Here is a 57,671-nt window from a genome sequence, read left to right as displayed (position 1 = left end):
CGATATTTTCAAACACATCCTTCAACGGAGGGCCGATGAACGGAAGCAGTTCTTCCCGCTCATACGTCCGCCCCATATACTGCTCAAGGGTAGCCGTGTAGGAAGCTAGAATCAGACTATTGGAGTCTATCAGTGTTCCATCAAGGTCAAACAACAATGTCGTGACTGTCATTTTGCACCCGCCTTTCTATTTCTTGTCTTTGTAACGTGGTGTTTTCGCACCAGGACGACGGCGGATAATGACGATGATAATCGCTATTACAATAGACGCGATTGAAACGATCTGCGCTGCACGCAATCCCTCTGCTACAAGACTATCCGTCCGCATCCCTTCGATAAAGTAACGTCCAAGACTATACCAAGCGAGGTAGAACAAGAACATCTCCCCGCGTTTCAGATTCACTCTGCGCAGGACGAGTAAAATAACGAATCCAAGTATATTCCACAATGATTCGTAAAGGAATGTCGGATGATACAGAACACCATCAATACACATTTGATTATTGATGAAGTCCGGGAGATATTGAATGTAGTTCTGATATGCTTCTGCTGAAACAGGTCCGCCATGTGCTTCCTGATTCATAAAGTTTCCCCAGCGCCCGATTGCCTGTCCAAGGATCAAACTTGGCGCCGCAATATCCGCCAGCTTCCAGAAGGAAATCTTTTTCACACGGCAGAAAATGAGTGCCGTGATGATGGAACCAATCAAGGCACCATGGATGGCGATTCCGCCTTCCCATATAGCAAACACTTTCCAAAATGGACCATCCGCATAGCTTTCCCATTCAAATACGACGTAATAGATCCGTGCAGAAATGATTGCTGCCGGGATAGCGAATACAAGGAAATCGACGAATGTATCTTTATGTAATCCGCGCTTTCTGGATTCACGGATAGCCAGCCATAGTCCCAGCGCGGCACCAGCTGCGATAATGACGCCATACCAATAAATCGACACCGAACCGAGCTGCAGAAATACCCGGTTCAGCGGTTGTACTTCACACATTTCCATCCGTCATGTCTCCCTCATTATCTTTTCCTGTTTCAATCATTTTGGTAAGACGCTGTGAGAATTCTTCCGCGGCATTCACACCCATGCGCTTCAAACGGAAGTTCATTGCAGCCACTTCGATGATAACAGCCAAGTTACGTCCAGGACGAACTGGAACTGTCATCTTCGGTACGTTTACGTCCATGATTTTCATCGTGTCTTCATCAAGACCGACTCGGTCATATTGTTTCGATTGATCCCAAGTCTCCAGGTTGATGACGATGGAAATTTTCTTGTGGCTGCGCACAGCACCTGCGCCAAACAGCGTCATCACATTGATGATGCCCAAGCCCCGAATTTCCAGTAGATGTTCGATTAAAGAAGGCGAATTCCCGATAAGGGTATCGTAATCCTCCTGCCGGATTTCAACACTGTCATCCGCAACAAGGCGGTGTCCGCGCTTGACGAGCTCCAGTGCAGTTTCACTTTTACCAACACCGCTTTGTCCAGTGATCAGAATTCCGATACCGTAAATATCCACCAATACCCCATGGACCGCGGTGAATGGAGCGAATTTCGCTTCCAGGAAGTTCGTGATCCGGCTGATGACACGCGTCGTCTTATGTGGTGAACGTAAGATCGGTACACCAGCAGCTTCTGCCGCTTCCTTCATCTCCGGCGGCACTTCCTGCCCCCTTGTGATGATCAAACCTGGCGTAACGTCTGAGCATATCTTTTCGAAACGCTCCCGCTTTTGCTCGCTCGTCAGTTCCTCCAGGAAAGAAAGCTCCGTCTTCCCGAAAAGCTGCAAACGGTCTTTCGGATAATATTTAAAATAACCAGTCAACTCTATACCAGGACGGGAAATATCACTCATGAAAATCTCGCGCTCTACGCCTGTATCCCCTGTCAGCAATTCCAGATTGAAACGATCCAATAAATCTTGAATGACCACTTTTGCCATAAGAACCCTCCATCCTAACAATTCTTGTTTATTCTAGCATACTTCCAGAAAAGATAGATACCTGTGCACAAAAAAGCCCTGCAGCGATATACTGCAGAGCTTCTTCAACTCGTGATCCGATCACGGATGAGCCAATTCAAGATAAGATTCAGCAAAGCAAGAATGATTGCTGCGATAATCGCTGTACCAAATCCATCAATTATGAAATTTTCTCCAATCAGACCTTGCGTGATCATCAAGGTGACTGCATTGATGACAAAGAGAAACAATCCGAATGTCAAAGCTGTCAATGGCAGTGTCAATACAATCAGCACCGGACGGACTAAGAGATTCAGAACCGACAAAATGAAGCTTGCCAGGATGGCAGTCCCGAATCCTTCCAGGTAAAAGGAATCGAAAAAGCGGCTGACAATCATTAAGGACACGCTGTTCAGCAATAGTGTCAAAATCCATCTAAGCATACACTGTTACCATGTTAAGGAAGCACCCAGACAGAACCTGTCTTCGTGTTTGCTTCCAAATGCAGCTTTTCAGCCGCGGCTGGATGTGTCTCGAATTTGAGAGCCTTTTTTACGACTTCCTTCGATTCGTCAATGACAATATACTCATCCAGATCACAATGCAGCGAGCCGATATTTGTCGTGATCCGCCCATTCAGCGGAATTGCCGCCAAGGATTTCAAGCGGATACTGCCGTTGGCCGCCTTGAAAAAGGCACTGTCCGGATCTTCATTATGCCACTCGCAATGGATGCTTCCATTGAACGTTTGCGCATCAAGCTTGCGGAAGCTTCCCTCCAGCCGGAGCGAGCCATTGACGGACTCACACAGAAGATCCTGCGCAGTCACATGCTTCAGTTTGATACTGCCATTTGAGGTTTCAGCGCTGACGATAGACCCGCCGCCTCCTTGGAGATCAATGCTTCCATTTGTCGTTTTGCAATATATATTCGTGCTGCTCACGGAATCCGTACGAATTGTGCCATTGAAGGTTTTCACGATACATTCTTCATACACCGCTTCCGGAACGTACAGTGTGATTTCAGGTTTGATCCGCTTATCTTGCAGGGAAAACTGCAGTTTGCCGTCTGCGATGGCGAAATAAGCTTTATCAGTGAACCGCCTTCTCGCAGCTTGCTCATCTTCTTCCTGATAAACCTTGGCTTTCGTCTCCAGCCGTGCCAAAGTCTCATTCCAGCTCTTGACCGTAATGGAGCCATTATAGATTTTCAGCTCCAATTTCGAGAATGTCTCATCAGCCTGGAAAATATACTCCACAGTATAATGATCACCGAAATTCAAATCAAGATCGGCATTTTTGATTTTACTGAAGGCCTGTTGCACATATTGCAGCACTTTCGGCCCGACGTTCTTTTTCTTGACTGTCTTGCCGTCAGTACGCTGTGTTTTAGATTCTTCCCCTGCTGTAACAAGCTCTTGGACTACCAGTTCCTTCTCTTCGTTGTTATCCTGCTCCTGCACAGCACCGAAGGCCCGCTCATCGAGAGCCGCAAGCTGCAGCTCAGCTTTTTCGGCGGTGAGCTTGCCTTCTTCCAGCTGCTTCAGGATTCTCTTTCTCTCTGTTCTCATACATAGCCTCCTTTTCACATATACGGATTATATGTTTTCGAAGTTCCAAGTATAGAATGTTTCTTCTTTGAAATGTTCCAATGCGATGGCTTCCATGTTCTCTTCTGTGAGTTCTGCTCCAGTGACATTTCCAAGCACGCCTTGCGCTTGGGATGTATGGCATAGAATTGTCTTCACTTTCGTTTTAACAAAAGGACGGATATCCTGTACGACATCAGGTTTACCTAAGATCTCCTGGTAGCCGCGCATGAACGCCTGCGCCCAGACTGTCGGACGAGTACTTTCCTCCATCCGTGACACAGCATCGATCGCTGCTGCACCAAGTGCATTGTGATCCGGATGGACTGCATATTCCGGATAATGCGTGATGACAAGTGTTGGTTTGATCGTCTCAAGCAATTCTTTCAAATGGTCACTGACTTTCGAAAGATCCTCGAATTCCAATACTTTATCCCGATATCCGAGCATCTGCAGCTCAACATCCATCACTTTACAAGCATCCTGCAATTCTTTCTTCCGAATTTCAGGTAATGATTCACGAGTCGCAAAAGTCGGATTACCCATATTGCGTCCCATCTCTCCCAATGTACCGCACAAATATGTGACCGGCACGCCTTCCTGTCTGAACTTGGCAATTGTACCAGCAGCTCCGAAAGCTTCATCATCCGGATGCGGGAAGATAACTACTACGTGTTTTTCCATGATTATTGCTCCTCCTTAGAACGCTGTCTCGCTTATTTCCAATGAAACCATCAATCGGCCTTCCCGATCATGACCAGCCATGAGCAGACGATTCTTGTCATCCAATTCCCACGCATTCAGTCCTTCGGCGTAAACCCAGCCATTCTCTGTTTTCAATCCAACGCGATAGGCCGTTCCAGCACCTTTTATCTTGCCATGCTCATACGTCATCTGTGCATTCCGGATAAAAGCACCAACATTGTACGCTTTTTCGTTTACATGATTAGCATATGCACCATTTGTCGTTTCCAGATGTATAAACACTTTTTTTCCAGCAAATGTATCTATTTGTTCTTGCACTTCATTCAAATCAATCGGCTTCACCGTAAGTCGCTCCTTCCAAAGCTATATCTAAACAAATATTTTACTACAAATTCCGCTGCAATGCTCACTCTGACGTCTTTCAGTGATCAGCATATGTAAAAAGATACAGCGGGCGTTAGCCCCGCTGCATCCTCTTAGCGTTCCGCAACCTGTGTTGCGTATTCTATTTGACTGGTTGTACGTTCCCGATCACGCTCAAGAATCGGCTTCAAATACTTGCCAGTGTAAGAAGCAGGCACCTCTGCCACTTCTTCCGGTGTACCTGTTGCTACAATCTCCCCGCCTCGGTCTCCGCCCTCGGGACCTAGATCGATAAGATAGTCAGCTGTTTTGATAACATCGAGGTTATGTTCAATCACAAGGACTGTATCGCCATTTTCCACAATGCGCTCCAGCACTTTCAGCAATCGTGAAATATCATCCACATGCAAGCCTGTTGTCGGTTCATCCAAGATGTAGAATGTCTTACCGTTACTACGTTTATGCAGTTCACTGGCAAGCTTCACACGCTGCGCCTCACCGCCGGACAATGTCGTCGCAGGCTGGCCAAGTTTCACATAGCCCAGACCCACATCGGAAATCGTCTGCAGTTTACGCTTGATTTTCGGGATATTGGCAAAGAACTCCAAGCCCTCTTCAATCGTCATATCCAACACATCTGCAATACTTTTACCTTTATATTTAATCTCCAACGTTTCCCGGTTGTATCGTTTACCATGACAGACTTCACATGGCACGTAAACATCCGGAAGGAAATGCATTTCAATCTTGATGATGCCGTCTCCGCGGCAAGCTTCACAGCGTCCGCCTTTTACGTTAAAGCTGAAGCGGCCTTTTTTATAACCGCGAACCTTTGCGGCATTCGTGCTGGCATATACATCACGGATATCATCAAAAGCACCTGTATACGTAGCTGGGTTGGAACGAGGAGTACGTCCGATTGGAGACTGGTCAATGTCGATGACTTTGTCCAGATGCTCCAAGCCTTTGATTTCTTTATGTTTACCAGGCTTTATTTTGCTCCGGTTAAGCTTCTGCGCAAGCGTCTTGTGCAAGATTTCATTAACAAATGTACTTTTCCCTGATCCAGATACACCTGTAACTGCAGTGAAAAGACCAAGCGGAATCTGTGCTGATGCTTTCTTCAAGTTATTTTCTTCCGCCCCGATGATCTCGATGGAACGCTCCATATCCGGACTGCGGCGTTCGAATGGCAGCGGAATGAATTTCTTTCCGGATAAATATTGCCCAGTTAGGGATTTTTTATCTTTCATCACTTTTGCAGGTGTACCCTGACTCGTGATTTGCCCTCCGTGCTCACCGGCACCAGGTCCGACATCGATAAGCCAATCCGCTTCCATCATTGTATCTTCATCATGCTCTACCACGACAAGTGTATTGCCGAGGTCGCGCATCCGCTTCATCGTCTCGATCAGCCTGTCGTTATCACGCTGATGCAGCCCGATCGATGGCTCATCCAGTACATACAAGACACCTGTTAAAGCCGATCCAATCTGTGTAGCCAGACGAATACGCTGCGCTTCACCGCCAGACAATGTTCCTGCCGAACGGGAAAGCGTCAAGTAATCCAAGCCGACATTATTCAGGAAAGTGACCCTGTCGATTATCTCTTTGGTAATCATGAAGGCAATTTGTCTTTCCTTCTCGTTCAGTTCAAGATCTTCCATGAAATGCTTCACTTCAAGTACACTTTTGGCAGTCACATTACTGATGTGATGGCCATTGACAAGAACCGCAAGAGATTCCTCACGCAGACGATGACCTTTGCATTTCGGACAAGGTCGGTTGTTCATATATTTTTCCATCTGTTCGCGAATGAAATCAGATGTTGTTTCCCGGTACCGTCGTGCGATATTGGTCAGCACACCTTCAAACTCGATATTGCTTTCCCTGACTCGGCCGAAATCATTTTCATAGCGGAAGAAAATCTTATCCTTTTTCTTACCATTCATCAGGATATCAAGCTGTCCCTCCGGAAGTTCGTTCACCGGTACATCCATATCAATACCAAAATGGCTGCAGGCAGCTTCCAAAAGCTTCGGATAGTACTGGGAACTGGTAGGTTCCCATGCAGCAATGGCACCTTCACGGAGTGTCAAATCCTTATTAGGGATAACAAGATCCGGATCGACCTCCAATTTTGTACCAAGTCCATCACAAGTTGGGCAAGCACCAAATGGATTGTTGAAAGAAAACATGCGCGGCTCCAGTTCCCCAATGGAGAATCCGCAAATCGGACAAGCATGATGCTCACTGAAAAGCAATTCCTCGACGCCCATCACGTCCACGATGACTCGGCCATCGCCAAGCGTAAGAGCGGTTTCCAAGGAATCCGTCAAACGGCCAGTAACGCCTTCTTTGATGACAATACGGTCGACAACAACTTCAATGGAATGTTTCTTTGTTTTCTCCAGCTTGATGTCATCACTGATTTCCATCATTTCGCCATCAACACGAAGACGGATATAGCCTTCCGCTTTCAGCTTTTCGAGCACTTTGACATGCTCGCCTTTTTTACCTGAAACCACAGGTGCAAGAACCTGTAAGCGGGAACGTTCCGGGAATTCCAAAATACGATCAGCCATTTGTTCCACTGTTTGGGAGCTGATTTCTATGCCATGCCGCGGACAAGTCGGACGTCCGACCCTTGCATACAAAAGACGCAGGTAATCATAGATTTCCGTAACGGTTCCAACAGTGGAACGCGGGTTCTTGCTTGTAGTTTTCTGATCGATACTGATAGCCGGCGACAAGCCTTCGATGGAATCCACATCGGGCTTGTCCATCTGGCCAAGGAACTGGCGGGCATATGCGGATAAAGATTCCACATACCGCCGCTGTCCTTCCGCATAGATGGTATCAAAAGCAAGCGAGGATTTCCCTGATCCAGACAGTCCAGTCAACACGACTAGACTATCCTTTGGTATATCGACATCGATATTTTTTAAGTTATTGGCGCGGGCGCCTCTGACTGAAATATTTTTCTTCGCCACTTTCTTCACCCTTCCACTTTTAGTTCCAATACAAGATCACGAAGCTCGGCAGCGCGCTCGAAATTGAGGTCGCGTGCAGCCTGTTTCATCTCTTTTTCCATCTCGGCTATGACTTTTTCTTTTTCTTTCTTCGTAAGCTTCGTCAAGTCCGGTGCATCTTTCTTATTCGTTCCAGACTCTTCGGAACTAATCGTTGCCTTGATAACATCCCGTACTTCCTTCTGGATTGTGCGCGGTGTGATGCCATGCTCTTTATTGTAAGCGATTTGGATTTCACGTCGTCGAAGTGTCTCATCCATCGCTTTTTGCATACTATCGGTAATTTTATCGGCATACATGATGACATGCCCGTTCTCGTTACGAGCTGCCCGGCCCATTGTCTGGATCAAGGAACGCTCAGATCGAAGGAAGCCTTCTTTATCGGCATCCAGGATGGCAACAAGGGAAACTTCCGGGATGTCCAAACCCTCCCGCAGCAAGTTGATTCCGACAAGGACATCATACTTCCCGACGCGCAAGTCACGGATGACTTCAATTCGTTCCAGCGTCTTGATTTCTGAATGCAAGTACGCGACTTTTATGCCGATTTCTTTTAGATAATCGGTTAAATCCTCGGACATTTTTTTCGTCAGCGTCGTGATGAGCACACGTTCATTCTTTTCCGTTCGTTTATAGATTTCACTGATGATATCATCGATCTGTCCTTCAATCGGACGGATGTCGATTTCCGGATCAAGCAATCCTGTCGGCCGGATAATCTGCTCGACCATCTCTGGTGTATGCTCGATTTCATAAGGACCCGGGGTTGCAGAGACATACACAAGCTGCTCTGTTTTCTTCTCGAATTCATCGAATTTGAGCGGACGGTTGTCCATTGCGGATGGCAGACGGAATCCATGGTCCACAAGCACTTTTTTACGCGCTTGGTCTCCATTGAACATTCCCCTTATTTGCGGCAGCGTAACATGGGACTCATCCACAACCACCAGGAAATCGTCCGGAAAAAAGTCCAGCAGCGTATAAGGTGTCGCTCCGCGTTCGCGGAAGGTAAGCTGGGCAGAGTAGTTTTCAATACCCGAACAAAAGCCCATTTCGCGCATCATTTCCAAATCGTAGTTCGTCCGCTGCTCAAGGCGTTGCGCTTCCAGCAGTTTTCCTTGCTCTTTGAAGACTTTAAGCTGATCTTCAAGCTCTTTTTCAATGTTAACGATTGCCTTCTTAAGGTTCTCTTCACGTGTTACGAAGTGGGAAGCAGGGAAAATAGCGACATGTTCGCGGTCGCCGATGATTTCGCCTGTCAGCGCATCCACCTCGCGGATACGGTCAATTTCATCTCCGAAAAACTCGAAACGGATGCAATGCTCTTCTTTCGAAGCTGGAATGACTTCGACAGAATCTCCGCGCACACGGAATGTTCCGCGCTGGAAGTCGATATCATTACGCGCATATTGGATGTCAACCAAATTACGGAGCAGTTCATCCCGATCCTTCTCCATGCCGACACGGACAGACAGCACCTGGCTCTTATATTCCTCCGGGGAACCTAAACCATAAATACAGGACACACTTGCCACGATCAGCACATCATTGCGCTCGAAAAGAGCAGATGTGGCGGAGTGGCGCAGTTTATCGATTTCATCATTGATGCTTGCGTCCTTCTCAATGAAGGTATCTGTCTGCGGTACGTATGCTTCCGGCTGATAGTAATCATAATAACTGACGAAATATTCAACAGCGTTGTTCGGGAAAAATTCCTTGAACTCACTGTACAGCTGACCCGCCAATGTTTTGTTATGGGCAATGACAAGGGTCGGGCGGTTAATTTCCTTCACCATGTTCGATATGGTGAACGTCTTACCGGTACCAGTCGCTCCAAGCAATGTCTGATGCCGCTTATTTTGATTGATGCCCTCGACAAGACGATCAATTGCCCTCGGCTGGTCACCTTGAGGGCTATATTTGGATACTAACTCAAACGTTTCCTTTTCCTTCAATGCCAAATTCCTCCGTTCTGTTTGCTATTTTCATCATAGCATAAAATATATAAAAACACGAACAAACATTCGTTTAAAATCTCACAACCCGCTAGTATAGATGTTTACCTAATATACGAATCATAAACAAATAGATAGCAAAAAGCCGCCAAAAATTGACGGCTTTATTATTAGTTAGAAGCTTGATCGTATTGGTTGACCTCGAATAGATCAATCAAATCGATTTTCGGATTCTTATCCGTGAACCAGCGGAGGGCGAAATCATTCTTGAACAAAGCCAAGTAATCCCCTTCGCGATCCTGTGCGAGCAGACTGCGCTCGTCGAATAGACGTTCATCCACTTGCTCGGCTTTCAGCCAGCGAGGAATGCGTTCTCCCATCGATTCCAATACCACTTCTACATTATACTCGTTTTTCATTCGATATTCGAATACTTCGTACTGAAGCTCTCCGACTGCACCTAGTATATAGCTGTTATCACGTTTTCCGCGGAACAGCTGGATTGCTCCTTCTTGCACAAGCTGCTCGATACCTTTTTGGAACTGCTTGGCTTTCATAACATTCTTGGCGGTAACCTTCTTGAATACTTCCGGCGGGAATTGCGGCAGCTCATCAAATTCGAAATTAGCTTTCCCTTCGATGAGTGTGTCCCCGATTCGGTAAATGTTCGGATCATAAATACCGATGATATCTCCAGCATATGCTTCTTCGACCGTATCACGGGATGATGCGACGAATTGCTGCGACTGGGAAAGCTTGATCGGCTTCGCTGAGCGGGAGAGCTGGACGCTCATGCCACGCTCGAATTTTCCTGAGCAGACACGAAGGAATGCGATCCGGTCACGGTGAGCCGGATTCATGTTCGCCTGGATCTTAAAGATGAATCCGGAGAACTCTTCTTTCTCAGGAGAAACGATACCTTCTGTCGTACGACGGCTGCCTGGCGCAGGTGCAAGATTGACGAATGTATCAAAGAAAGTCTGTACCCCGAAAGGTGCAAGTGCACTTCCAAAGAATACGGGTGTCTGTTTACCAGCTAGCACACGATCCAATGAGAATTGATCGCCAGCCTCTTCCAAAAGCTCCAGTTCGCCTTTTGTGTCTTCAAATGTAGATTCACCAGTTAAATCAGCATACTGCGGATCATCCAGCTGGTCATAAGGAATGAATGTTTCTTCTTCATTTCCGTTAAAGCGGACAAATTGCTTGTTGTATCTATCGAAAATACCCAGGAAACGTTTGCCCATTCCTGCTGGCCAGTTCATTGGATACGTCTCGATATCCAATACACTTTCGATTTCCTCTAAAAGCTCCAGCGGCTCCCGGCCTTCCCGGTCAAGCTTGTTGATGAACGTAAAGATCGGAATTCCGCGCATACGGCATACTTTGAAAAGCTTCAGCGTTTGTGCTTCGATACCTTTTGTCGCATCGATGATCATAACAACACTATCCACAGCAGTGAGTGTACGATACGTATCTTCACTGAAGTCTTCGTGTCCTGGTGTATCCAGGATATTCACTTGATAATCTTTATAAGGGAAATTCATGACAGATGATGTAACGGAAATCCCACGCTGCTTTTCGATTTCCATCCAGTCGGATGTTGCGAACTTACCTGATTTCTTTCCTTTTACCGTACCTGCAGTACGAATCAAATTCCCGAAAACGAGCAATTTCTCAGTCATTGTCGTCTTCCCGGCATCCGGGTGGGAGATGATGGCGAATGTCTTGCGTTTTTGTACTTCTTCTTTTATTTGCATCGGTTCATTACCTACCGTTCTATTATCATTCGTATAGCCTGATTGTCTTTGTGATTGATTTCTTATATCACACTGCGTCAAACCTCATTTCCGCTCAAAAAATCAGTCTTTCTCTACTATACCTAATGTTAGCGCTTTTAGGCAATATCCAACTGACTGGATGGTTTTTCATTGACCCACAGGGAGAAAACGCTTTAATATGATATTTAATAAGATTTTCATTAAAATTCGATCTATTCCGAGGAGAGACATATTATGCTAAAGAAACTATTCGGTAAGAATATTACGGAAGAAAGTTTTGTAAGCCCTGTCAATGGAAGAGCAGTCCCGCTGGAGGAAGTGCCCGATCCGGTATTTGCCGAGAAGATGATGGGTGACGGTATCGCTATTGAACCGACAGATGAGACTATCGTCAGTCCGATTGATGCAGAAGTCGTTCAAGTTTTCGAAACAAAGCATGCCATCGGCTTGAAAACAGCAATGGGATTGGAACTGCTCCTCCATATTGGTCTGGATACTGTCAATCTCAAGGGAGAAGGTTTCGAGACTTTTGTCAAAGCGGGAGATAAAGTCTCTGCTGGCGATAAGCTGGTCACCTTCGAAAAAGCATTCATCGAAGCAAATGCGAAAAGCAGCATCACTCCGGTGATCATCACCAATTACGAAGCAAGCGAATATACATTGGAAGCCCTATACCCGGATCAAGCGATTGCTGGGGAAACCCAGATATTCCAAGTCAAAAAGAAATAAAGTGAAATGGCAGCCCTGTGCTGCCATTTTTATTTTGTCCTATTTTTATCCTGTTAGGGAAGGCTATAGCTATATCTGTTATAATGATAGGATAATGATTTTTTTAGACTGGAGACTGGGCTTTCATGCAATCTTATTTTCTCGACAAACAAGATATCATCAAAGTGACAGGCGATCGATTCTACCGAAGAGGATTGGAGTATGTCAATAAAGGGCGCGTACAAGGACTGAGCTTCACACCATCCATCAATCAGTGGAAAGCTGTTGTCCGCGGCACCGAAAACTATCCTGTACGGATTTTCTTCTTTGAGGACGACGATCTTGATGGTGTCTGCAGCTGTCCCGCCTATCACACCCATTACACATGCAAGCATATCGCTGCCGTTTTGATCGCAGTCAGCCGGAACCGTTTTGACAGTAACGGATACACTGTTACGGAAGAAACAGCGGCACCGACAGCAGCCCGTCAAACCGATTTTACGGATCGGCTTGTGCAAGCATTCGTATCTCCTGCCGAACGGTTGACATCCAAGCCTCCCGAAACATTGAAGCTGGAATATAAGGTCGAACAGCGTTTTATGCAAACGAACGGCAATACAGTCTTCGAGGTCGAACTGAAGGCTGGTACTGCCCGTACTTATATCGTGCGCCTGGCTGAGGACTTTCTCCGAAGCGTGCTGCATCAAACCCGCTATCAGCTGACGCCGAGTTTTGCATTCGATCCGCGTGTGCATATTGTTACACCCGAGGACAAAGCTATCCTGGAGCGATTACTGGAAGCTTGTGAAAATAGTATGATCCATGATTTCACAGGATCTTCCCTCCAATCGGAAAAACGCGCGATCAAACTGACGCCTTCCTTAGCAAAGAATTTGCTGCCGCAGCTTGCGGATGCCGGAGCATCACTTCATTTGCTGCATACAGAACCGATGGATACATTCCAAGTGAGCAGCCAGCCAGCACGGCTGGACTTCTATTTGTCAACGGATGAAGACGACATGCTGCAGCTCGGCGTACAGGATATCGCAGCTTACGAATATATCAAAAACTATCATTACTTGGTCAAGGGTGACACCTTGTATCCGGTACCTCCCGACCAGCGGGAATTGGTCAAGGAACTGTTCGCCATCCTTCCTTACCGACACGACACACCGCAAACTGTATCAGATAAAAACGTGGACCGTTTTGTATCTCAGGTTGTTGGCAAGCTGGAACAAATCGGACATGTGCATGTCGCTGACACAGTCCGCAGCAAAGTCGAGATGGCTCCTCTTGTCGCTAAAGTCTTTTTGGATGAAACAGACGATGTACTGCATGCCAGCGTGTCTTTCCATTATGGCGACCATGTCATACAGCCTGGACAGCAACAGACAGACATGCCAGTCATCAAACGGCAGCCAGCCAGGGAAGATAAAGTACTTCAGCAATTACATGCAGCTGGATTCCGCTTTTCAAAAGGCCGTTTCCACTTGCTCAATGTAGAGTATATGTATGTGTTCCTCCATGAGCATCTGCCAGCTTTACAAGAAGTGGCGGAAGTGTATATTTCAAGCCGGGTGCAAGCTATGCAGGCCGATGATCAGCATGAGGTGTCCTCTTCCGTCAGACTGCAGCAGGAAAAAGGGATGCTGGAGATCAGCTTTGATGTTTCCGGTCTATCAGAGGCACATATTAGCAATGTGCTGCAGGCCATGGTAGAGAAGAAAAGATATTACCGTATCCCAGATGGTGCATTGCTTGATTTGGAGCAGGAATCCATGGAGAACTTCCAGGATTTCCTGGAGCAGCTGCAAATTAAAAAGAACCAACTGAGCAATCAGCAAATCTTCGTTCCTATCGCCCAAAGTATGCAAGTAGAGGAGTCTCTCCGCGGAGCTGAAATGGAAGCCGCATTCCAGACGCTGATTGAGCGGCTTCGCCATCCGGAACAAATCGAGTTTGACTTGCCTTCCGGATTGCAGGCAACTCTGCGGGATTATCAGCTGACCGGCTTCAAATGGATGAAAACACTCGCATATTACGGACTCGGCGGTATTCTGGCAGATGATATGGGACTCGGAAAAACACTGCAGACGATTACGTATCTCACGTCCGAACGAGAAGCGAATCCAGCAGCACGACCCGCTTTGATTGTTGTACCTTCCTCCCTGCTCTACAACTGGCAGAAGGAATTCGAGAAATTCGCTCCAAGTATGCGTACACTTGTCATTTCCGGTTCTGCTGCAGAACGGCAGGAGCAGCTTTCCCAGCTGGAAGAGCATGATATTATCATCACGTCTTATCCTTTATTGCGGATTGATCATCATGTGTACGCAGGCCAAGTATTCGACAGTTTGATATTGGATGAAGCACAGGCAATCAAAAACCATGCAACGCAGACCGCCAAAGCAGTAGGACTGATTCAAGCAGGGAAACGATTTGCACTGAGCGGCACCCCAATCGAAAATAGGCTCGAGGAACTGTGGTCGATCTTCCACACTATATCGCCTGGTCTATTCCGGAGCCGAAGGTCATTCACCGATTTGGAACCGGAAAAAATTGCTCGCATGACACGCCCTTTCATCTTGAGACGTGTTAAGACAGATGTGCTGCATGAGCTTCCGGAAAAAATCGAGACAACGAACTATTCCGATCTTACGCAGGAACAAAAAGAAGTTTATGTGGCGTATCTGGAGCGGATTAGAAGGAAGATCGATCAGACAATCGCCGAGAAAGGCTTCGACCGCGGTAAATTGGAAATACTGGCCGGGCTGACACGATTGCGCCAAATCTGCTGTCACCCATCATTATTCATCGAGAACTACAGCGGTCAATCAGGTAAATTGGAGCAGCTGCTGGAGGTTATCCGGGAGTTGAAGCAAAGCAATAAACGATTCTTGATTTTCTCCCAGTTTGCCAGCATGCTCGGAATCATCCAGCGGGCACTGGATGATACGGATGTCTTCTATCTGGACGGCAGTACACCTGCCAAAGAGAGAATGCAGATGGCAGAAGCATTCAATGATGGCGAAAAAGATGGCTTCCTGATCAGCTTGAAAGCTGGAGGCACAGGGCTGAATCTGACAGGTGCAGACACTGTTATCCTCTTCGACTTATGGTGGAACCCAGCCGTTGAGGAGCAAGCAGCCGGACGTGCTCACCGCATCGGACAGAAAAATGTCGTCCAAGTGATCCGCCTGCTCACACGCGGTACAATCGAGGAACGCATCTTTGAATTACAGCAGCGTAAACGGGCACTTGTTGATCAAATCATCCAGCCTGGTGAAACGATGCTGAACACACTTTCCGAAGAAGAAATACGCAGCCTGCTATCGATGCAGGTAGAATAAGAAAGGAGCAAGCCCCAATGGCTTGCTCCTTTAATTTATGGAATTACTCTTCTATTCTCCTCTTGTTTCAACCAGTATCGTATGCCCTTACCAGCTAAAGGCTCATCATTGTATCTTGGTATAACGTGAAGATGGCAGTGAAGGATCTCTTGATTTGAGACCTTCCCTACATTCCAGCCAAGTGTATAGCCCTCCGGCGCATATTTATCATCTAAAATTTTCTTTGCATCCTGCAGCAGATCATATGTATCGTTCCACTCCTCCTTTGTTAGTGCAAAGGTATCTGTATGGTGTTTCTTGGGAACGATCAAACCGGAGCCAACTAAAATATCCTGGTGTTTATCGTGCTGCAGAAAGAGACATGTTTCATTTTCCAGGACAATGACTTGTTGACTGTCTTTCTGTGGGTTGCATAAGGGACATTGTAAATCGTATGACATCTTACCCCTCCTAAAAATCAATCAGGCCGAAGCTTCCTTTTATAATACAGATTCAATTATTTCGTCGAACTTATCACTCACCAGACTTCTATTACTCAAGATTTCTTCATTCTTGAACGTAACGCTTCCTCTATGCTCGTCTAGATTCAAATTCTCCACTAGAGACGAAAACATTCCTCTGCTTCGCTTGTCAATTTCAAAATGAATCGTTGTCTCATACTCGTCCTGCAGGATATAAACCTCCAGTTCATCAAGTTTCTTTAAGTATCTTCCATGAGTAGGTATGAATTCGTACTGCTGGATATACGGTCTGGCGATCTTGATTCCATATGGTGGCTTCTGATTCTCCATCTGCCTGAATCTGAATCCAATTACCTTTATCGCATCAATAATCGTTTCATGCACTTCTGTAGGCTCAATCGATATATGATCTATATCACTTAAATCAACTGCGTTCTTCACGTCTACATCCGTGTCGATCCAAACTGGCGGCACATTTTTGAAGGTCTCGGGATCCTGCATCGTGATCGGTGCATCCAACGGAATTCGAAAAGCGAACGGAATCTCTTTTCTTTCCCCTTTTGATATAATAAACGGCTCATTCACCTTATGCGTATAGACAACAGCTCGGGACAGACGATCACTATCCTCATGTCCATACACCGTCATCAATTTAAGCTTAATAGAGTCGATCTCCTGATCGGTTACGCCGCCCTTAATCTCAACGACACCATCCAGGATCTCACCTTGAACGAAATAATTATTCCTGATTTTTGTATCCACCTTAGCAGATCCAATTCCAACACTAGCAATCAATTTATTAAAAATAGACATATATAATCACCTCATATTATTGGTTAGACTGTATACGCGTGGGGTGGAAAATAGTTTCAATTATCCTTTATCAATACTTAAAATTAAAAGGGATATTTTACTTTTTATGGTATTATTAATACTCAAACTTTCCACCAAAGGCCAAAATGAGCCAATTTATAAAAAGAAGGTTATGCAATGGAAATCATATCCGAAAAATTATTGTTTATTGCTTTGTTTATTTTTATTATCCACTCCATAGAAACGCTGGCTTATGCTGTACGATTATCCGGTGCAAGAGTCAGAATGATTGCATCCGCACTATCCCTCTTTAACATAATGGTCATATTTTCAAGAATGGCGAATATGATGCAGCAGCCATTCACAGGCAGTCTGATTGATAATGCACCAAAAGAAAATACACTAGAGTTTGCAGAAATGCAATTTCGTCTCCTTATTGGCGCATCAACAGTTGGAACAGCGTTCGGTATCATCTTACTGCCTACTTTCATCGCACTATTCTCAAGAGCAATCATTTATTTATCCGAGGAAAAGGGCTCTGTTCCTTCTTTAATGAAAAGAATCTTTTCTTTGCATTACATAAAACGCGGGATTACGCATTTCAGTCTTCCGAAGTTTTCTTATTTACGCGATACGAAAATTAAGGACATCCCAGTAAGGCTCTTCTTAGTAAATATGATAATAACCGCAATCTACACTATTGGTGTATTTGCAGCTTTATACGCATCCTTATTAGCTCCAGAAAGAGGGACTACATCTATCATGGCATCAGGATTAATAAATGGAATAGCAACAATACTGCTGGTTGTTTTTATAGATCCTAAATTGTCTGTCATAGCAGACGATGTCGTGAATCAAAGAGGAAGCTACAACAAACTAAAAAGCATGTCACTAATGATGGTAACGTCCAGGCTGTTGGGAACATTGCTTGCCCAGGTGTTTTTTATATGGGGAGCAGAATACATAGCTTGGTTCACAAAATTCATAGTTTAAGAAAAAACCAATGCCGAAGTCCTTACAACAAAGTGAAAGAGCCCGCTTAACTATACTCAGTTAAGCGGGCTCTTTTAATTATCAAATTTGATTAGCTGCTCATAGGCACAGCTTTCTTCTTATGCTGTTCCTGTACAAAGATGATTCCAAGTTCATGCGGCTCGCCTTCATACATCGCTCGCTGTTTAATCCGTATTTCGCCTCGTTCATCCCGAATTTCCATCTTACAATATTGGCTGTTCGATTGCACGGCTTCATAAAATGCACGTTCCGTCGATACACGAATACCATTCACTTTTTCGATTCGCTCACCTGTAAGCAGACCAAGCCTGTCAGCCGGACTTTCGGGAATGACTGCAAGGACAAACAGTCCATCGCTGCTCTCCGTATAATACATCGCACGCTTGCGATCTTTGTTTCGGAAGGTAAGCGTGATGGCTTCCCTGCCGATAAGTGCGATGACGAAGGCCGCAATAGCGAAATAATAAGAATAGATACTTCCCAAGCTTACTGCAAGCGTAAGCAATGCAAGGATCAGAACCATCTTACCTTGCTTCCGGGCTTCAATGAATGCAGGACGTCCTTTGGCAAAGCCATCTATACCAGTCAAAAGCGGCACAAGCAGCAGTCCGTAGCTTTCTCCGTTCAGATGGAAGAACGGCCACCAAGGAGCAAAAGGTTCAATTGCGCCCGCTGGCACTAACAAGAAGAACGGAATGAAAAGCAGCTTACGGAAGCGATGCTGGCCGATCCAGCGTCCGCGAGGACCTTTCATCAGCTCGGGCAGCGTATCCTCTCGTTTGGTTGTAAGCAGCAGCACAGCTTCCGCCAGCATAACGATGCTCATGATTAGTGCAAAACTGATCCAATTAAGCCCTGACAAGTCATCTGCCCATCCAGCCGGCAAGTAGTCAGCAGCATATGGCGCTGCACCCATGGCGAGCAGAAAACTGAATCCGAAGATATAAGCGGATGACAGCCAAGTGAAACGTAGCAGCAATGTCAGCAGGATCGTTACTGCACTGACTAATAGTACGACAGCCGGCGCAATGACGATGCCTGCTCCAATACTCACGGCTGTAAGCAATAGTCCAAAAACGAGCGACAATATCCATGTGCCTGTCCACTCTTTGCCGAACCCGAATACCTTCGTTCCAAAGTTGTTCCGCTCTTTCCTGATTCTGCGGTTGGAAACAAACAGAGTCAGCAGTACTGCCCAATAAAGCAGCGGATTTAAAAAGAAGTTTCCGATCCCATAAAGCAGTTCGGTCAACCAATCATTCACCATTTTGTGTCTCTCCCTATAAACCAACTCGTATGTATACTGTCTATTCTAACATGATACTTCTTGTTTTCCTATGACAATAGAAAAAGCCTCCTTCATAAAGAAGGAAGGCTTTTTCTCAGTTAGCAAAGAGCTCTTGGAGAGCTTTGTCCATTTGGTTATCATGCTTGCCATCACGTACTTGCTCGATGATTTTTGTTTGAAGCAAATCTGCTGTTTCCTGATCCACTTCACCTGTAGACTGCAAATCATTATCCTGCTGGAACTGCTTGACTGCTGTTTCAGTCTTTTCATTGAAATAGCCGTCTTTACGGCTTGGATCATAGCCGAGTCCATCCAGCATGATTTGCAGATTCTTGATCTTATCATTATTATCATTGAATGCCAGCTTCTCGTTTTCATCCAATTGGATTGGAGAACTGTAGAAGTACGCTGGCTGATCAACGTCGACAGTAGGCTTGATACCTTTTTCATGGATCCAGTCTCCATTAGGTGTCAGCCATTTGTAGAGCGTCAGTTTAAGCATTGACTGATTCTCTAACGGCACTGTTTGCTGCACCGTGCCTTTTCCGAATGTCGTTTTACCTATCAGCTCATAACCGCCAGCTTGATTCATCGCACCAGCAAGAATTTCAGATGCAGAAGCACTTCCTTCATCAATCAAAATATTGATCGGATAATCCTTCTTCTCGTTCAATTCTGTATAAAACTCCTGCTTTTCACCGTTTTTATCTTCAATTTGCAAATATGGCTTATCTTTTGTCACAAAGTTCTTCAGAATATCTTCTACCGTCGTCAATATCCCTCCTGGATTACCGCGAACGTCGATAGTTAAACCTTCGATACCTTCTTGCTCAAGTTTATCCAGCGCTGTCTTGAATTCATCAGCTGTACTCTCGGAGAAAGATGTGATTTCCAAGACACCGGCTTTTTTGCCATTCACTTCTTTTGTATCTGCGTAGACAGTTTCTACTGGAATCTCATCACGAGTTACATCAATCTTCAATTCCTCAGATACACCAGGTCTCTTAACGGATAAAGTCACGGTCGTCCCTTTTTCACCGCGGATTTTATTTACTGCTTCCTGCAAATCCAGCCCCTGCAGGGAATCTCCATCTACTTCCAGTACTTGGTCATTTGGACGCAACCCGGCATCCTCTGCGGGCGAATCCTTGATTGGCGCCACAATCGTTACCTGTTTATCTACCATGCTTACTTCGGCCCCGATACCTTCAAACGAAGACTCAAGCTGCTGATTCAGCTGTGTAGAGGATTCTTCATCCAAGAAGGAACTGTACGGATCATCCAATGTCTCCAGCATTCCCTGTATCGCACCTTCCTGCAGCTGCTGCGCATCCGGCTTGGCTAACGCATTATCCTTGATGAGCTCGTACGCATTTTCCACCTCTGTCAGACTGCTTGAATCATCTGATGCTGATTGAAATCCAGGCTCTTTCTTACCTGCATATGATGTAAAAGCATAGCTGCCGCTTGCTCCGACAATCAATGCCACAATGATCGCTATCACAAATGTCGTTTTTCTAATCTGCACGTTCGCCTCTCATCCTTTCTACCTTGTCCAATCCGTTAATCCTATTATTATGCTAAACTCCCTCTATCTTATCACTAAAAGAGGCCGCTGATGTGAAAAAGGCATCTCCATGATTGGAGAATGCCTTTTTTAATTCTGATATTAGAAATATTTCATTGGGTCAACTGCGTTACTTTTCGCACCATTCCAAGTACCTTCATGGATTTCGAAGTGAAGGTGGGAACCAGTCGAAGCTCCAGTGTTACCCATTTTTGCGATTTCCTGTCCTCTGGTAACTTTTTCACCAACAGATACTTCACGCTTGTCCAAGTGACCATAAAGCGTTTCGTACGTGCGACCATTGATGGAATGTGTAACGATAATTACATTACCGTAACCACTCATCGTTCCACTGCGAGAAACATAACCATCTGCTGCCGCATGAACAGGTGTACCCGTAGCGTTAGCGATATCTTGTCCATAGTGGTTGCCAGTAGATCCGCTTCCGAATGGATCATTACGTACTCCGAATCCGGAGCTTAGGCGACCTTGTGCCGGCCAAGAGAAGATACCAGCTTGTGCTGATTTAGCACTGGAAGAGCTGCTTGAGCTGGAAGAATTGCTGCTCTTAGATGAACTGCTAGATGTTGAAGCAGTGCTAGATTTTGAGCTGGAAGAAGAAGTAGCTTCCTGCTTGCTCTCGGCTGCTTTCTTAGCTGCTGCCGCTGCCGCTTTTGCTTCCGCTGCTGCTTTTTCTTGGGCAGCTAGATCAGCTTTTTCAGATTCTGCATCTTCTTGAGCCATCCGAAGCGCTTCTGCTTGGTTAGCTGCAAGCTCCTTCTGTTCTTCAGCAGAAAGGATCTGGTCACCCAACTTCTCATATTCATCCTCAAGCTGCTGTTTCAAGTCTTCTTGCTCGCTTGCTTGTGATTTCAAATCAGACTTGATATCTTCCAATTTGTCTTTTTGATCCTGCAGGTTCTGCTTTTCATCTTCGCGCTGCTGCTTTTGATCTTCAAGCTTTTGCTTTGCTTGGATGTAGCCGTTCAAAAGCTCCTTATCAGAATCCATGATAGTCGTTACCGCGTTCAGACGGTTTACCATGTCACCAAAGTTTTTAGAGCCCATCAATACTTGCAAGTATTGAACGTCTCCGCCGTTTTGCTGGATGCTTACTAGACGGTCAGACAATTTATCCTCGCGCTTGTCGATGTCATCTTCTGTTTCTACGATTTCACCTGAAATTTTTTCGATCTTCTCATTTGTTTCAGTGATCTCGTCTTCTTTATCATTCAAAGCATTTTCATTCTTGTCGATCTGATTGTTCAGATCATCAAGTTTCGCAAGCAGATTATCCTGCTCCGCAAGGTTATCAGACTGTTTGGATTCTGCATCATTGATTTGACCTTCCAGCTCGCTTTGCTTGTTGCTGTTTTCCTCTTGCTTCTTTTGCAGATCATTTATCTCGCTTTGTACATCTGATGAGGATTTCGCGAACGTGTGAATCGGAGTATGTAGGATTGTTCCCGCAGCTAGAGCAGCTACAAGAACAGGCTTGATCATCTTCTTCATTCTTCTCTCATTCCCTTTCTTCCTTTAAAAGCGTATATGGTAGGTTTATTAGACTTTAAGAAACTTCCGGACACTCATGACACTTCCCCAAACACCGATGATTGCGCCGATTGCCAGCAGTATGCCTGCAAGCTGGAATGCAAATGGTGCATATGGGAGAATCTCGACGAAGCCGATGCTGATGTTATCCGTCAAGTTGTGCGACAGGTAGTAGTACCCGCCAAGCACTAGTGCGACTGGTACGATAGCACCCAATACCCCGAGCAGCAGACCTTCGATAAAGAATGGCCAGCGGATGAAGGAGTTTGTTGCACCAACCAGTTTCATGATGCCGATTTCTCTGCTTCTGGCAATGATTGTTATCTTAATTGTATTTGAAATCAGGAAGATGGCCGTGAACACTAGACCAACGATCAAGACCGCACCGATAATCCGGGCGTACTTGTTTACAGTAAAGAGGTTCTCTACTGTCCCTTCTCCGTAATCGACTTTGTCGACTCCATCCAGTTTCGAAATTTCTTCCGAAACAGAAGCTATGTCATGCGGATCAGACGTTTTGACAATATATGTGTCACTCAACGGGTTGTCTTGTTCAAACAAATCCCACTCTGTTTGTCCCATATCTTCCATGAGCTGGTTTAACTGCTCTTCTTTTGAGGAATACTTTACAGAACCAACTTTATCAATCGACTCGAGCTCCCCTTGGATGGACTGCACTTGGTCCTCAGCAAGTGTAGGGTCCAAGTAAACGCTCATTTCAACATCTGATTCGATATTGGAAGCGAATTTATTCAAGTTGAATACGACAGCCAGGAAGACACCGACCAAGATCAATGTTACTGTTACCGCCCCGATAGAGGCGATGGTCATCCAGCCGTTACGGAAGATGTTCTTTGATCCTTCACGCAGATGGCGTTTCGCGGTATTAAACTTCATACCCGTAGTCACCTCCTGCTTCGTCACGGACGATACGACCGTTCTCGATGGCGATGACACGTTTCTTGATCGTGTTAACGATTTCCTTACTATGTGTAGCCATGATGATTGTTGTTCCTTTGTTGTTGATATCCTCCAGCACCTTCATGATTCCCCAAGATGTTTCTGGATCCAAGTTCCCTGTCGGCTCATCAGCGATGACGACCTTCGGGTTATTTGCAATTGCCCGGGCAATTGCCACACGCTGCTGCTCCCCGCCGGAAAGCTCATCTGGTAACGATCTAGCTTTATCTTTTATACCGACAAGATCGAGCACTTCCATCACGCGATCTCGTATTACTTTGGGAGACTCTTCTATTACTTCCAAGGCGAAAGCAACATTTTCATAGATTGTCAGTTTCGGAAGCAATTTGAAATCCTGATATACAACACCGATTTTCCTTCTCACTTTCGGAATATGGCGTTCTTTATATGTGCTCAAATCTTTGTTATCTACTTTCACGATACCGGTACTCGGTTTCTCACCGCGGAAGATCATCTTCACGAAGGTGGATTTGCCGGCTCCGCTCGGTCCTACTAAATACACGAATTCCCCACTGTCGATATGCACGTCGACACCATTGAGCGCTGTAACGCCATTGGAATACGTCTTATGCACACCCTTCATCTCTATCATGTTTAACTCACCTTTGTTTTTATTCTAATCTGCTAATTTATCAACTAAGTATGTCGAACATTGGCGAAAGCAATCGAAAAAGCTCTCAAACCTGAAACCATTATAACATCTTATTCCTGTTTTTTTAGACATAATAATATTACATTTATGTTTCAATATATGACAATAGGCTTGGTTTTTGAAATATTATGCGTAGTATCTTGTCGCATCCACCCGTAGCCAGGTTGAAAAAACACAACAAAATACCCATACAGCTTCTGTATGGGTATTTGTCGTTTTATTATCGCTGCTGCTCCTGGAGCCATTCGGCGATTTTTTCCGCCTCTTCTCCTTCAGACTGCCCGGCAGGCATACCGCCTTTGCCGTTTTCCATGATATCCACGAGTTCTTCTTTAGTATACTTCGAACCAAGATTATCAAGCGGAGGACCGCCATTACCGCCGCTCAAGTCTTGACCGTGGCACATGGCACAATTGTTTTCAAACGCTTCTTGCGGCGTTTCAGCGGTATTATCATCGCTTCCGCAAGCAGCCAGAAAAAGCACGAACACCAAACTGCAGCTTGTTAAAACTAGTCTTTTCAAGAGAATCGCATCCTTTTCTTTGAGATGGAATAACGGTTCAGCTTGTTATGTTACAGGGACATTACAGAATGCCCTTAAATTGTGGAACGCAAGTACGCATTGATGAATGGATCCAGCTGTCCGTCCATTACAGCTTGTGTATTTCCGGATTCTTCATTCGTCCGATGATCTTTCACCATGGAATAAGGATGGAATACATAAGAACGAATCTGGCTTCCCCAGCCAATTTCTTTCTGTTCGCCGCGAATTTCGTTCAGCTCTTGCTGCTGCTTCTCGATTTCAAGCTGATACAGCTTCGCCTTCAGCATCTTCATCGCATGCTCACGGTTCTTGATCTGTGAACGCTCGGATTGACATGTAACGACGGTATTAGTCGGCAGGTGGGTGATACGTACAGCAGAATCTGTCGTATTGACGTGCTGTCCGCCGGCACCGCTGGAACGATACGTATCAATTTTCAGATCCTCTGTACGAATGTCCACATCGATATCATCATCGAATTCTGGCATAACATCACAGGATACGAATGATGTGTGACGGCGTCCTGAGCTGTCAAATGGGGAAATACGTACAAGACGGTGCACCCCTTTTTCAGCTTTCAAATAACCATATGCGTTAAGACCTTTGATCAACAACGTAACACTTTTCACGCCAGCTTCCTCACCAGGAAGATAATCAAGTGTTTCCACTTTGAAATCATGCTTTTCAGCCCAGCGCGTATACATACGAAGCAGCATACTCGCCCAGTCCTGAGATTCCGTTCCGCCGGCACCTGGATGCAGCTCTAAGATAGCGTTGTTCTTATCATACGGTTCGCTCAGAAGCATGAGCAGTTCGAATTCATCCAGTTTTTCGCGCATGGAGACGATTTCTTCCTCCAGCTCATTGCGAAGATCTTCATCATCTTCTTCCTTCACTAATTCAAAACTAACATCCAAATCCTCATGCTGGGATACTAGTTTTTCATAGCCTTCCACGGATTCTTTCAAACCATTGGATTCATTGATGACTTTTTGTGCGCCTTGCTGATCGTCCCAGAACGTCGGCTCAAGCATCAAATCCTCTAATTCGGCAATACGGGCTTTCTTCTGATCTAAGTCAAAGAGACCCCCTAAAGTCAGTTAGTTGTTTTTCCATTCGATCCAATTCATTTCTGATTTCTGCTAATTCCATTTTCTCTCACCTCATATAAGTCTATAACACACACCATTATACTCTATGACTGTGACAGAACCCGCGCAACAACTTGCACGGGTTTGTCAAAATCACTGGCCATGGCAGTTTTTGTATTTCTTGCCGCTGCCGCATGGGCACGGGTCATTCCGCCCTATTGTGTCGCCTTTGACGACTGGAGCTTTTTTCTTTTTCTTATCAGCCTGCGTATCATCACCGCTGACAGCTTGTACACCTTTTGCAACTTGTTCACGCTGCAGGTTATCGCGGATTTCCGCTTTCAATACGTAACGAGTGACTTCTTCCTTGATGGAGCTGATCATCGCTTCAAACATATTGTAGCCTTCCAGCTGGTATTCACGAAGCGGATCATTCTGGCCATACGCACGCAGGTGGATACCTTGGCGAAGCTGATCCATCTGATCGATATGATCCATCCACTTCGTATCGACTGTGCGAAGCAGGATGACTTTTTCGAATTCACGCATTTGCTCCGGAGTCATTTCTTCTTCCTTCTGTTTCAAATGCTCACCGATCTTCTTAAGCAGCAATTCTTCGATTTCTTCTTCGTCTTTGTTCTTCAGCTCATCGACTATCAGCTTATCCTGCGGAAGCAAGTTGGCATGTGCATATTCCACCAATGCATCCAGCTCCCACGTTTCATCTGAATCGTCGGCAGTATGAGCTTGAACGACAGCGTGTACTGTATCTCGGATCATTTCATCGATGATAGCATGCAAGTCTTCGCTGTCGATTACCTCGAAGCGCTGTTTGTAAATGATTTCCCGCTGTTCGCGAAGTACATCATCATAAGAAAGAACTGTTTTACGAGAATCAAAGTTGTTACCTTCCACTCGTTTCTGAGCGGATTCCACAGCACGTGATACCATCTTGCTCTCGATCGGCGTACTGTCGTCCATTCCTAGACGATCCATCATGTTACGCATATTGTCGGAACCGAAACGGCGCATCAGTTCATCTTCCATAGACAAGTAGAACTGTGTCACACCTGGATCACCTTGACGTCCGGCACGACCGCGAAGCTGGTTATCGATACGGCGGGATTCATGACGCTCTGTCCCGATAACTGCAAGACCGCCAAGCTCTCGTACACCTTCACCAAGCTTAATGTCCGTACCACGGCCAGCCATGTTTGTTGCGATGGTCACAGCGCCTTTTTGACCGGCATCTTCGATGATCTCCGCTTCACGGTGGTGGTTTTTCGCATTCAATACGTTATGCGGTACACCAGCACGTTTCAGCAGCTTGCTGATCAGCTCGGAAGTCTCAACGGCTACAGTACCAACAAGCACAGGCTGACCAGTTTCATGGCGGGCTTTGATTTCTTCCACCACTGCACGGAACTTGCCTTCCATGGATTTGAAGATGTAATCAGATTTATCCTGACGTGTGATATCTCTATTTGTCGGAATCACAAGCACGTCCATATTATAGATGTTGCGGAACTCTTCTTCCTCTGTCTTTGCTGTACCAGTCATACCAGCAAGCTTTTTGTACATACGGAAGTAGTTCTGGAAAGTGATCGATGCCAGCGTCATGCTTTCATTCTGGATCTGAAGACCTTCCTTCGCCTCAATTGCCTGATGAAGGCCATCGCTGTAACGACGTCCTTTCATCAAACGACCTGTGAAGCTATCAACGATGATGACTTCTTCATCTTCCACCACATAGTCCGTATCGCGCTGCATCGTCACATGGGCTTTCAATGCCTGGTTGATGTGATGCGTGATGGAAACATTCTTCAAATCGAACAAGTTTTCCAGACCGAAGAATTTCTCCGCCTTGTTGATACCTTCTTCTGTAAGAAGAACGGATTTCGTCTTGATATCATTTGTATAATCTTCTTCCTTCTTCAATACACGTACAAAGGAATTAGCTTGTGTATACAAACTTGCTGATTTCGCAGCTGAACCGGAAATGATCAGCGGTGTCCGCGCTTCATCGATCAAAATGCTATCGACCTCATCGATGATGGCAAAATTAAGCGGACGCTGAACCATTTGATTCTTATACAGCACCATGTTATCGCGCAAATAATCGAAGCCAAGTTCGTTGTTCGTGCTGTACGTGATATCTGCCGCATAAGCTTCCTGCTTCTGTTCACGTGTCATACCGACACCGTTCTGTCCAACAGTCAAACCAAGGAACTCAAATAACGGACGATTATTCTCGGCATCACGGCTAGCAAGATAATCATTGACTGTGACAATATGCACACCTTCACCAGATAGAGCATTCAAGTACGCAGGCAGTGTACTTGCCAGTGTTTTACCTTCCCCTGTTTTCATCTCGGCAATGTTACCGCCGTGGATGGCAATACCGCCTAGCAGCTGGACGTGGAAAGGACGCATGCCAAGTACACGATCAGCTGCTTCCCTTACAGTTGCGAAGGCTTCTGGAAGCAAGTCATCCAGCGACTCGCCATCCTGATAGCGCTTTTTGAATTCATTTGTCTTCTCTTTTAATTGTTCATCTGTATATGCTCGATATTCATCTGCTAATGATTCTATTTGTTCGGCTGTTTTTTGGGCCCGGCTGACTTGCTTCTGTGTACCGTCTCCAAACACCCGTTTAAGTAGTCCACGCATAATAACGCTCCTCTTTTAAATCAAAAAAGTATAGTCCAAAAATAATAATAACACTAGGTTTAGCCGTTTACAAGAAAGGGAAATCAGCCCATTCCAAAAACAAAAAAACAGCGGCGCCCAGTCCCCGGACGCCGCATGCATGGAAGGAGTGCCATGTCAGACATTCACAATATTGTAATCGCTACACCAGCCGCAGAATACCACCTTCTGTTGGAATGCGCAGCCCTAAGGGAGGAGGCTGCGCTTATCCAGGTGGAGTCTTGCGGGGAAAAGGAAGACTGCTCCTCAGAAGACACGTGATCTGGAGGACAGATCCCGCTGCATTTGTTCGATGCACCAGCGTTCGAGCTGCTCTTGCTTCCATTGAAGTTCCGCCAGCCTTCGATTGGTCGCCGCGATTATCTCGAGCAGCTGTGTGATCGTATGCTCATGCTGTGTGAGTTGGGAATGGGAGACTCGGTGGACAGCATAATCTGATTCTCTGATGGTCAGTACCTCCTTTTGTTGTAGCTGACTTATTTATATCATGGGACTTTCGAAAGGAAAAACGACCGTTTTCGTAAAACGATGGAGGACTTTCTCCATAAAACACAAGAATTCGCCACTATCCGACAGGTTTCATCCTGATTTATAAGTAATTTCGAGATATTCCTCCTGCGTTTTTGCAAAACGGACCAAATTATAAAAGGCAGACGCAAATGCGTCTGCCCCGTTTCATTTTTCATCAGCTAGGCTCAATAAGCCCATATTTCCCATCTTTACGCTTGTAGACGACATTTGTGTCTCCACTAGTTGCATTTGTATATACGAAGAAGCTGTGACCCAGCATATCCATCTGCAAAATCGCTTCCTCGGAATCCATCGGTTTCAAGTCAAAACGCTTGTTTCGTACAATCTCGTATGGAATCAGATCTTCCTCTTCCTCCGTCGCAACGACAGCACTTGCTGCACTTTCATTCTCCATTGCCGCGAATGCATGCTTCGGTGCATCTCCGCTTTGACGGGAGCGTCGGTTCACTTTCGTCTTATGCTTCCTGACCTGACGTTCCAGTTTCGTTACGACCAAATCAATTGCCGCATATAGATCAGCATGACTTTCCTCTGCCCGTAAAAGCAAGTTCTTCATCGGAATCGTCACTTCAATCTTCGACTCATTGTTATGCACACTCAAGTTTACGTGAGCCTCGGAATCTACCGGGGAATCAAAATATCTCTCCAGCTTGTCTACCTTCTTCTCGATGTAGTCCTTGATTGCTTCTGTAGTCTCGACATTCTCGCCACGAATATTGTACTTCATAACAAGTGTCCTCCTTTCATCCTTATGAGGATACTTTCTACATTCCCTTTACAATACCTTCATAAACACAGAAAAGAGTCAGAAAAATCGGATGTTTAATCGAAGTTTGTCACGGTTTGGACAACAAAACTTTACACAAGAAAAGCACTTGAACCAAGAAATCAGTTCAAGTGCTCCTTATTTACGTTTATCCAAGAATCTCCCATCAAGCGTCTGCATGCTGGCATACGGGTTAATATATTTCTTACCGGACTGCTTCTGCTTCTTGATTGTACGAATATCAACCTTCAATTGATCAAAAATTTGCTGGACATGCTTGCTGATTCGTTCATTCATCGGAAGAAGCTCTTTGCCAAGCAGATTTTCTTCCGTCGTAAATGGCGGCTTTAAAGCTTCCATCTGTTCTGAGCGGACTTCCAGAAGTTCTGTAAGGGATTGAACAACTTCTTCCCGGTTCTCTGAAGTTACTTGCTGGCTTACGAGTGTGTCCAACTGGGTAGTTGTATCATACAGTGCCTGCACCCGATTCATCAGACAGTTGCCCCAGTGCCGAATTGCTGCTTGCGCGTTTGTTTTACGACCTCTTTCCATGTATCGCGGAAATCAGTTATAAGACCTAATGCGTTACTAAGCGCTTGCTGATCATTATGCGTATTTGCCTGGAGAAGCTGCTGATTAATGAAGTCATATAAAGGCATGATTTCTTTTGAGATTGGCACTTCTGGATCAAGTGTAATCATCAGCTCACGTACGATGTTTTGTGCCTTCTGTATATTAGTGTTCTTCGATTCAATGTCCTTTTTTTCAATTGCCTGCTGGGCAAATTTGATGAATTTGATACAGCCGTTATACAGCATGAGCGTCAGCTCACCTGGAGATGCGGTCTGAACGGAATTCTGCTGATACGCCTGGTAATTTTGTACCGACATGTTTGTATTACTCCTTTAGCGCTTATCCGCCGAAGCTGGACGTCAGATAAGCGGATTGTTGATTCATTTGGCTGATTGCTTGTTCCATGGCAGAAAATTGGCGCCAGTAGCGGTCTTCTGTTTGAGTAAGATAATCTTGGAAGGCATCTATGCGGTCTTGAACATCATCCAATCTCTTTCCGATAGTAAATTGATCATTAGTATAAGTTGATTTACCGGCTTTTTCATAAATGTTGTTCATTGTCGAATCTACTGTTTTCTCCAAACGCTGTAGAATTCCCTGGCTTTCACCTTCAGCGCTATTTGAGAATAACTTATAAACGCCATCCGGATTTTCTCTTAAGGCGTTTTTTAATTTGGTCTCATCAATCACAAGTTTCCCATTTTCAAGGTAGTCATTAGAAGTAGTGATCCCAATTTGCGCTAATTGAGTATATTCCCCACCTGTTGCTACATTACTGTACCAAGCATTCCGCATTGAAAAAAGACCGTTCTGAAGAACCGAATCGCCCTTTAACATCCCGCTCTTCGCTTTTTCTTCCCAAAGCTTGATTTCATCTTCTGACATTTCTTTCTTTTGATCGTCAGTTAGAGGAGGATAGTCTCTGTATACTTTCTCATCCAATCGTCCGTTTACATCTTCAATGATCTCGTTGTATTTATCAACAAATTCTTTAATCTTGTTGTAGGCAGCATCAACATCATTATCGACTGAAATTCGAACAGCGCCTTCTGTCTTATCTACAAAATTAAAGGTAACGCCACCTAGTGTATAACTGTTTTTTGAAGTCTCTACTTCTAACACGCCATTATACTTTATCTTTGCATTTTGACCGCCTGTTTCTGTGCCCATCTTGAGGAAATCGGTAAAGAAAGCATTATTTGCACCAAAATCCATCTCTGGGTTGTCTTTATTGAGATCTCCGGTGTACTTCTTTTCCATAACTACCTTACCAGTTTGTGTATCATAAGAAGCACGGACTCCTGCATTGGAGTTCGTAATATCTTTTAAGATATCATTCAAGCTGTCACTAGCGCTAAAGGTCTTATTGTAGGGTATTTCTTTCCCATCTTGATCGTAAGTCGTAAAAGAAACGGTATATTGTTGTCCTATAGGTTCGTCGGGATTGAAACTTTCTCCCCCGACTCTCTCTGTGCTTACATTTATTGCAGCTGTAGCAACCTGTGTAACTTCAATACTATAAGAACCATTGGATGCTGAAGAATCAGCTGTTGCTGTTACAGCACTGCTTGATGACGTAGTGGTCTTCTGATTGTAAGTAGTGGACAGCTTCATGTTAGTGAGCATATCGTCAAAGCTCTTTAGAGATGTATTCACTTCGCGATATGAATCTTGCTGCCAAGTCAGCTTCGTCTGTTCCTGTTGCATCTTATATAATTTCTGTTTTTCAGCATTCATTAATTGTTCAACCAATGAATCCGTATCAATCCCCGAAGCAAGTCCGCCTACACGCATGGAATTGCTGCTGGAAGAAACGCTATCTACCATATAATCACCTGCTCCTTATATTTTCTTATCGACGAGAAGCCCCATGAATTCTGCCATTTTGGCATAGCCGTCCAAAAGCTTTTTAGGCGGGATTTCTTTTATGACTTCTTGTGTATCGGAATCAACCACTGTAACGTAATAACGCTCCAACTCTTCATGAAGCTCGAATTTCATGTTTGTATGGGTCGGTTCCAAAAACTTGTTCATTGTTTCAATAACTTTCTCGATATCTGACTTATCGTAATCATCATAGGGTTTGGTACCGCTTGATGCGGACTCCTGCTTGTGTACTGCTTCGCTCGCTGCGGGACGATTTTCTCCCGACGGTTGTGTAACATGCTGTGAAGCGGAAGATAATCTATCAATCATCAAAGGCCAACTCCTTGGACATGTGTTTCCCTTTATATCGGCTGGATGTGCGGGATGTGAAGGAAAGAAGATAAAAAAGCACAAAAAAAGAGCACAGCAGCCTGTGCCCCTCTAAGTAAAGATTAATTGTTGACTATTGAACCATCGATCAGAATCGCCTGACCAGTCATATAGTCAGCGTCCTCTGGAGCAAGTTAAGAAACAAACTTCGGACGTTTTCCGACTCCTCACTGCTACCCAGCGCAAAGTCATTCGTTTTAGACTAGTAGAAAAGGATGAAACCTCAAAATGTAAGCATTTTCACATCAGTTAATAGTAATACGTTCACTTGTCCGAATTGCTTGTGTCAAAGTTGCAGTTGTCTTAGCGTTGAAGCTTACGCCTAGCTGAACAGCAGTCTGTGCGATTTCCGGACGCATTCCAGAGATCACCGTTTCTACACCTACAAGTTTCAATGCTTCAACTAAGAAGAAGATTTGCTGCGCAACCATTGTATCAATGATAATAACGCCGGATAGATCAATAAATAATAGATCAACATCCTGTTCGGTACATTGACGCAATGTATTCTCCAAAATAAGCTTCGCACGGTTCGTGTCAATATCTCCTACCAACGGCAGAAGTGCTGTCGTATCGTTCAGCAGGATAACAGGAGAACTAAGCTCATTGATCATCTCCTGCTGCGCCTGGAGTTTTCGATTTGAATAATGATGCATTTCCTCTGTGACTTTAAGGATTACCTGGTCAAACGCTGTAATGATTTCCCGATTCCAAATATCGAGCATCTCTGGAGCAATAGTGTCTTTATGTAAGGTATAAAATTCATTTATCAAGTCTAAATGCTGTCCGCGAGTCACAATGAATTCCCGGATTATTTGATGAGTGGGAGTACTCAAATGATTTTCATCCCGCGCTGTGGAAATGATCCACTCTTCGAAGCTTTTGTTGAAAGTCTCCTTATCCTCAATGAAAATACGGAAGAAATGAAGATGAAAATCGTAGTTTTGCTTTTTGAGGTTTTGAATGGTCTCTGGATCAGTGGATGCGTAAACGCCTGAACTACTTGATTTATCCAGCTGTTCATACCACTTTTCGTTTAGTTCCTTCGCTTTTTGCTCTAAAAACAAATATAAGTCCTTATTCCTATGCATATTCCTGTTCCTCCTGGGGGGTTCATTTGGCATCTTCCTGTTTAAATATACGTAATTTCGGCTTTAATGTAAATTTATAAGAGATTCTCTGGAATTTTTTAATTACTTCTTTCCTTAGGAGAATAGACCCCTCTCTATACCCAATTCGTTTTAGGTTGAAACCTCTTTTTTTCAAAATAAAAAACCGCCATGAAAATGGCAGTTTTAAACAGGTTGCGTATAAGCAGAAATCTTCTCTTGAATAAATTCCCAAACTCTTTCAGATGACTTGCTGTCTTGGAAGTGATGCACTTGATCTCGAATCTGCTTTCGTTCAGCTCCATACCAAGAAGGGTTCTCCACAAAGGACGATAAGGCATCCTGCAGCGCTTCCTGCGTCGTCACTTTTGGCCCAGGCGTCCAGTTTGTATACGAATCGAGTATGAACCCGCGATTTTGCTGATAGGATTGAAGGTCCACAGGAGAAAAGATGATCGGCTTATCCAGCAGCAAATAATCAAAATAAATGGAGGAATAATCTGTAATCAGCATATCCGCAAGCGGCATGATTTCATACAAATCCATTCCATAACGTGTCAGCATTTCATCAGTAAGCAAATGTACACGCGTTTGCATCTCGAAATGATTTAAAAACAGTTTTTCCTCAGCAGGATGCAGTTTCACAATCAGCTCCAAATTTTCTTTTTCTAGAAAATCGTAAAATTGATCATTATCAAAGCTTTCCATACCGAAAAGATTATCTCGATTCAAGTTCGTATCCGCACGATCATTATGAGCTACCTGACGGTAAGTCGGCATAAAGAAAATCATCCGGCTTTCACTCGGGTCAATATCAAATTCTTCTCTTAAAAAGTGCGTATCCGGCCGCTGCAGCAGTAAATCATTACGTGGAGCTCCAGTCAGCTGGATATGTTCCGGATTTAGCTTGAAACAACGTGTCATTAAATCACTGAAGAAATCTGAGTACGAACAGACATAATTAATGCTTCCCCACCGATCCGCCAGTACATGTTTATTTTGTTCATTTTTATCCTGGAAACCCATTGCTTTCAACGGGAAGCCATGCCATGTATCGATGATCAGCTGGTTTGGATTGTAAAGCTTCTTATTATGTTTGATGTTGGCTTCCGTAATGATTAAAACATCAGCCGCTTTGACTTTTTCCTGGAATTCCTGTGTTTCCTGTTGTTGTAGCAGCTCTACATCAAATGTCTCTTGAACAGCATCAGGAATATATTTTTCCAGTGCGTACGTATTCGAGCCGCTGCTATTGCGCGCTACCATCACTAGCTTTTTTCGTCCAGTAGTGGAAATAGATAACTCATCCGGTCTGTAGGGTGCTTCTCGGTGCAGCTGATCGATTTTCCACGTCCCCGCCTTATTAATCATCTCTAGCCTGCAATATACTTTCTCAGAACGATCCTGCTCTTTCCAAGTTTGAATCAGCAGCAAGCGCACCGAAGCTCTCGTGTAATGATAGTCGACAGATTCTACTTTAGGATATGCCACCTGTCTCATTACATCTGCCTCGACTGGCTTGAACTCTTCCATAATATATCGCTGGGTGAAGAAACTCGCTAAATAGTCGACCTCTTCTTCGGTTTGAATTACAGATTCAGCTCCATCTATTGCACAAGTTAAAATATCATTCAAGACTTTATAGTAGAGATATTGTGTATCATGAATTGCCTGCAAAGGGATATCCGTATCGCTTTCGTCATGCAAGGCATTTTCTAAGTTGTTGATTACTGTATTGATGTAATATGGCTGGACCATTGTCTGGCATGTCTCAGCTGAAGGTAATTCATAACCCCCCACAGCAATTGCAGGCAAATCATCTAAAGTTGGCAGCTCCTCATTAGACTCTTCAAAGACTGTTACAATTCCTCGATCTAATGCTTCCACTGTCAGCAAGTGAGATTCTTCATAGTTGCCATTAACGATGATGGCTGTTGCCGATTCTATATGTGCCCAAGTGTCTTCTGTTGCATCTTTCCACTCTATTGTTTTAATTCCCATTTGCAGCGCCATATCTTGGATAGCCGCCTTATCGGAGCCTTCACCGATTATCGTCAAGTGTGCTTTATCCTGTATACTTCGAAATGCGGTGAAAATCCGTTCAAAGTGGTTATCGAACAAAGAAAGTTCACCAACAGAAATAAAATGAGCTTTATCTGCAGGACGAGGAATCGGCTCGTGTTTCTCCAGCAGTATCGGCTCCCCAATCATATGCAGCCATTGATCTTGAAAAGCATATCGCTGAACAGCTTCTTCCAGCTGTTCATTCATTACCAAATGTCGATCAGCAAATTTTAACGCCTCTTCATAACCATACTCTTCCGGCCCTCCTTGCAGCCATGAGTATATTCTAGGTGCCGAGCCGTGAAGCTGGGCTACTGCTGTTCGACACACATAATTCAAGAGAGGTGCCCGTACTGCAACAATCACATCCGGCTTGCCGTGATGACGAAGACTATTTGTATATCCTTCTATAAGTGAATCTGGATTCTCATACTCTAGACCGCTTTTTTCTCCATAATAATGAATTTCCGTTAAACCAGACTCCCATTCCGCATGTTCCGGGCGATAGGCTTGGAACACACGCACCTGATGACCACGTTCTGTCAGGAGATGTGCTGTCTTTGTTAAAGTTTGTTCCAGCTGACCGCTGCCGTCAGCATAGATGAGAGCGAAATCAATTATCATGCGTAAACCTCCGATTCAAGTAGTTGTAGTTCTTATTCTACAAGTTTACTCATGTATTTGCACATACAAAAAAAATCGCACAAGGCGATGAACGCCTGTGCGATTTTTAAAGGTAAGCTCTTCAAGAACTTATTGAAGCAATTGAAGTACGCCTTGCGGCTGTTGGTTAGCTTGAGCCAACATAGACTGAGCTGCTTGTGAAAGGATGTTGTTCTTAGTGAAGTTCATCATTTCTTGAGCCATATTTACGTCACGGATACGAGACTCAGCAGCAGTCAAGTTCTCGGAAGATGTACCAAGGTTGTTAATTGTGTGATCAAGACGGTTTTGGTAAGCACCTAGTTTAGAACGCTCTGCAGAAACTTTGTCGATTGCAGTTTGGATAGTTGTGATTGCTGTATCAGCAGATGTTTTGTCAGAAATGTTGATACCAGAATTTACTTCTGCTCCATCTTCTAGTGCTGCATCAGCAGCTTTAACAAGTGTATCTCCATCATAGTAACCTGCTGCTTTTGCTGCCACTACATCTGATTCAGTTGCAGTTCCACCGCCTTCAAGGGTATCTCCAACATTGATAGCTTCAACAGCGTCTTCCCATGTACCAACTGTTCCACCTGCAGCATCTTGAAGGACTTTTTCACCATCAACAGTAGCAGCTGTCGCTGATAATCCTACTTCAAGAGCTGATGCTCCCATATCGTTGATAGAAAGGTTAATGCTTTGACCAGCATTAGCACCGATGTGGAAAGTAAGATCTGTAGCATCACCATTGATTAGTTTTTTAGTGTTGAATTCAGTATCAGTAGAAATACGAGTGATTTCAGATGCAAGCTGATCTACTTCTTTTTGAAGCTCTGCACGGTCGTTATCGTTGTTAGAATCAGATGCAGACTGAACGGAAAGTTCACGCATACGCTGTAGGATAGAGTGTGTTTCGTTCAAAGCACCCTCAGCAGTTTGGATCAAAGAGATACCATCTTGTGCGTTTTTAGAAGCCATATCAAGACCACGGATCTGACCACGCATTTTTTCGGAGATTGCTAGACCTGCTGCATCGTCTCCAGCTTTGTTGATTTTAAGACCAGAAGAAAGCTTTTCTAGTGATCCTTGTGTAGATGTTTGGTTAGCACTAAGTTTGTTGAAAGTGTTAAGTGCAGCGATATTATGATTGATTCTCATTATAAAATTCCTCCTTGAGTGTAAGTACAGCCCACATCCTTGTGGTTTTCACTGGTCTGCAGCGATCGGCCGCCCGCTGCTTTCCTGTGCTGTACTATTTATATCGGAGGATTTCACAACATGTTTAGCTTTTTTCACCATTATTTTTCAAGAAATTGAGTAAATCGACGGATGTTTCTGCTGCATCGCTATTTTCCTGCTCTATTGCAAGGTAGACTTCCTTTCTATGTATAGCAATCTGCCTTGGAGCATCAATCCCTAGTTTGATTTGTTCCCCATCTATACTGAGTATTTTCAGTTCGATGTTATCGCCAATTTTAAGGGATTCACCAACTTTTCTCGTCAATACTAACATCAGTCCACCTTCACTTTCTCAACTTGCATAGGCGTCCGTGAGGAATAATCATCTGATAAAATAATCTGCTGTCCGTACATGGAATCAGCATTAATAATAAGCGGCGCCTGCAGATTAATTGTGCTGTTTATAAAAGGATCACGTAATGTCAATATGGATAAAACTTTTACTTGTTCTTGTTTCGTAATGTCTAACTCTTCTCTAATCTGTTCTGCCAAGTCAAAAGCATATTCTTTATTAAAATGGTACGGACTAGCCACTACAAATGCCACATGTGCTGATGTCGTACTTTGTAAAATCTGAAATACAGGATTATCCGGAAAATCAATCAATACAAATGCTTTTTCTTCCTGAAATCCAGGCAACCCTTTGTCAAAATGGATAACCTTTTCTTCCTCTACTATCATACTGCCGAAGTATTTTGTCTCAATATTCATTAGTAAACTCCTTATATATTCATTTCAAATCCATTGACTCCATAAAACTTTAGATTCTCAAAGTCTACTTTAAGCGATTGATATTGTGCAATGCTTGTGTCTACCTGTCCTTTTTGATAATTAAATTCCGGCTTCTGTGCTGTGTTTTTTATTTCGGGACGGTTAATCTTCACATTAATATCCAGCTCAGATGGCTGATAATCTGTTTTTACAGCGAATCGCGACGGAATCCAGCCTAAACCAAAATCTTTCAGCTTCCGTTCATCTATCCGCTTTGCTTGGGCCACAATCGGATCTCCGCCCTTTTCAATCTGCATCATTTCCTTGCCTTCTTGTACCCTCCGTGCAATTCCATCCAAATAGGATTTTTTACCAAGCTCTGCAAAATCCTCCGTCCGCTTAAAAACGGATTTCAAGTCCATATCGTTCCAAGCTTGCGTTTGATCAATCGTCAGCTTGGATGGTGTAGTATGCATTGTGATTTCCGCTTGCGGCTGACGGATCGTTTGCTCTGCTTCTGGCTGTCCAATATCCACTGTCGCATCGGTTGTATGAATACTGATTTTAGCTTGCTGCGATTGCAATCGTATCTGCGGCATTTGCATAAGTCTCGCTCCTTTCTATACAAAAAGCTCCGCCAGCTGGCAGAGCTTTTTCTATTTTTATCGTAGGAAGTCCATAAGGGTTGGCTGAATGATCCGTGCACCTGCTGACATGGCAGCTCGGTGGACAGCTTCCTGGGAAGTAAGATTCATGATGACTTCTTCCATTTCGGCATCTTCGTTATTGGACATCAATTTTGTAGCAGAAAGCTCCTGGTCACCCAATCGGGATTCCACAAGATCCATGCGGTTCATCCGAGCTCCTAAATCTGCACGTTCATTGACAAGATTATTAATGTTCTCATCGATTAGCCCAATGTACTGATCCAAGTCTTCATCAGAGCCATCAGAGCGAAGTGCTGCTGATAGGTTATCTAGGTCACTGAACAGCTTTTCTCCAAATACTGCGTTACCATCAACATTAATATTAACATCAACGCCTTTAGACAAAGTAAGGTTAACTGCATTAGAATTAAAATTCACCGTTGTACTGCCATCTTCGTTAATTGTAACAGGAGCAGTGTTCGTAGCAGAGCCATTAAAAATATATTTCTCATTCACTTGTGTGTTCGCAATTGTTGCCAGCTGCTCTTTCAGCTGATCAACTTCCTCTGCAATATTACCGCGTTGTCCTTCTTCATACGTACCGTTGCTTGCTTGAACAGCCAATTCACGAAGTCGCTGCAGTGCACTTGTAGCGTTGCTCAGTGCGGAATCAGAATTATCAATCCACGTTTGCGCCTCTGATAGATTCCGTTTATACTGCTCAACATCCCGCACCTCCGTACGATAGCTCATACCTTTTGTCGCAACAACGGGATCATCAGAAGGCTTTGTGATTTTCTTCCCTGAAGAAAGCTGTTCGGAATATTTATTCAAATCGCCATAGCTGTTGCTAAGGTTACGCAGCATACTGTTGGACATCATACTTTGTGTTATACGCATATTTCACTTACCTCCCTACTAATCCCATGTTGTTGATGATTGTATCAAGCATTTCGTCAACGGCTGTCATACTGCGGGCTGCAGCATTATAAGCGTGCTGGAACTTGATCATGTTGGTCATTTCTTCATCGAGTGACACGCTGGAAACTGATTGACGCTGAAGGTCAGCTTGATCTACTAGTGAAGTAGAGTTTGTTGCTTGTCTGTTTGCTTCCTGTGCATTTACACCCAGTGTTCCAATCATACCTTCATAGAAACTGCTGACGGAAGTGTTGCCTAGTCCTTCTAAAGGTGAACGCATTGCTTCCGAAAGCTTTTTCGCATTTTCACCATTACCTGAGGTACCATCCGCACTTGCTGCAATTAAATCCGGTTGTCCTTCGATTGCATCTGAAAGACTGATGTTTGCTGCTGCACCATACTCGGATTGGCCTGCATCAAAGAAATCAATACCTGATACTGTGCCACCTTTTGTGTAACCAGTCTGCTGCACAGCATTGATTGCTTGAGCAAAGTTGAACGCCATTTTATCAAGGTTCTTCATCATGTCTGGATATGTACCTTTAACTGTACCGTCTTCCAGATAGCCATAAGAATCTATTAAGCCTTTAAGCTCACCTTTGGCTGTAAAATCTTCCACAGAAATTACTGTTTCCCCAAATGTGATACTCTCAACGGCTTCCATGCCGTTTTCATCTTGTCCATACTGGATGGACAACGGCTGATATGTTTTCGAATCTGGGTCAACCAGTACGGCTTGTGCCGCACCCTGATCGTCCACCAAAGTAATTTTAGCGATACCTTGCGCAGCTGTTGGGGACAGACCGCCTGATTCCTGATATTCTACTTTGATGTTCACCATTGATGATAGCTCATCGATAAGCACATCTCGTTTGTCATACAGATCATTCGTTACCATACCGTGCGGTTCCATTTCGGCTATCTGTTTGTTCAATTCATTGATTTGATTCATATAAGAATTGATACTCTTTACGGAAACATTATCAATCTGGTCACGAAGGTCACCCCGGACATTTGTAAGGCTGTCAGAGATATAGTTGAATGTCTCCGCCACAGCCTGTCCTTTCTGTAAGGCTACGGAGCGTGCTCCAGATTCCTCTGGCGTGGAAGAAAGATCCTGAAGGGAGCTCCAGAAATCATCCATTACAGCGGACAATCCTGTATCGGATGGCTCATTGATGACACCTTCCATACGGCTTAAAGCTTCTGATTTCATACTCCAATAAGCAGCCGTACCAGTCTGCGAACGATATTGCGCATCCAAGTAGCTGTTGCGGATTCGTTCAATTGAACCTGCTTGGACACCTGTTCCCTGCTGGCCGACCACTTCTGGACGGTTGCGTCCTGCGGCTGGATATGGGGAGATTTGTTCGAAGTTGACGCGCTGTCTTGTATAGCCTTCTGTATTTGCATTCGCAATGTTATTACTTGTTGTATATAACGCCGTCTGCTGCGCAAAAAGCGCAGAGCGGGCAATCTCTAATCCTTGGAATGTTGATCCCATTTATATTCCCCTTTTACCGATAGCTTTTCCGTATCTGTGTTATGCTTTGGAGTCAAACAAGGCGCGATTCTGCGGTCGCTGCTGATCCTGGTTAGATGTACCGTAATTCAATGATTGAATGGAGGGAGCAAGCATATCCAGTGAAACTTGCAAGAATTGCATCGACTGCTCGAGCAGCTGCTGATTGAGCGCTTCCTGCTTCTTAAGCTCTGTCACAGTCTCTGTAAGACCAATCAGCTCTTGTTCAAACTGAAGCGCTACCTTCTGATCTGTGATCAATTCCAAAAGCTCGGAAACGGTAGCCGGTACTGGAAGTCCAGAAACAACAGCCCATGATTCAGTTTGTGCGATTCTCAGTTTCTCAATTTGGGCTACAGCTTGCACATGCTTCTTTTCTGCAAGCAGCTGCTTCTGCAGACTTTCCATGTCATTTGCCTTTAAATGATCCGTTTTCAGCCGACTGATTTCCAGAAGACTCCGATGCAATGTATGCAGTTTTTCGATCGTTTCCAATAAAGCTTGTAAAGCCATGGTTGCTCCTCCTTGGTCTTAAGACCAAAAATCCATCATTTTCTTAGCGGTTTTCTCTGCATCGACTTTGTATTCGCCATTTTGTACTGCGGCTTTTATCTGTTCCACATGGCTCTGGCGGCTTGCCTGGATCTTCTCGCCTTCCTGAAGGCGTTTCGCCTCTGAGGAAATCTCTAGCTTATCCTGGCGCTGACTTGCCTTTTGCAAATCTGCCTGCTGCTTGAGCTGTTTTGTGTACGGATTGAACCCGGATTGGTTCGGACCTTGTATTTTCAAAGATCTGCACCCCTTTCCAACTTCTTAACACTCTTACAGATAGTATCGGTCAACATCAGGGAAATGTTAAGCGATTTAATGAATTATTTCACAGAACGATTTGCATTGTAATAGACACGCTGCTCTTTCACACCTGCAGCAGCTACACGTTTCTCATCCAATTCACGTGCAACATCCAGATCTTTGCGCATTTGACCTTTGCAATCTGTGCAAATTTCGCCTTCCGTAATTTGATTGGAACAGTTGCGGCAGGAATAAGACAGCATCGGGAATTGACTTGGCTGCAATCGTTTTTCACGGACAAATTTGATGATCAATGATTCTGGTACCGTTGTTGCTTCAGTAATTTGCTGGATGGTTGCTTGGCGATTTTCACGTTTGCGCAGATACTGGTAGACCATTTGATAGGAACGCTCTTCCTCTCGATGGCAATTTGGACAAATATCTCTGTAATCTCGTGCGAATACGCTTCCGCAGCGGACGCAATTTGCTAGTTCTAACATAGGCTAACGCCCTCCTCCTAGTATAATAGGTACACACATATGTGACCTGATTAGTATAATTATAGCACGCTAATGTGACAATCCCGCTGTTTACACGACATTTGGCATATGGGAAAGTTACCCCCTGATTAGCGTACAGGCAGCCACAAAATCGGTATCATTTTCCTTCAAAACTTGCGCAGCATGCCTTAGCGTTGTCCCTGTTGTATAGATATCATCGATTAAAACAGCGTATTTGGGCGGTTTTGCCAGCAAATAAAACGGGTTATCCGCTGTCAGCCTGTGCAATCGGCTGCGCTTGGATTGCTTTTCAGCATGCTTTCTTCCTAGTACAAGTTTCTGTTTGGCCCGTGTGAAAAATGCCAGCTCACCCGCTTGATTAAAGCCTCTCTCCGCCATCCGCTCTGCGCTTAATGGAATAGGAACAACCTCATACTTGGAATCTTGGAAATGCTGCAGATAGAGTTTCCGAAACTCAGCTTCAAACACTTTTCCCAGCACATAATCGCCTCGATATTTCCATCTTGCTATATAATCCTGCATAAATGGCTCATAGCTGTACAAGGATACATTCTTCTCCAGCACAGTTTGATAGCTTGTTTTTTCCCAATCCAGACAATCCGAACAAACGCTGGAAGCTGTTTGCTTCATGCAACTTGGGCAACCCGGCTTCTTCAGTCTGTAAAATGATGTTTCACAATCGCTGCAAAGGAGTGAGATCCGCTCCGGCCAGAAAAAAGTCGACCAGCTCGGCCGGGACGTATACGACTCCCCGCATCCCACACAAAGATTCATAGACGCATTGCCCTTCGATTCATATCGGTGATGGCACGCACTGCCTCATCCATAGCGTCACTTCTTCCTTCATGAAAGAAAATAACCTCTCCAGTCGGATCGGCCGGACTTCTGCCGGCACGACCAGCAATTTGCACCAATGCCGATTCATCAAACACATCATGGCTGCTATCCAATATGGCCACATCTACAGAAGGAAACGTGACACCTCGTTCCAGAATGGTCGTTGTTAAAATAATGGCTGTTTTCCGATTTCGAAATGCCTGCACTTTTGCTTCTCTGTCTTTATCGGCAGCATGGACGGTTCTGATTAGTGTTTCCGCTTCACTTTTTGGCAGGATTTTTTGTGCTAATGGACGCAGTACATCCATTGCTTCTTGTTCTAGTCTATCAGCAAGCACTACGGTGGGCAGGAAAATGAGCACCTGCCTTGTCGGATTTCTGCGCTTGTGAAGCCAATGTAACAGCCCTTTCGGCAGGCTTCCTTTTTTGAGCTGCTTTTGCAGGCCAAAACAAAGCTTGGAAGCAGGTACAGGAAGCGGCTGGCCATGGAAGCGCACGGGAACGAACACATGCGGAAGTGTTTTAGCGGCGATCTGCTTCTTCTCTTTTTGTCGAGGTGTGGCAGTGAGGAAGATGGAGGCACATGTTGGTTTCTTGGCTTTTTCCGAAGCGACATGGAGCATCGGATCCGCATGATATGGAAAAGCATCGATTTCATCAATGATAAGTACATCAAATGCATGATAAAAACGGAGCAGCTGATGCGTGGTTGCCAGGATAAGCTGACCGTCAGCCGTTTTATCCGGACTGCCGCCATACAATGCTTGTACAGTGACATCCGGAAAAGCTTGTTGAAATCGCGGGAGTAATTCCCGGACAACATCTGCCCGCGGTGTTGCGAGACAGATTCGCTTGCCCTGCTGCAGCGAGCTTGCAATACCTTGGAAAAGCATCTCCGTTTTCCCTGCGCCACATACAGCATGAACCAGGAGCTTTCCATTCTGCTTCATCGCCTGTTCGATTGCATCTGCTGCAAACTGCTGATGCTTGGTCAATTCACCTTCCCAAGCACAAGGATGATCATGATTCGGCCAGTCAGGCTCTGGACCAGACCATTCATAAAAATGTTCACAGGCACTCACTCGCCCCATTTGAATACAGTTCCTGCAATAAAGATGGATACTGCTACAAATCTGACAGTCCATATTTTGCAAGTGCTGCTGTGTAGCGTTGCACCGATTACAATATGAGCCGTTTTTTTCTTTTCGGATTGTCGGGATTTGCTTGAAGTGTTGCTGATGGAGAGCTTCTTGGAGGTGATTATGTGATAGAGGAATTTCAAGGCGTAATAATCGCTTGCCGGCATAGCGTTTTGGATCAAGTTCCATTTACTTGCTCCTTTCTATAAAAAAAGGGGAGAGAAACTATCCCCCCTTACACTTTGTACCACAAAAATCCAATGGCACCTTCGCCAAGATGGGTGGCGATAACCGGGCCGAAATAAGATACTTCTATTTCTGCATTTGGGTATTCGGCCGCCCATTCCTGACGCAGACTTTCTGCTTCCTCAGGTCGATTGCCGTGAATGATACAGGCCTTCATTTCCGCACCATCTGCAGCTTGCTCATCGAATAATGATTTGATTCGGCTGATTGCTTTCTTCTTTGTCCGGATCTTTTCAAAAGGAACAATCTTTTTATCTTCAAAATGGAGAACTGGCTTCACCTGAAGCAGACTGCCGATAATGGCTTGTGCTCCGTTCAAGCGTCCTCCGCGCTGCAGATTGGATAGATCATCTACGATGAAATATGCAATCATCGTTTCTTTCATTTCGTCCAAACGCTTAAGGATTTCTTCCACAGATGCGCCTTGTTTCACCATACGAGCCGCTTCCAATGCATAGTAGCCCTGGGCCATACAGCTCAGCTCGGAATCATAGGCATGTACATCGATTCCTTCCACCATATCGTCAGCAGCAACCATTGATTGGTACGTCCCGCTAATACCACTGGAGAGATGCACACTAATAACAGCATCGTAGGATTTGCTTAGCTCCTCCAGCTTCTCGATCACTTTGCCGACTGCAGGCTGTGATGTTTTCGGCAAAGATTTTTGCTGCTTGACCTTCTCATAAAATTCCGAAGCAGTGATATCCACTTCTTCTTCATACGTTGCATCATCGAAAACAACCTGCAGTGGGATCATATGTATGTCAAATGCTTCTCGCTGTTCTGGCGTAAGATATGCTGTACTATCTGTCATTACAGCAATATTCATGCTATCGGTCTCCCTTACATTTTTCTGCCTTCTATCTTACCCTATGACTGTGCTTTTTGCATCTATCAAATAGGAATTTCAACTCATGCATGTCAGAACAGAATTAAAAAATTCCTGCGTTAAATGGCTGGTTTTGTGCAGCCATTCACTAGAAAAATAAAAAAAGTCCGGGTTTATCTCCCGGACTTTCTCTTATAATACTTCTACCCAGCCGTTGCGGATTGCCGTTACAACTGCCTGAGTTCGGTCATTTACATTCATTTTCTGCAAGATATTACTTACGTGGTTCTTGACTGTTTTCTCACTGATATACAGTGCTTCCGCTACGCCGCGGTTGCTCTTGCCATCAGCAAGGAGCTGCAGTACTTCACATTCCCGGCGTGTAAGCAAGTGCAATGGACGGCGGTGCTCACCGATTTTGCTGGAGATGGAAGAATTGTTTTCTTCCGCAAGACGTCGGTATTCCTTCACAAGATTATGCGTGACTTTCGGATGCAAGTAGGATCCGCCTTCACTGACAACCTTGATGGCATCGATCAAAGAATCTGCATCCATTTCTTTCAAAAGGTACCCTTGTGCACCAGTTTTCAAAGCATGTGTGACGTAGTTTTCATCATCATGGATGGAAAGGATGATGACATTGATATCAGGACGGTGCTTGATCAAGTCAGCTGTTGCTTGTACACCGTTTGTAGTCGGCATATTAATATCCATAAGGACGACATCTGGATTAAACTTCTCAACAAGCTCGAGCGCTTCTGATCCGTCATCTCCTTCTGCTACAACCTGGAAAGCCGGTTCGAATTCCAGGATGCGTTTGACACCCTCTCGAAATAGCTTATGGTCGTCAATCAATAAAATTCCAGTACTCATGTGGTTCGCTCCTCCTACAAGTTCTTGTTATTTTTCATTGTTTGCTGCAAGTTTTAAGAAATTATGAGTAAATTGTCAATATAAGTGCGTTAACAAGTCCCGTCTAAGCGGTTGACATATTTGCATGCTTCTAATTATAAGCATAATTACCTGATTACCGCCACTGAAATCCTTATTTTATCCTTCTGTAAGCGGAACCTTGATTAGGACTCGGGTCCCTTTTCCAATCTCGGAGTGGAAAGCTATAGAGCCGTCAAGCATCTCGACACGTTCGCGCATCCCGATGATTCCAAAGGAGTTTTCCTTTTTCACCGTAACGTCGAAGCCCTTGCCATCATCGATGATACTGATGACGACCAACTCTTGCATGACTTCAAGACGAACCTTTATAGTACTTGGTTCTGCATGCTTGACCGCGTTTTGGACGGCTTCCTGTGTAAGACGGAATAATGCCACCTCATACTTTGGATCCAGCCGTTTTTCTGCCTTGAGTGCTGTAAAATCAATATGGATATTATTGAATTCTTCAATATTAGCCAAATACTTCTTGATGGTAGGCAGCAAGCCCAGATCATCCAGCGCCATCGGGCGCAGGTCATAAATGATACGGCGCACTTCGTACAGCGAACTGCGGACCATCTTACGCATGTTCTGGATCTCAAGCAATGCTTCCTCTGTACTTCTTTCGCGGAAGGTACGGTCGACAAGTTCGGATCTGAGCAGGATATTCGCCAGCATTTGCGCTGGGCCGTCATGCATTTCCCGGGATAGCCTGCGTCGTTCTTCCTCTTGTGCTTCGATGATTTTCAATCCAAATTCCTGTTTTTCCTTCGCATCTATGATGAGCTGGGAAACTTGCTTGAAATCATCATTCAAATAATTCAGGACTACGCTTATTTTGCCGACAAGACCTTCTGCACGCTTCATTTTCAGTTCCAGCCCCTGCAATCGGCGCTGAATTTCATCACGGCGTTCCCGGAGAAGTTTTTCTTTTTCACGGGACATGCGCAGCTCAATTTGCAGCTTATGGGTCTGCTCGTACACTTCGCGGATTTCTTCTTCCGAATAGCGATCAAAATCACGGCTCACATCGGACAAACGTATCTTGGAATAGCGGACCTTCTGCTCCAGCTGGTCACCTTCTTTGATCATATCAGCCACTTTTTCCTTTGTTAGCTGCAGATCGGCAAGAAGCTGCTCGTATTCCATGCGTGACTCTTCCCCTATGTAAAAAATCTCATCCTTGCTGTTCTCGACAGCTTCCACCATCTCATTGATGATCCGGTCGAGCGCTTTGTCTTCGATTTTTTTACCCATTTCATTTCTCCAATCTTGTATGCTATATCATTCGAATTACCCAACTGCTTTATGGGGTTTGCGGGATACTTTTCTATGTAATTCGTCATGTTTTCTGCTATCTTTATATAATGAGTGCTCAAGGAGGTAAAATGCAAGATGCTTACAACTTATTTTACCGTAAAAACGGAAGGTTCACACGAAATTGTCATTCAAAAATCCCGTTTTATCGGTCATGTGAAGCGCGTCGAGACAGAAGAAGAAGCAATAGCTTTTGTTCAGAAAATCAAGAAAGAGCATAAAGACGCTACCCATAACTGTTCAGCCTATATGATCGGCGAACACGACTTGATTCAAAAGGCAAGTGATGATAGAGAGCCAAGCGGAACAGCTGGAGTGCCGATTCTGGAAGTATTGAAAAAGAAGGGCTTGAAGGATACCGCTGTGGTCGTCACAAGATATTTTGGCGGCATAAAGCTTGGAGCGGGCGGTCTGATCCGCGCATATTCCGGATCTGCTGCACAATCGATAGACGAAATCGGTGTCGTAAAAAGGCAGCTCATGCAGCTTGCTGAAATTCATATCGATTATACATTGCTCGGAAAAGTCGAAAATGAACTGCGGCAATCTGCCTATACATTACGTACAATTGACTACGCTGACCGCGTCGTACTGCACGTCGCCATGCAATCGGGGCAGGAGGAGGAATTTCAGGCCTTTGTTACCGATATGACTAGTGCACAAGCAGAAATAACATTCGGCGGTCAAGAATATATAGAAGAAGATGTGTAAAAGTCAGCCGACTTATACACATCTTTTTTTTCGACAAATTATTACCCGGGAAATCAATCTCCTGTCTGGTAATCTGCCGCCTTCAAACCGCTCAGCGCTCCTTGATCCGCAATGATAGTGACATTTGGATGCTCTTTGATGATCGATGCTGGAAACGCTTCGGTTTTATCACCATACACTAGCCTTTCCAAGACAGAAGCTTTTTGTTCACCAGATACAAGCAGCAGCAATTCTTTACTCTCCATTATATTCTGGATGCCCATCGTGATAGCATGTGTCGGCACTTCTTCCAAGCTCGGGAAAAAGCGGGCGTTCGCATTCCTGGTTGTTTTGTCCAGCTCCACCACATGGGTCCGCTGTTCAAATGGAGTATGTGGTTCATTGAAACCTATATGCCCATTCAAACCAATTCCGATTACTTGCAAATCAATACCACCTGCATTTTCAATCAACTGTTCATAATCCTGACAAGCTGCATCCAGATCATCTGCTCTTCCATTGGGAAGATGCGCTTTCTCAGGAGACAAATCTATATGCTGAAACAGGTGCTGGTTCATATAGTACGCATAGCTATTCTCGTCATGTGGTTCCAGACCTACATATTCATCCAAATTGAAAGTTGCAGCTTCTGCAAAAGAAATACGTTTTTGATTGTACATCTCGATCAGTGCCTCATACATGCCTTCCGGTGTGGAACCGGTCGCAAGCCCGAGCACAGCATTGGGCTTTTTAGAAAGCTGCGCAGCGATACGATCGGCAGCCATTTTACTAAGTTCTCTATAATCATTTGCTTTCTCCATTGTCAGCATGGCTCTTCCTCCTTACGATATGCTAATTTTCCCCTGCAATAGGTGGCCTGCAATGTCAGCTGATCATCCAGCAAAACAATATCCGCATCTTTCCCTATAGCCAGTGACCCTTTGCGATCATAAATCCCATACTGTTTGGCTGGATTTTCCGCCGTCATCTTGGCGATATCTGCAACGGATGCATTTGCAAAAGCAGCCATGTTCCGAACAGCATCCTTCATTTGAAGCATACTGCCGGCCAGCGTCCCATCCGGCAGCAAAGCCTTGCCATCCTTCACAGTAACAGCCTGTCCGCCAAGATCATATGTGCCGTCATCCAATCCTTTTCCACGTAAGGAATCTGTAATCAGAATCAATCGGTCCGGACCGATATTCTGATAAACCAAACGGAGCATCTCAGGTGCTACATGGATACCATCTGCTATCAGCTCGCTCTTAAGCGCAGGTAATAGAAAACCTGCACCAACAGCACCTACATCCCGATGGTGGATACCATTCATCTGATTGCACAAATGTGTAAGCTGCGAAATCCCCTTCTCCACAGCATCTTTTATCTGTTCAAATGACGCATCCGTATGGCCTGCCGATGCTGTGATCTGTTCCGAAGCAAGCAGCTGCGTCAGCTCGTAGTCGTCATCGCATTCAGGTGCAAGCGTCACTACCTTGATTTTATTCCCTGATAGCTGCTGCCACTCACGAAAGATTTCCGCATCAGGCTTGCAGATATGTGCGAGCGGCTGTGCTCCTGCTTTTGCCGGATTGACAAACGGACCTTCCAAATGCACTCCGATAAGCTCAGCTTCTCCTGCTTGATGTGTAAACAAACTCACTTGTTCCAACGCTGTCTCAATTGCCTTTTTATCCTGTGTAATTGTAGTAGCCAGAAAAGTCGTGGTTCCTTCATTCGGAAGCCAGGCGGCCATTTTGTGCAGACTTTCCTGTGTCGCATCCATTGTATCTGCTCCTGCTGCACCATGAATATGTCCATCGATAAATCCAGGCAGGGCATACTGATGCTTTCCATCCACTTCTTGACTGTACCTTTTGGATGGCTCATCTTCTCCTATTTCTACTATTTCCCCATTCATCATACCGATATAACCCGTCACTATCTTTTCTGGCAGGCAAATTCGGACATTGCGAAGCAAGATGTCACCCATAGCAAGATTCCTTCTTTCCTTGATGATACCTATAGCGTAGCACAAGGTATACACATTGTCTAACGCTATAGACAATGTGTATACAATTAAAACCCAGCATGCTATACTTAACAAAATAAAACGACAAAGGAGCACCAGCATGATCGACAAAAATTCACCTATCCCGATTTATTTTCAGCTGGAGCAGGCGATACGTGAGCGCATCGAGTCCGGCAGCTTGGCTCCTGGGGAGATGCTGCCTCCAGAACGGCATTATACCGAATCCTTGGCTATCAGCCGAATGACAGTAAGGCATGCAATGCAGGCATTGATAGAAGATGGACTGCTAGAAAGAAGAAAGAACAAAGGTCTTTTCGTGAAAGTTCGCCCGTATCATCAGTCTTTATCAAAATTGACAAGTTTCAGTGAAGATATGCAAGCCCGTGGACTCTCATCAAGCAGCACTATATTAGAATGGAAAGAAATACAATTAAGCAGCATGACTGCAGACAAATTACAAAAAGAAATCGGCGCTGCAGCAATCCGAATCAAACGTCTACGTTCGGCTGATCAAGAACCGATTGCAGCGGAAACGATAACGACACCGCTTGAAATGGCTGAAAATTTGACGGAGAACAAGTTAAAAGAGAGCTTCTACGCTTATTTGGAAAAGGAAATGGGGTTGACGCTTCATCGCGCTGAACAGGAGATCGAAGCAGATTTAGCCGACGAGGAGCTTGCTGAACTTCTGAACATAACACCTGGTGATGCAGTCCTGCGCATCCACCGTTTATCTTATTTGGAGGATGGTCGGCCCTTCGAGTATGTAACAAGCACATATCGTGCGGATAAGTACACGTTCACAAGCAGTTTTTACCGTTGAGAGCACACAAAAAGAGCAGCGCCGTTTTCCGGTACACTGCTCTTTTAACTTTGGCTTACTGCTCGATATGATTGTAGTTCTTGAATTAGCTTTGTCAACATGGTGTCTAAATCATCGATTTGTTTGTTTTCCGTCTGGGAAATCAATTTAACTAGGATGTCCTTGTATATTTCCTGTTCTTTCACTATGTCACCTCGTTTAAAATCGATACAATACGTTATGTACGTAAACTGAATCGCGTGTCTCATAGTGAACTATACCATATTTATTGAAAAATGATGTCTATTTTTGCCAAAAATGAGAATTTCGGCGTATTTATAATCGTTTCCAGTAGATGTGATACAGATTTCTTCCGATAATTACCACCAGTAGCCCTACACAAGCCCCTATTGTATCAATAACCACATCGCCGATATATGGAGTCCTTCCTGGCGTCATGCCTTGGTGGAACTCATCTAAGCAGGCATACAAAATTGATATCACTAATGCAATACGCAATGATAGGCGGTACTTCATACCAAACCCCTTATAAAGTGCTGCAAATGCAAGGATTGCTAGACAGAAGTAGATACCGAAATGCGCTACTTTTCTAAGAGTAAATTCTACAAAGGAATAAACTCCCACTGCTTGAACACTGATTTCGTTCCCCGCATAGGTAAATTGGATAGGTGCCAGAAGTGGTTCAAGCGGACTTAAATCAATGTGGGAAGCAAGCATCGGCTTGATGTCCTGCTCTTGGTAAGGGGTGGCGGAAAATAGGAAGATGATGATGATGCAAGCCAGCGGCAGCATACCATAGACCCATTTTTTCAAACTCATCTTCTCCCCTCCCTTTTTCTGGATAAGCTTCGATTATATCATAACAGCCCATATAAAGGCAGTTTATCCTCTGCTTCGTTTTACTAAACCTTTACAAGAAACAGCTTCCCCGCTGGAAAATATTTATATATAATGATGATTAGATAGTATACAAGCCAGCTTGTACATAAAGGAGAACATATGAAACGATTCGCTGTCATACTTGTCATTGCCGGGCTTTTGTTGGTAGGATACGGAGGATTTGAATGGTATACGACTGCAAAGGCACAGAAAGATTCCCTGTCCGATGCAAAATCAATGCTTCATGAAGCGCATGCAGCAGAGGAGCTCACACCTGAGCAAGCCGAAGAGGAAGCAAGCAGCTTCGTTCCTGGTCAAGGCGATGTGGTTGGTGTGCTGCATGTACCAAAGCTGGATGCAGATTTGCCGATTGTGGAAGGTACAGATGCAGATGATCTGGACAAAGGCGTTGGCCATTATAAAGGAACCGCTTATCCGCTCCAAAATGACCAAATTGTCTTATCCGGCCACCGCGATACAGTATTTCGCAACATGGGCGAAGTGAAAGTAGGCGACACCTTTGTGGTTGAAATGCCATATGGCTCCTTCACCTATAAAGTTGAACATACGAAAATCGTCGATAAAGATGATTTAACTGTCATCGTTCCAACAGCTCCCGAGGAAGTTCTAACCGTGACAACATGTTACCCGTTCTCTTATGTGGGAGATGCTCCGGAACGTTTTGTCTGGACAGCAGTACCTGTGGAAACAGAATAAACCGAGCAGCCTTGACTGCTCGGTTTTCTATTGCATTTGTTTCCAAATTGATTTACCGATTTCCAGGGAAGCTGTCGCTGCAGGTGATGGTGCATTGCATACGTGCAGTGTACGCTTTCCGCGGATCAGCTGAAAGTCATCAACCAATCCACCATCATGCTGCAGGGCTTGTGCCCGGACACCTGCCGGAGCAGCCGCGAGATCATCCGCCTCGATAGCAGGGATAAGCTCTTGGAGACTTTTGACAAACCGACTTTTAAAGAAGGATCGGAGGTACTCCGCCGCGCCCTGCCGGTAGTACTTGCCGGCAAGCTTCCAAAATCCCGGAAAGCGCAAAGTATCCGCTACATCTGCGAAGGCGACATCCATTTTACGGTACGCCTCGCGCTTGAAGCCGAGCACCGCATTTGGCCCTGCTTCTATTCCACCGCCGATCATCCGCGTGAAGTGGACACCCAGAAATGGGAATGCCGGATCGGGAACAGGATAAATCAGGTGTTTGACATAGTGCCTCGCTTGCGGCTTGAGCTCATAGTATTCACCGCGGAATGGAACAATTTTTGTATCAGTCAGATAACCGGCTGCTTTCGCGACCCGGTCACTGTGCAGACCGGCACAATTGATGACATAGCTCGCTTGAATAGAACCTTCTTTTGTTTGTACGACTGCTTGGTGGAGCTTTTCCTCAATCCGTACTACTTCACAGCCAAGCATAATCGTACCGCCTTTTGACTGAATGCGTTCTGCCAGCTTATGACAGACTTGCGTATAATCCACAATACCTGCCTGCGGGACGCGAATTGCGGCAATGCCATTCGCATAAGGTTCAATTTGCTGCAGCTGGTTCTTATCTATTTTCTCGATAGCCAGACCGTTAGCCAAACCTCTGCGATAAAGCTGATCCAATTGTTCCAGCTCTGCTTCTTTGGTCGCAACGATTACTTTACCGCACTGCTCGACGTCGATGTCTGTTTCATGACAAAAGGCGAATATGCTTTCACTTCCACGCTTTGCGAAAGCAGCTTTAAAGCTGCCAGGTTTATAGTAGATTCCCGAATGGATGACGCCGCTGTTGTGACCGGTTTGATGCATCGCCAGCTCCGTCTCCTTTTCCAGGATAACAATTCTTTTACCAGGTGATTCCTGCAATATCGCATAAGCAGCAGCCAATCCGACGATGCCGCCTCCAACAATCGCTATGTCGTACATCTGTATCGCCCCTTTTTTCAGCTGTCAGGGGTAAGTTTCTTCTCGACATTCCGCAGATGAATCAAGCACTGCAGACGCGCCAGCTCTGCTTCCCCTGCATGGATAGCTTCGTAAATCTTCTCATGTTCCTCGTAAATGATTTGCTTATTTCGCAAAAGATCTTGTTTCTCCTCAAAAGACAAAGCAAATGCTTTCTTATAAACAGTGTCCAAGTTGGCAAAGGTTTGAATCATAACCGGATTATGCGTCGCCTTCATCACAGCTAGATGGAAAGCAAAATCCGCATTCCGTCCTTTATGTGATCCAACACTGTCAACATCCACTTCTTTCATTAGCTCAAGTGCAGAGCGCATTTCTTCCAATTCCTTATCTGTTCGACGCTCAGCTGCCAGCATGGCTGCTTCCGGCTCCAGGATCTTCCGCATTTCAAAAAGATAACGGAAGCTGGCAAGATTCGATTCATCTACCATCACTTGGTGGAAGAATTCACCATGGAATGCTTGTTCTACATACGTGCCGCCGCCTTGCTTCGATGTGACAGCGCCTTGTGCTTTCAGCTCGCTCAATGCTTCCCTGATGGAAGCACGGCTGACGCCATATTTTTCACACAGCTTCTTCTCCGTCGGCAGCTTTTGTCCCGGTTTGATATCTCCTTCCACTATTTGTTCCAATATTTCAGCCGCAATCCGATGCGCCACTTTCTCCTTTTTCATGTTGTAAGCTTTTTCTCCTTTTTTGTCTGACAAGTAGTAACCTATAAAAATTACTAAATCCACTTTCCATTCTGTTCGCAATCTTAAAGATTGTTGATATATCTAGGTTTTTTTGACTCATTCATTATTTTATCATTCCTTTTGTAATCATCAAGGATTTTTTGCCTTACAAATTTATCTTGCCAACACCTGTCTTTTATGTTTACAATCACAGTAGCGAAGGGGGTACGTGTATGGAAAACGAAAACAAATCGTTGGCGCCCGCCAGTCCCACTCCTCCGAAAACCTTCGGCCAGAAGCTCCGCAATGTCGGACCTGGCTTCGTCACCGCAGCAACGGGCGTCGGAACAGGCGATCTTATCGCAGCTCTTGTAGCCGGATCAGGCTTCGGCATGATGCTCGGCTGGGCAATCATTTTAGGTTCTATCATCAAATATTTCCTCACCGAGGGGGTCGGCAGATGGCATCTTGCTACTGGCAAGACCATCCTGCAAGGCTGGCACTCTCTTGGTAAATGGGCGACCGGCTATTTCGGTGTCTATGCCATCATCTGGGGCATCCTCTATGGTGCTGCAGCAGGATCCACCAGTGCATTGATGATGCGTTCGATGTTTCCGATCATGCCGCTTTGGGCATGGGCAATCGTCCATCTTCTCGCAGGATTTGCCTTGATCTGGACAGGTAAATACATGCTGTTCGAGAAAGTGATGCTCGTCTTCATTGGTATCATGTTTGTGACTGTAGTAGGAACTGCAGTGATCTTGCTGCCCGATATCGGGAATATCATCCAAGGTATTGTCATACCAAAAATGGATGCCGGCAGCTTCTTGCTCGTCATGGGTCTGATAGGCGGAGTCGGAGGCACAATTACGATGGCTTCCTATGGCTATTGGCTGCAGGAGAAGAAATGGCAAGGAAAAGCTTGGGTCTCCATGATGCGTGTCGACAACAGTGTCGCCTACATCGTGACAGGTATCTTTACACTTTCCTTAATGGTAATCGGTGCAGAGTTCCTGCACAGCTCCAATATCCAGATCAATGGAGAAGAAGGTTTGATTACACTGTCTGGCATGCTCGGAGAGGAATTCAACGGCGTTGTTTCCTGGATGTTCATGCTCGGTGCATGGTCGGCTGCATTCTCTTCCTTAATCGGAGTTTGGAATGGCGTTCCATATTTGTTTGCGGATTTCATCCGTACCATTCGAAAAAAAGGGCAGTCAGAAGACAAACCTGTCTCTGAAAAAGACCCTGCTTACCGTTTTTATCTTGTTTGGCTTACATTCCCGCCAATGCTATTGTTATTCTTCGGCGAACCGGTAGGGCTTGTATTGATTCAAGGAGCACTTGGAGCTTTACTAATGCCGTTCCTTGCAATTACACTAATATGGCTGCTCAACTCGAAGCGCGTCGAACCGGATTACAGGAATGGCTGGATCACAAATGGCGTATTGGGAATCAGTATTTTGTTATTCGGTGCATTGATGGTCAACGAATTAATTAATTTATTCTGATTTACCCAGGAGGGCACATCTGTGTCCTTCCTTTCTTTGTCAGGAAAGTTGACATGATTCTAGTAAGTTATGCTATTATTACACTGAAGTTTTTAGTTTTTATTCTTTCAACGTGGGGGTACATCATGAAGCGTTTTAAAATTGGACTAGCCTACCAGATTTTGATTGGTTTAGTGCTAGGTGTTATCGTTGGTTCCATCTTCTACGGCAATGAAACGGCCGTTAGCATTTTACAGCCTCTTGGCGATTTATTCTTACGCGCGATTAAAATGATCGTTATTCCGATCGTCATCGCATCTATCATTGTTGGTGTTGCCGGTACTGGTGACGGTAAATCGGTTGGTAGACTTGGATTTAAAACACTAGTTTACTTCGAGATTGTTACAATCATCGCACTGGCGATCGGCCTTGTGTTCGCCAATGTGTTCCAGCCTGGTGAAGGCATCGACCGTTCTTCCCTTGAAACAACAAGCATCTCACAATATGAAGAAACTGCTGAAACACAGGAAGACAGAACGATTGTAGATACGATTCTTGAAATCATCCCGACGAACGTCTTCCAAGCAATCGGTGAGGGCGACATGCTCGCCATCGTATTCTTCTCCGCTCTATTCGGTCTTGGAGTAGCAGCAATCGGTCAAAAAGGACAGCCTGTTCTGAACTTCTTCGAAGGTGTCAGTCAGACGATGTTCTGGGTAACAAACCTTGTCATGAAATTAGCACCAATCGGTGTATTCGGACTTATCGGTGTTACCGTTTCTAAATTCGGTATTTCATCTTTGGTTCCATTAGGTAAACTTGCACTTGTCACATATGGCGCGATGGCGTTCTTCATCCTTGTCATCTTCACTATCATCGCAAAAATTGTTGGCGTCAACTTGTTCAAGATGCTGAAAGTATTGAAAGATGAACTATTGCTTGCATTCTCCACTTCAAGTGGTGAAACAGTCTTGCCTCGTGTCATGTATAAGATGGAACGCATGGGTGCACCAAAATCCATCGTTTCCTTCGTATTGCCGACTGGTTACACATTCAACTTGGATGGATCTACTATGTATCAGGCACTTGCATCTCTCTTCATTGCACAGATGTACGGTATTGATTTGACTATCTGGGAACAGCTCGGAATCATGGCCTTGCTGATTGTTACTTCCAAAGGTATCGCAGCAGTACCAGGAACAAGCTTTGTCGTATTGCTTGCGACATTGAGTTCTGTAGGCTTGCCAGTTGAAGGTCTTGCATTCATCGCTGGTATCGACCGTATCCTTGATATGGGACGTACTGTTGTAAACGTTGTGGGTAACAGTCTTGCTGTTATCGTCGTTTCCAAGTGGGAAGGCAAATTCAATTTGAATAAAGAGTACTTGAATAAT

The 57,671-nt window shown here is 44.8% G+C and carries 55 protein-coding genes (2 of these 55 cut by a window edge); 8 read left to right on the top strand and 47 right to left on the bottom strand.

Annotated features, from left to right (window positions below):
- The 10 genes from ppaX to SFC25_RS11870 all read right to left on the bottom strand — a co-directional run.
- Positions 1 to 172: the start of a pyrophosphatase PpaX gene (ppaX, locus tag SFC25_RS11915; RefSeq protein WP_411215492.1), read on the bottom strand. 500 nt of this gene lie to the left of the window's left edge; 172 of the gene's 672 nt are visible here — the first part of the coding sequence; it begins with the start codon at positions 170 to 172; the stop codon falls past the left edge of the window.
- A 15-nt stretch (positions 173 to 187) separates the two neighbouring features.
- Positions 188 to 1,012 (bottom strand): prolipoprotein diacylglyceryl transferase, encoded by an 825-nt coding sequence (gene lgt / locus SFC25_RS11910; RefSeq protein ID WP_411215491.1) that lies wholly within the window; start codon positions 1,010 to 1,012, stop codon positions 188 to 190.
- Positions 999 to 1,955 (bottom strand): HPr(Ser) kinase/phosphatase, encoded by a 957-nt coding sequence (hprK, locus tag SFC25_RS11905; RefSeq protein ID WP_411215490.1) that lies wholly within the window; start codon positions 1,953 to 1,955, stop codon positions 999 to 1,001. The genes lgt and hprK overlap by 14 nt, the downstream gene beginning before the upstream one ends.
- Positions 1,956 to 2,059: 104 nt before the next feature.
- Entirely contained in the window at positions 2,060 to 2,416 is a 357-nt protein-coding gene (locus SFC25_RS11900) for a phage holin family protein (RefSeq protein ID WP_411215489.1), read from the bottom strand.
- 14 nt (positions 2,417 to 2,430) lie between these two features.
- On the bottom strand, positions 2,431 to 3,543 hold the full coding sequence (locus SFC25_RS11895; protein ID WP_411215488.1) for a DUF4097 family beta strand repeat-containing protein: 1,113 nt from the start codon (positions 3,541 to 3,543) through the stop codon (positions 2,431 to 2,433).
- Positions 3,544 to 3,570: 27 nt separating this feature from the next.
- Positions 3,571 to 4,245 (bottom strand): bacillithiol biosynthesis deacetylase BshB2, encoded by a 675-nt coding sequence (bshB2, locus tag SFC25_RS11890; RefSeq protein WP_411215487.1) that lies wholly within the window; start codon positions 4,243 to 4,245, stop codon positions 3,571 to 3,573.
- Positions 4,246 to 4,260: 15 nt separating this feature from the next.
- The gene (locus SFC25_RS11885) at positions 4,261 to 4,608 is read right to left on the bottom strand and encodes a YojF family protein (protein WP_411215486.1); all 348 of its coding nucleotides are present in this window, start codon (positions 4,606 to 4,608) and stop codon (positions 4,261 to 4,263) included.
- Between the two features lie 134 nt (positions 4,609 to 4,742).
- Positions 4,743 to 7,622, bottom strand: a complete 2,880-nt coding sequence (gene uvrA / locus SFC25_RS11880; protein WP_411215485.1) for an excinuclease ABC subunit UvrA — start codon at positions 7,620 to 7,622, stop codon at positions 4,743 to 4,745.
- A 5-nt stretch (positions 7,623 to 7,627) separates the two neighbouring features.
- Positions 7,628 to 9,616, bottom strand: coding sequence for an excinuclease ABC subunit UvrB (uvrB, locus tag SFC25_RS11875; protein ID WP_411215484.1), 1,989 nt, complete (start codon positions 9,614 to 9,616; stop codon positions 7,628 to 7,630).
- A 170-nt stretch (positions 9,617 to 9,786) separates the two neighbouring features.
- Positions 9,787 to 11,376 carry a peptide chain release factor 3 gene (locus tag SFC25_RS11870; protein WP_411215598.1) on the bottom strand — a complete coding sequence of 530 codons (1,590 nt, stop codon included), beginning with the start codon at positions 11,374 to 11,376 and terminating at the stop codon, positions 9,787 to 9,789.
- Between the two features lie 255 nt (positions 11,377 to 11,631).
- On the opposite strand from SFC25_RS11870, the gene SFC25_RS11865 reads away from it, so the two are divergent.
- Together SFC25_RS11865 and SFC25_RS11860 are read left to right on the top strand one after the other, a co-directional pair.
- Positions 11,632 to 12,126: a PTS sugar transporter subunit IIA gene (locus SFC25_RS11865; RefSeq protein WP_411215483.1), complete on the top strand. Its 495-nt coding sequence runs from the start codon at positions 11,632 to 11,634 to the stop codon at positions 12,124 to 12,126.
- 125 nt (positions 12,127 to 12,251) lie between these two features.
- On the top strand, positions 12,252 to 15,455 hold the full coding sequence (locus tag SFC25_RS11860) for a DEAD/DEAH box helicase (protein WP_411215482.1): 3,204 nt from the start codon (positions 12,252 to 12,254) through the stop codon (positions 15,453 to 15,455).
- Between the two features lie 35 nt (positions 15,456 to 15,490).
- Here the strand turns inward: SFC25_RS11860 and SFC25_RS11855 are convergent, their stop codons facing one another.
- Together SFC25_RS11855 and SFC25_RS11850 are read right to left on the bottom strand one after the other, a co-directional pair.
- Entirely contained in the window at positions 15,491 to 15,895 is a 405-nt protein-coding gene (locus SFC25_RS11855; RefSeq protein WP_411215481.1) for an HIT family protein, read from the bottom strand.
- A gap of 39 nt (positions 15,896 to 15,934) precedes the next feature.
- Positions 15,935 to 16,729, bottom strand: a complete 795-nt coding sequence (locus SFC25_RS11850) for a sporulation protein (protein ID WP_411215480.1) — start codon at positions 16,727 to 16,729, stop codon at positions 15,935 to 15,937.
- Positions 16,730 to 16,906: 177 nt separating this feature from the next.
- On the opposite strand from SFC25_RS11850, the gene SFC25_RS11845 reads away from it, so the two are divergent.
- On the top strand, positions 16,907 to 17,722 hold the full coding sequence (locus tag SFC25_RS11845; RefSeq protein ID WP_411215479.1) for a lipid II flippase Amj family protein: 816 nt from the start codon (positions 16,907 to 16,909) through the stop codon (positions 17,720 to 17,722).
- A 91-nt stretch (positions 17,723 to 17,813) separates the two neighbouring features.
- On the opposite strand, the gene SFC25_RS11840 is transcribed toward SFC25_RS11845, so the two are convergent.
- The 30 genes from SFC25_RS11840 to SFC25_RS11695 all read right to left on the bottom strand — a co-directional run bounded on the left by SFC25_RS11840 (position 17,814) and on the right by SFC25_RS11695 (position 47,667).
- Positions 17,814 to 19,010 (bottom strand): PDZ domain-containing protein, encoded by a 1,197-nt coding sequence (locus tag SFC25_RS11840; RefSeq protein ID WP_411215478.1) that lies wholly within the window; start codon positions 19,008 to 19,010, stop codon positions 17,814 to 17,816.
- A gap of 115 nt (positions 19,011 to 19,125) precedes the next feature.
- Positions 19,126 to 20,553, bottom strand: coding sequence for a S41 family peptidase (locus tag SFC25_RS11835; RefSeq protein ID WP_411215597.1), 1,428 nt, complete (start codon positions 20,551 to 20,553; stop codon positions 19,126 to 19,128).
- 147 nt (positions 20,554 to 20,700) lie between these two features.
- Positions 20,701 to 22,110, bottom strand: coding sequence for a murein hydrolase activator EnvC family protein (locus tag SFC25_RS11830; RefSeq protein ID WP_411215477.1), 1,410 nt, complete (start codon positions 22,108 to 22,110; stop codon positions 20,701 to 20,703).
- 48 nt (positions 22,111 to 22,158) lie between these two features.
- Complete coding sequence (ftsX, locus tag SFC25_RS11825; RefSeq protein WP_411215476.1) at positions 22,159 to 23,046, bottom strand: permease-like cell division protein FtsX; 888 nt, start codon at positions 23,044 to 23,046, stop codon at positions 22,159 to 22,161.
- Complete coding sequence (gene ftsE / locus SFC25_RS11820; protein ID WP_411215475.1) at positions 23,036 to 23,722, bottom strand: cell division ATP-binding protein FtsE; 687 nt, start codon at positions 23,720 to 23,722, stop codon at positions 23,036 to 23,038. The genes ftsX and ftsE overlap by 11 nt, the downstream gene beginning before the upstream one ends.
- A gap of 280 nt (positions 23,723 to 24,002) precedes the next feature.
- Complete coding sequence (locus SFC25_RS11815) at positions 24,003 to 24,305, bottom strand: c-type cytochrome (protein ID WP_411215474.1); 303 nt, start codon at positions 24,303 to 24,305, stop codon at positions 24,003 to 24,005.
- Positions 24,306 to 24,379: 74 nt separating this feature from the next.
- Positions 24,380 to 25,478 (bottom strand): peptide chain release factor 2 gene (gene prfB / locus SFC25_RS11810; protein WP_411215473.1). Its coding sequence is split into 2 segments (ribosomal slippage): positions 24,380 to 25,414 and positions 25,416 to 25,478, totalling 1,098 coding nucleotides; the frame shifts between segments, so codons are not numbered across the junction.
- Positions 25,479 to 25,570: 92 nt separating this feature from the next.
- Entirely contained in the window at positions 25,571 to 28,087 is a 2,517-nt protein-coding gene (gene secA, locus SFC25_RS11805) for a preprotein translocase subunit SecA (RefSeq protein ID WP_411215472.1), read from the bottom strand.
- A gap of 724 nt (positions 28,088 to 28,811) precedes the next feature.
- Positions 28,812 to 29,384 carry a ribosome hibernation-promoting factor, HPF/YfiA family gene (gene hpf, locus SFC25_RS11800; protein ID WP_411215471.1) on the bottom strand — a complete coding sequence of 191 codons (573 nt, stop codon included), beginning with the start codon at positions 29,382 to 29,384 and terminating at the stop codon, positions 28,812 to 28,814.
- 177 nt (positions 29,385 to 29,561) lie between these two features.
- Positions 29,562 to 29,915 (bottom strand): flagellar protein FliT, encoded by a 354-nt coding sequence (gene fliT, locus SFC25_RS11795; protein ID WP_411215470.1) that lies wholly within the window; start codon positions 29,913 to 29,915, stop codon positions 29,562 to 29,564.
- The gene (gene fliS / locus SFC25_RS11790) at positions 29,915 to 30,313 is read right to left on the bottom strand and encodes a flagellar export chaperone FliS (RefSeq protein ID WP_411215469.1); all 399 of its coding nucleotides are present in this window, start codon (positions 30,311 to 30,313) and stop codon (positions 29,915 to 29,917) included. Before fliS ends, fliT begins: the two co-directional genes overlap by 1 nt.
- 22 nt (positions 30,314 to 30,335) lie before the next feature.
- Positions 30,336 to 31,823: a flagellar hook-associated protein 2 gene (locus SFC25_RS11785; protein ID WP_411215468.1), complete on the bottom strand. Its 1,488-nt coding sequence runs from the start codon at positions 31,821 to 31,823 to the stop codon at positions 30,336 to 30,338.
- A gap of 15 nt (positions 31,824 to 31,838) precedes the next feature.
- Positions 31,839 to 32,192, bottom strand: coding sequence for a flagellar protein FlaG (gene flaG / locus SFC25_RS11780; RefSeq protein ID WP_411215467.1), 354 nt, complete (start codon positions 32,190 to 32,192; stop codon positions 31,839 to 31,841).
- 305 nt (positions 32,193 to 32,497) lie between these two features.
- A complete protein-coding gene (locus tag SFC25_RS11775) occupies positions 32,498 to 33,343 on the bottom strand; it encodes an STAS domain-containing protein (protein ID WP_411215466.1) in 846 nt (281 codons plus the stop codon).
- A 204-nt stretch (positions 33,344 to 33,547) separates the two neighbouring features.
- Positions 33,548 to 36,049: a CDP-glycerol glycerophosphotransferase family protein gene (locus SFC25_RS11770; protein WP_411215465.1), complete on the bottom strand. Its 2,502-nt coding sequence runs from the start codon at positions 36,047 to 36,049 to the stop codon at positions 33,548 to 33,550.
- Positions 36,050 to 36,178: 129 nt separating this feature from the next.
- Positions 36,179 to 37,228, bottom strand: coding sequence for a flagellin N-terminal helical domain-containing protein (locus SFC25_RS11765; protein ID WP_411215464.1), 1,050 nt, complete (start codon positions 37,226 to 37,228; stop codon positions 36,179 to 36,181).
- Between the two features lie 124 nt (positions 37,229 to 37,352).
- Positions 37,353 to 37,583: a carbon storage regulator CsrA gene (gene csrA / locus SFC25_RS11760; RefSeq protein ID WP_411215463.1), complete on the bottom strand. Its 231-nt coding sequence runs from the start codon at positions 37,581 to 37,583 to the stop codon at positions 37,353 to 37,355.
- A complete protein-coding gene (gene fliW / locus SFC25_RS11755) occupies positions 37,583 to 38,020 on the bottom strand; it encodes a flagellar assembly protein FliW (protein WP_411215462.1) in 438 nt (145 codons plus the stop codon). Before fliW ends, csrA begins: the two co-directional genes overlap by 1 nt.
- Before the next feature lie 11 nt (positions 38,021 to 38,031).
- Entirely contained in the window at positions 38,032 to 38,625 is a 594-nt protein-coding gene (locus SFC25_RS11750) for a DUF6470 family protein (RefSeq protein WP_411215461.1), read from the bottom strand.
- A 57-nt stretch (positions 38,626 to 38,682) separates the two neighbouring features.
- On the bottom strand, positions 38,683 to 39,567 hold the full coding sequence (flgL, locus tag SFC25_RS11745; protein WP_411215460.1) for a flagellar hook-associated protein FlgL: 885 nt from the start codon (positions 39,565 to 39,567) through the stop codon (positions 38,683 to 38,685).
- 7 nt (positions 39,568 to 39,574) lie between these two features.
- Positions 39,575 to 41,092, bottom strand: coding sequence for a flagellar hook-associated protein FlgK (gene flgK, locus SFC25_RS11740; protein WP_411215459.1), 1,518 nt, complete (start codon positions 41,090 to 41,092; stop codon positions 39,575 to 39,577).
- A 39-nt stretch (positions 41,093 to 41,131) separates the two neighbouring features.
- Positions 41,132 to 41,623 (bottom strand): flagellar protein FlgN, encoded by a 492-nt coding sequence (locus SFC25_RS11735; protein ID WP_411215458.1) that lies wholly within the window; start codon positions 41,621 to 41,623, stop codon positions 41,132 to 41,134.
- 18 nt (positions 41,624 to 41,641) lie between these two features.
- Positions 41,642 to 41,899: a flagellar biosynthesis anti-sigma factor FlgM gene (gene flgM / locus SFC25_RS11730; protein WP_411215457.1), complete on the bottom strand. Its 258-nt coding sequence runs from the start codon at positions 41,897 to 41,899 to the stop codon at positions 41,642 to 41,644.
- 83 nt (positions 41,900 to 41,982) lie between these two features.
- On the bottom strand, positions 41,983 to 42,402 hold the full coding sequence (locus tag SFC25_RS11725; RefSeq protein WP_411215456.1) for a TIGR03826 family flagellar region protein: 420 nt from the start codon (positions 42,400 to 42,402) through the stop codon (positions 41,983 to 41,985).
- 117 nt (positions 42,403 to 42,519) lie between these two features.
- Positions 42,520 to 43,053 carry a ComF family protein gene (locus tag SFC25_RS11720; RefSeq protein WP_411215455.1) on the bottom strand — a complete coding sequence of 178 codons (534 nt, stop codon included), beginning with the start codon at positions 43,051 to 43,053 and terminating at the stop codon, positions 42,520 to 42,522.
- A 140-nt stretch (positions 43,054 to 43,193) separates the two neighbouring features.
- The gene (locus SFC25_RS11715; protein WP_411215454.1) at positions 43,194 to 44,351 is read right to left on the bottom strand and encodes an ATP-dependent helicase ComFA; all 1,158 of its coding nucleotides are present in this window, start codon (positions 44,349 to 44,351) and stop codon (positions 43,194 to 43,196) included.
- Positions 44,339 to 44,581 carry a hypothetical protein gene (locus tag SFC25_RS11710; protein ID WP_411215453.1) on the bottom strand — a complete coding sequence of 81 codons (243 nt, stop codon included), beginning with the start codon at positions 44,579 to 44,581 and terminating at the stop codon, positions 44,339 to 44,341. Before SFC25_RS11710 ends, SFC25_RS11715 begins: the two co-directional genes overlap by 13 nt.
- A gap of 53 nt (positions 44,582 to 44,634) precedes the next feature.
- Positions 44,635 to 45,477 carry a DegV family protein gene (locus SFC25_RS11705; RefSeq protein WP_411215452.1) on the bottom strand — a complete coding sequence of 281 codons (843 nt, stop codon included), beginning with the start codon at positions 45,475 to 45,477 and terminating at the stop codon, positions 44,635 to 44,637.
- Positions 45,478 to 45,669: 192 nt separating this feature from the next.
- The gene (locus SFC25_RS11700) at positions 45,670 to 46,350 is read right to left on the bottom strand and encodes a response regulator (protein ID WP_411215451.1); all 681 of its coding nucleotides are present in this window, start codon (positions 46,348 to 46,350) and stop codon (positions 45,670 to 45,672) included.
- Positions 46,351 to 46,527: 177 nt separating this feature from the next.
- Positions 46,528 to 47,667: a sensor histidine kinase gene (locus SFC25_RS11695; protein WP_411215450.1), complete on the bottom strand. Its 1,140-nt coding sequence runs from the start codon at positions 47,665 to 47,667 to the stop codon at positions 46,528 to 46,530.
- A 138-nt stretch (positions 47,668 to 47,805) separates the two neighbouring features.
- Here SFC25_RS11695 and SFC25_RS11690 point away from each other — a divergent pair, with 138 nt between their 5' ends.
- On the top strand, positions 47,806 to 48,438 hold the full coding sequence (locus SFC25_RS11690; RefSeq protein WP_411215449.1) for a YigZ family protein: 633 nt from the start codon (positions 47,806 to 47,808) through the stop codon (positions 48,436 to 48,438).
- A gap of 53 nt (positions 48,439 to 48,491) precedes the next feature.
- Here the strand turns inward: SFC25_RS11690 and nagB are convergent, their stop codons facing one another.
- Positions 48,492 to 49,247, bottom strand: a complete 756-nt coding sequence (nagB, locus tag SFC25_RS11685) for a glucosamine-6-phosphate deaminase (protein WP_411215448.1) — start codon at positions 49,245 to 49,247, stop codon at positions 48,492 to 48,494.
- Entirely contained in the window at positions 49,241 to 50,407 is a 1,167-nt protein-coding gene (nagA, locus tag SFC25_RS11680; RefSeq protein ID WP_411215447.1) for an N-acetylglucosamine-6-phosphate deacetylase, read from the bottom strand. The genes nagB and nagA overlap by 7 nt, the downstream gene beginning before the upstream one ends.
- 139 nt (positions 50,408 to 50,546) lie before the next feature.
- Between nagA and SFC25_RS11675 the strand changes: the two genes are divergently transcribed.
- Positions 50,547 to 51,269: a GntR family transcriptional regulator gene (locus SFC25_RS11675; protein ID WP_411215446.1), complete on the top strand. Its 723-nt coding sequence runs from the start codon at positions 50,547 to 50,549 to the stop codon at positions 51,267 to 51,269.
- A gap of 315 nt (positions 51,270 to 51,584) precedes the next feature.
- Here SFC25_RS11675 and SFC25_RS11670 read toward each other — a convergent pair whose 3' ends face one another.
- Positions 51,585 to 52,088: a VanZ family protein gene (locus SFC25_RS11670; protein WP_411215445.1), complete on the bottom strand. Its 504-nt coding sequence runs from the start codon at positions 52,086 to 52,088 to the stop codon at positions 51,585 to 51,587.
- Positions 52,089 to 52,268: 180 nt separating this feature from the next.
- On the opposite strand from SFC25_RS11670, the gene SFC25_RS11665 reads away from it, so the two are divergent.
- Positions 52,269 to 52,865 carry a class D sortase gene (locus SFC25_RS11665; protein ID WP_411215444.1) on the top strand — a complete coding sequence of 199 codons (597 nt, stop codon included), beginning with the start codon at positions 52,269 to 52,271 and terminating at the stop codon, positions 52,863 to 52,865.
- Positions 52,866 to 52,892: 27 nt separating this feature from the next.
- On the opposite strand, the gene lhgO is transcribed toward SFC25_RS11665, so the two are convergent.
- The gene (gene lhgO, locus SFC25_RS11660) at positions 52,893 to 54,074 is read right to left on the bottom strand and encodes an L-2-hydroxyglutarate oxidase (protein WP_411215443.1); all 1,182 of its coding nucleotides are present in this window, start codon (positions 54,072 to 54,074) and stop codon (positions 52,893 to 52,895) included.
- 17 nt (positions 54,075 to 54,091) lie between these two features.
- Positions 54,092 to 54,787 (bottom strand): FadR/GntR family transcriptional regulator, encoded by a 696-nt coding sequence (locus SFC25_RS11655; protein WP_411215442.1) that lies wholly within the window; start codon positions 54,785 to 54,787, stop codon positions 54,092 to 54,094.
- A gap of 233 nt (positions 54,788 to 55,020) precedes the next feature.
- Here SFC25_RS11655 and SFC25_RS11650 point away from each other — a divergent pair, with 233 nt between their 5' ends.
- Complete coding sequence (locus SFC25_RS11650; RefSeq protein ID WP_411215441.1) at positions 55,021 to 56,298, top strand: Nramp family divalent metal transporter; 1,278 nt, start codon at positions 55,021 to 55,023, stop codon at positions 56,296 to 56,298.
- Positions 56,299 to 56,423: 125 nt separating this feature from the next.
- Positions 56,424 to 57,671 carry the 5' portion of a cation:dicarboxylate symporter family transporter gene (locus SFC25_RS11645; RefSeq protein WP_411215440.1) on the top strand. Its footprint extends 30 nt past the window's final position, so 1,248 of the gene's 1,278 nt are visible here — the first part of the coding sequence; the start codon lies at positions 56,424 to 56,426; its stop codon lies beyond the right edge, outside the window.

Source organism: Terribacillus saccharophilus (assembly GCF_046592595.1).
GTDB lineage: Bacteria > Bacillota > Bacilli > Bacillales > Amphibacillaceae > Terribacillus > Terribacillus saccharophilus_C.
This window is presented reverse-complemented; position numbering and strand designations above follow the sequence as displayed.

Bases quoted from the DNA above. Each gene is read 5' to 3' on its own strand.
- SFC25_RS11700 (WP_411215451.1), bottom strand. From the start codon at position 46,350: ATGAGTACTGGAATTTTATTGATTGACGACCATAAGCTATTTCGAGAG.
- SFC25_RS11650 (WP_411215441.1), top strand. From the start codon at position 55,021: ATGGAAAACGAAAACAAATCGTTGGCGCCCGCCAGTCCCACTCCTCCG.
- fliT (WP_411215470.1), bottom strand. From the start codon at position 29,915: ATGAATCGGGTGCAGGCACTGTATGATACAACTACCCAGTTGGACACA.
- csrA (WP_411215463.1), bottom strand. From the start codon at position 37,583: ATGTTAGTATTGACGAGAAAAGTTGGTGAATCCCTTAAAATTGGCGAT.
- lgt (WP_411215491.1), bottom strand. From the start codon at position 1,012: ATGGAAATGTGTGAAGTACAACCGCTGAACCGGGTATTTCTGCAGCTC.
- SFC25_RS11845 (WP_411215479.1), top strand. From the start codon at position 16,907: ATGGAAATCATATCCGAAAAATTATTGTTTATTGCTTTGTTTATTTTT.
- flaG (WP_411215467.1), bottom strand. From the start codon at position 32,192: ATGATTGATAGATTATCTTCCGCTTCACAGCATGTTACACAACCGTCG.
- SFC25_RS11855 (WP_411215481.1), bottom strand. From the start codon at position 15,895: ATGTCATACGATTTACAATGTCCCTTATGCAACCCACAGAAAGACAGT.
- SFC25_RS11865 (WP_411215483.1), top strand. From the start codon at position 11,632: ATGCTAAAGAAACTATTCGGTAAGAATATTACGGAAGAAAGTTTTGTA.
- nagB (WP_411215448.1), bottom strand. From the start codon at position 49,247: ATGCTGACAATGGAGAAAGCAAATGATTATAGAGAACTTAGTAAAATG.
- SFC25_RS11860 (WP_411215482.1), top strand. From the start codon at position 12,252: ATGCAATCTTATTTTCTCGACAAACAAGATATCATCAAAGTGACAGGC.
- SFC25_RS11785 (WP_411215468.1), bottom strand. From the start codon at position 31,823: ATGGTAGATAGCGTTTCTTCCAGCAGCAATTCCATGCGTGTAGGCGGA.
- SFC25_RS11735 (WP_411215458.1), bottom strand. From the start codon at position 41,623: ATGGCTTTACAAGCTTTATTGGAAACGATCGAAAAACTGCATACATTG.
- hpf (WP_411215471.1), bottom strand. From the start codon at position 29,384: ATGAAGTACAATATTCGTGGCGAGAATGTCGAGACTACAGAAGCAATC.
- SFC25_RS11665 (WP_411215444.1), top strand. From the start codon at position 52,269: ATGAAACGATTCGCTGTCATACTTGTCATTGCCGGGCTTTTGTTGGTA.
- SFC25_RS11715 (WP_411215454.1), bottom strand. From the start codon at position 44,351: ATGGGGCGAGTGAGTGCCTGTGAACATTTTTATGAATGGTCTGGTCCA.
- fliW (WP_411215462.1), bottom strand. From the start codon at position 38,020: ATGAATATTGAGACAAAATACTTCGGCAGTATGATAGTAGAGGAAGAA.
- SFC25_RS11675 (WP_411215446.1), top strand. From the start codon at position 50,547: ATGATCGACAAAAATTCACCTATCCCGATTTATTTTCAGCTGGAGCAG.
- SFC25_RS11870 (WP_411215598.1), bottom strand. From the start codon at position 11,376: ATGCAAATAAAAGAAGAAGTACAAAAACGCAAGACATTCGCCATCATC.
- SFC25_RS11850 (WP_411215480.1), bottom strand. From the start codon at position 16,729: ATGTCTATTTTTAATAAATTGATTGCTAGTGTTGGAATTGGATCTGCT.
- SFC25_RS11770 (WP_411215465.1), bottom strand. From the start codon at position 36,049: ATGATAATTGATTTCGCTCTCATCTATGCTGACGGCAGCGGTCAGCTG.
- SFC25_RS11830 (WP_411215477.1), bottom strand. From the start codon at position 22,110: ATGAAGAAGATGATCAAGCCTGTTCTTGTAGCTGCTCTAGCTGCGGGA.
- flgK (WP_411215459.1), bottom strand. From the start codon at position 41,092: ATGGGATCAACATTCCAAGGATTAGAGATTGCCCGCTCTGCGCTTTTT.
- SFC25_RS11895 (WP_411215488.1), bottom strand. From the start codon at position 3,543: ATGAGAACAGAGAGAAAGAGAATCCTGAAGCAGCTGGAAGAAGGCAAG.
- SFC25_RS11720 (WP_411215455.1), bottom strand. From the start codon at position 43,053: ATGAAGCAAACAGCTTCCAGCGTTTGTTCGGATTGTCTGGATTGGGAA.
- SFC25_RS11775 (WP_411215466.1), bottom strand. From the start codon at position 33,343: ATGCATAGGAATAAGGACTTATATTTGTTTTTAGAGCAAAAAGCGAAG.
- SFC25_RS11900 (WP_411215489.1), bottom strand. From the start codon at position 2,416: ATGCTTAGATGGATTTTGACACTATTGCTGAACAGCGTGTCCTTAATG.
- nagA (WP_411215447.1), bottom strand. From the start codon at position 50,407: ATGGGTGACATCTTGCTTCGCAATGTCCGAATTTGCCTGCCAGAAAAG.
- hprK (WP_411215490.1), bottom strand. From the start codon at position 1,955: ATGGCAAAAGTGGTCATTCAAGATTTATTGGATCGTTTCAATCTGGAA.
- SFC25_RS11840 (WP_411215478.1), bottom strand. From the start codon at position 19,010: ATGGTGAATGATTGGTTGACCGAACTGCTTTATGGGATCGGAAACTTC.
- SFC25_RS11655 (WP_411215442.1), bottom strand. From the start codon at position 54,787: ATGAAAAAGGAGAAAGTGGCGCATCGGATTGCGGCTGAAATATTGGAA.
- SFC25_RS11690 (WP_411215449.1), top strand. From the start codon at position 47,806: ATGCTTACAACTTATTTTACCGTAAAAACGGAAGGTTCACACGAAATT.
- SFC25_RS11725 (WP_411215456.1), bottom strand. From the start codon at position 42,402: ATGTTAGAACTAGCAAATTGCGTCCGCTGCGGAAGCGTATTCGCACGA.
- SFC25_RS11750 (WP_411215461.1), bottom strand. From the start codon at position 38,625: ATGCAAATGCCGCAGATACGATTGCAATCGCAGCAAGCTAAAATCAGT.
- ftsX (WP_411215476.1), bottom strand. From the start codon at position 23,046: ATGAAGTTTAATACCGCGAAACGCCATCTGCGTGAAGGATCAAAGAAC.
- lhgO (WP_411215443.1), bottom strand. From the start codon at position 54,074: ATGTACGACATAGCGATTGTTGGAGGCGGCATCGTCGGATTGGCTGCT.
- ftsE (WP_411215475.1), bottom strand. From the start codon at position 23,722: ATGATAGAGATGAAGGGTGTGCATAAGACGTATTCCAATGGCGTTACA.
- SFC25_RS11765 (WP_411215464.1), bottom strand. From the start codon at position 37,228: ATGAGAATCAATCATAATATCGCTGCACTTAACACTTTCAACAAACTT.
- fliS (WP_411215469.1), bottom strand. From the start codon at position 30,313: ATGTCGGTACAAAATTACCAGGCGTATCAGCAGAATTCCGTTCAGACC.
- SFC25_RS11705 (WP_411215452.1), bottom strand. From the start codon at position 45,477: ATGAATATTGCTGTAATGACAGATAGTACAGCATATCTTACGCCAGAA.
- flgL (WP_411215460.1), bottom strand. From the start codon at position 39,567: ATGCGTATAACACAAAGTATGATGTCCAACAGTATGCTGCGTAACCTT.
- secA (WP_411215472.1), bottom strand. From the start codon at position 28,087: ATGCGTGGACTACTTAAACGGGTGTTTGGAGACGGTACACAGAAGCAA.
- SFC25_RS11670 (WP_411215445.1), bottom strand. From the start codon at position 52,088: ATGAGTTTGAAAAAATGGGTCTATGGTATGCTGCCGCTGGCTTGCATC.
- bshB2 (WP_411215487.1), bottom strand. From the start codon at position 4,245: ATGGAAAAACACGTAGTAGTTATCTTCCCGCATCCGGATGATGAAGCT.
- SFC25_RS11695 (WP_411215450.1), bottom strand. From the start codon at position 47,667: ATGGGTAAAAAAATCGAAGACAAAGCGCTCGACCGGATCATCAATGAG.